The organism is Comamonas sediminis (genome assembly GCF_041107495.1).
Taxonomy (GTDB): Bacteria; Pseudomonadota; Gammaproteobacteria; order Burkholderiales; family Burkholderiaceae_C; genus Comamonas; species Comamonas sediminis.
The window spans coordinates 281,070-338,740 of record NZ_JBGBDC010000002.1 but is presented as its reverse complement, the minus strand read 5'-3'; the positions used below and the strand labels follow the sequence as shown (position 1 = coordinate 338,740).

The 57,671-nt window shown below is 63.1% G+C and carries 45 protein-coding genes, 2 tRNA genes and 1 riboswitch (2 of these 48 cut by a window edge); of the genes, 31 read left to right on the top strand and 16 right to left on the bottom strand.

Translation table 11 applies throughout. The features are described 5' to 3' along the window. The 8 genes from AB7A72_RS05745 to AB7A72_RS05710 all read right to left on the bottom strand — a co-directional run. Positions 1–183: the 5' end (the start) of a carbohydrate porin gene (locus AB7A72_RS05745; protein WP_369459291.1), read on the bottom strand. The gene continues 1,155 nt to the left of window position 1, outside the view; only the first 183 of its 1,338 coding nucleotides appear in the window; it begins with the start codon at positions 181–183; its stop codon lies off the left edge, out of view. 129 nt (positions 184–312) lie between these two features. Then, positions 313–1,152 (bottom strand): 5-deoxy-glucuronate isomerase, encoded by an 840-nt coding sequence (gene iolB, locus AB7A72_RS05740; protein ID WP_369459290.1) that lies wholly within the window; start codon positions 1,150–1,152, stop codon positions 313–315. A gap of 1 nt (position 1,153) precedes the next feature. Beyond that, positions 1,154–2,089 carry a myo-inosose-2 dehydratase gene (gene iolE / locus AB7A72_RS05735; RefSeq protein ID WP_369459289.1) on the bottom strand — a complete coding sequence of 312 codons (936 nt, stop codon included), beginning with the start codon at positions 2,087–2,089 and terminating at the stop codon, positions 1,154–1,156. 24 nt (positions 2,090–2,113) lie between these two features. Next, positions 2,114–3,973, bottom strand: coding sequence for a 3D-(3,5/4)-trihydroxycyclohexane-1,2-dione acylhydrolase (decyclizing) (gene iolD / locus AB7A72_RS05730; protein ID WP_369459288.1), 1,860 nt, complete (start codon positions 3,971–3,973; stop codon positions 2,114–2,116). 9 nt (positions 3,974–3,982) lie between these two features. Further along, positions 3,983–5,962 carry a bifunctional 5-dehydro-2-deoxygluconokinase/5-dehydro-2-deoxyphosphogluconate aldolase gene (locus tag AB7A72_RS05725; protein ID WP_369459287.1) on the bottom strand — a complete coding sequence of 660 codons (1,980 nt, stop codon included), beginning with the start codon at positions 5,960–5,962 and terminating at the stop codon, positions 3,983–3,985. Between the two features lie 202 nt (positions 5,963–6,164). Then, positions 6,165–7,178, bottom strand: a complete 1,014-nt coding sequence (locus AB7A72_RS05720) for an ABC transporter permease (protein WP_369459286.1) — start codon at positions 7,176–7,178, stop codon at positions 6,165–6,167. A gap of 24 nt (positions 7,179–7,202) precedes the next feature. After that, positions 7,203–8,753 carry a sugar ABC transporter ATP-binding protein gene (locus AB7A72_RS05715; RefSeq protein WP_369459285.1) on the bottom strand — a complete coding sequence of 517 codons (1,551 nt, stop codon included), beginning with the start codon at positions 8,751–8,753 and terminating at the stop codon, positions 7,203–7,205. 51 nt (positions 8,754–8,804) lie between these two features. Continuing rightward, positions 8,805–9,770: a sugar ABC transporter substrate-binding protein gene (locus tag AB7A72_RS05710; RefSeq protein WP_369459284.1), complete on the bottom strand. Its 966-nt coding sequence runs from the start codon at positions 9,768–9,770 to the stop codon at positions 8,805–8,807. 157 nt (positions 9,771–9,927) lie between these two features. On the opposite strand from AB7A72_RS05710, the gene iolG reads away from it, so the two are divergent. The 6 genes from iolG to lpdA all read left to right on the top strand — a co-directional run bounded on the left by iolG (position 9,928) and on the right by lpdA (position 19,349). Beyond that, positions 9,928–10,959: an inositol 2-dehydrogenase gene (gene iolG, locus AB7A72_RS05705; RefSeq protein WP_369459283.1), complete on the top strand. Its 1,032-nt coding sequence runs from the start codon at positions 9,928–9,930 to the stop codon at positions 10,957–10,959. A 2-nt stretch (positions 10,960–10,961) separates the two neighbouring features. After that, positions 10,962–11,999 (top strand): Gfo/Idh/MocA family oxidoreductase, encoded by a 1,038-nt coding sequence (locus tag AB7A72_RS05700; RefSeq protein WP_312458203.1) that lies wholly within the window; start codon positions 10,962–10,964, stop codon positions 11,997–11,999. A 44-nt stretch (positions 12,000–12,043) separates the two neighbouring features. Further along, on the top strand, positions 12,044–12,916 hold the full coding sequence (locus AB7A72_RS05695) for a MurR/RpiR family transcriptional regulator (protein ID WP_312458208.1): 873 nt from the start codon (positions 12,044–12,046) through the stop codon (positions 12,914–12,916). A gap of 151 nt (positions 12,917–13,067) precedes the next feature. Then, complete coding sequence (gene aceE / locus AB7A72_RS05690) at positions 13,068–15,773, top strand: pyruvate dehydrogenase (acetyl-transferring), homodimeric type (protein ID WP_369459282.1); 2,706 nt, start codon at positions 13,068–13,070, stop codon at positions 15,771–15,773. A gap of 21 nt (positions 15,774–15,794) precedes the next feature. Then, complete coding sequence (gene aceF, locus AB7A72_RS05685) at positions 15,795–17,474, top strand: dihydrolipoyllysine-residue acetyltransferase (RefSeq protein WP_369459281.1); 1,680 nt, start codon at positions 15,795–15,797, stop codon at positions 17,472–17,474. 15 nt (positions 17,475–17,489) lie between these two features. Further along, positions 17,490–19,349: a dihydrolipoyl dehydrogenase gene (lpdA, locus tag AB7A72_RS05680; protein WP_369459280.1), complete on the top strand. Its 1,860-nt coding sequence runs from the start codon at positions 17,490–17,492 to the stop codon at positions 19,347–19,349. Positions 19,350–19,449: 100 nt separating this feature from the next. Here the strand turns inward: lpdA and AB7A72_RS05675 are convergent, their stop codons facing one another. Then, on the bottom strand, positions 19,450–20,091 hold the full coding sequence (locus AB7A72_RS05675) for a VOC family protein (protein WP_369459279.1): 642 nt from the start codon (positions 20,089–20,091) through the stop codon (positions 19,450–19,452). Between the two features lie 264 nt (positions 20,092–20,355). On the opposite strand from AB7A72_RS05675, the gene AB7A72_RS05670 reads away from it, so the two are divergent. From AB7A72_RS05670 to AB7A72_RS05655, 4 genes are all read left to right on the top strand, one after another. Beyond that, positions 20,356–21,303, top strand: a complete 948-nt coding sequence (locus tag AB7A72_RS05670; protein WP_369459522.1) for a tripartite tricarboxylate transporter substrate binding protein — start codon at positions 20,356–20,358, stop codon at positions 21,301–21,303. A 131-nt stretch (positions 21,304–21,434) separates the two neighbouring features. Further along, complete coding sequence (locus AB7A72_RS05665; protein WP_312462613.1) at positions 21,435–22,409, top strand: Bug family tripartite tricarboxylate transporter substrate binding protein; 975 nt, start codon at positions 21,435–21,437, stop codon at positions 22,407–22,409. Between the two features lie 200 nt (positions 22,410–22,609). Continuing rightward, positions 22,610–23,938 (top strand): putative DNA modification/repair radical SAM protein, encoded by a 1,329-nt coding sequence (locus tag AB7A72_RS05660; RefSeq protein WP_312462603.1) that lies wholly within the window; start codon positions 22,610–22,612, stop codon positions 23,936–23,938. Between the two features lie 11 nt (positions 23,939–23,949). Beyond that, positions 23,950–24,837, top strand: coding sequence for a TIGR03915 family putative DNA repair protein (locus AB7A72_RS05655; RefSeq protein ID WP_369459278.1), 888 nt, complete (start codon positions 23,950–23,952; stop codon positions 24,835–24,837). Positions 24,838–24,859: 22 nt separating this feature from the next. On the opposite strand, the gene panS is transcribed toward AB7A72_RS05655, so the two are convergent. Further along, positions 24,860–25,813, bottom strand: coding sequence for a ketopantoate/pantoate/pantothenate transporter PanS (panS, locus tag AB7A72_RS05650; protein WP_239811981.1), 954 nt, complete (start codon positions 25,811–25,813; stop codon positions 24,860–24,862). A 736-nt stretch (positions 25,814–26,549) separates the two neighbouring features. On the opposite strand from panS, the gene AB7A72_RS05645 reads away from it, so the two are divergent. From AB7A72_RS05645 to AB7A72_RS05635, 3 genes are all read left to right on the top strand, one after another. Beyond that, a complete protein-coding gene (locus AB7A72_RS05645; protein ID WP_312528582.1) occupies positions 26,550–27,833 on the top strand; it encodes a cation:proton antiporter domain-containing protein in 1,284 nt (427 codons plus the stop codon). Next, positions 27,823–28,935, top strand: coding sequence for a YbdK family carboxylate-amine ligase (locus tag AB7A72_RS05640; protein ID WP_239811983.1), 1,113 nt, complete (start codon positions 27,823–27,825; stop codon positions 28,933–28,935). The genes AB7A72_RS05645 and AB7A72_RS05640 overlap by 11 nt, the downstream gene beginning before the upstream one ends. Before the next feature lie 77 nt (positions 28,936–29,012). Continuing rightward, positions 29,013–29,795: a glutamine amidotransferase gene (locus tag AB7A72_RS05635; protein WP_369459277.1), complete on the top strand. Its 783-nt coding sequence runs from the start codon at positions 29,013–29,015 to the stop codon at positions 29,793–29,795. Here the strand turns inward: AB7A72_RS05635 and AB7A72_RS05630 are convergent. Both AB7A72_RS05630 and AB7A72_RS05625 read right to left on the bottom strand, forming a co-directional pair. After that, positions 29,768–30,082 carry a DUF2322 family protein gene (locus tag AB7A72_RS05630; protein ID WP_369459276.1) on the bottom strand — a complete coding sequence of 105 codons (315 nt, stop codon included), beginning with the start codon at positions 30,080–30,082 and terminating at the stop codon, positions 29,768–29,770. The genes AB7A72_RS05635 and AB7A72_RS05630 overlap by 28 nt on opposite strands. Before the next feature lie 140 nt (positions 30,083–30,222). Further along, the gene (locus AB7A72_RS05625; RefSeq protein WP_369459275.1) at positions 30,223–30,705 is read right to left on the bottom strand and encodes an EVE domain-containing protein; all 483 of its coding nucleotides are present in this window, start codon (positions 30,703–30,705) and stop codon (positions 30,223–30,225) included. 456 nt (positions 30,706–31,161) lie between these two features. Between AB7A72_RS05625 and infA the strand changes: the two genes are divergently transcribed. The 9 genes from infA (at position 31,162) to AB7A72_RS05580 (ending at position 41,809) form a co-directional block, all read left to right on the top strand. Continuing rightward, entirely contained in the window at positions 31,162–31,410 is a 249-nt protein-coding gene (infA, locus tag AB7A72_RS05620; protein WP_133856176.1) for a translation initiation factor IF-1, read from the top strand. A 79-nt stretch (positions 31,411–31,489) separates the two neighbouring features. Then, positions 31,490–31,566 (top strand) — tRNA-Pro (locus AB7A72_RS05615). Positions 31,567–31,828: 262 nt separating this feature from the next. Further along, positions 31,829–31,905, top strand: a tRNA-Pro gene (locus AB7A72_RS05610). A 496-nt stretch (positions 31,906–32,401) separates the two neighbouring features. After that, positions 32,402–34,663 carry a class 1a ribonucleoside-diphosphate reductase subunit alpha gene (nrdA, locus tag AB7A72_RS05605; protein ID WP_373448923.1) on the top strand — a complete coding sequence of 754 codons (2,262 nt, stop codon included), beginning with the start codon at positions 32,402–32,404 and terminating at the stop codon, positions 34,661–34,663. A gap of 14 nt (positions 34,664–34,677) precedes the next feature. Beyond that, positions 34,678–35,811, top strand: a complete 1,134-nt coding sequence (nrdB, locus tag AB7A72_RS05600) for a class Ia ribonucleoside-diphosphate reductase subunit beta (protein ID WP_239811988.1) — start codon at positions 34,678–34,680, stop codon at positions 35,809–35,811. After that, positions 35,808–36,110 carry a class I ribonucleotide reductase maintenance protein YfaE gene (yfaE, locus tag AB7A72_RS05595; RefSeq protein WP_312835818.1) on the top strand — a complete coding sequence of 101 codons (303 nt, stop codon included), beginning with the start codon at positions 35,808–35,810 and terminating at the stop codon, positions 36,108–36,110. The genes nrdB and yfaE overlap by 4 nt, the downstream gene beginning before the upstream one ends. Before the next feature lie 440 nt (positions 36,111–36,550). Then, positions 36,551–38,653 carry a hydantoinase/oxoprolinase family protein gene (locus tag AB7A72_RS05590; protein WP_369459274.1) on the top strand — a complete coding sequence of 701 codons (2,103 nt, stop codon included), beginning with the start codon at positions 36,551–36,553 and terminating at the stop codon, positions 38,651–38,653. A gap of 2 nt (positions 38,654–38,655) precedes the next feature. After that, positions 38,656–40,332 carry a hydantoinase B/oxoprolinase family protein gene (locus AB7A72_RS05585; protein ID WP_369459273.1) on the top strand — a complete coding sequence of 559 codons (1,677 nt, stop codon included), beginning with the start codon at positions 38,656–38,658 and terminating at the stop codon, positions 40,330–40,332. 94 nt (positions 40,333–40,426) lie between these two features. After that, positions 40,427–41,809 (top strand): MFS transporter, encoded by a 1,383-nt coding sequence (locus AB7A72_RS05580; RefSeq protein WP_369459272.1) that lies wholly within the window; start codon positions 40,427–40,429, stop codon positions 41,807–41,809. A gap of 70 nt (positions 41,810–41,879) precedes the next feature. Here AB7A72_RS05580 and AB7A72_RS05575 read toward each other — a convergent pair whose 3' ends face one another. The 3 genes from AB7A72_RS05575 to AB7A72_RS05565 all read right to left on the bottom strand — a co-directional run bounded on the left by AB7A72_RS05575 (position 41,880) and on the right by AB7A72_RS05565 (position 44,669). Next, entirely contained in the window at positions 41,880–42,719 is an 840-nt protein-coding gene (locus AB7A72_RS05575; RefSeq protein ID WP_312462588.1) for an oxidoreductase, read from the bottom strand. A 236-nt stretch (positions 42,720–42,955) separates the two neighbouring features. Further along, complete coding sequence (locus tag AB7A72_RS05570; protein ID WP_369459271.1) at positions 42,956–43,630, bottom strand: NAD-dependent epimerase/dehydratase family protein; 675 nt, start codon at positions 43,628–43,630, stop codon at positions 42,956–42,958. 28 nt (positions 43,631–43,658) lie between these two features. Next, the gene (locus AB7A72_RS05565; protein WP_312528600.1) at positions 43,659–44,669 is read right to left on the bottom strand and encodes an AraC family transcriptional regulator; all 1,011 of its coding nucleotides are present in this window, start codon (positions 44,667–44,669) and stop codon (positions 43,659–43,661) included. A 266-nt stretch (positions 44,670–44,935) separates the two neighbouring features. Here AB7A72_RS05565 and AB7A72_RS05560 point away from each other — a divergent pair, with 266 nt between their 5' ends. The 6 genes from AB7A72_RS05560 (at position 44,936) to AB7A72_RS05535 (ending at position 52,325) form a co-directional block, all read left to right on the top strand. After that, positions 44,936–45,916, top strand: a complete 981-nt coding sequence (locus tag AB7A72_RS05560; RefSeq protein ID WP_369459270.1) for a LysR substrate-binding domain-containing protein — start codon at positions 44,936–44,938, stop codon at positions 45,914–45,916. A gap of 59 nt (positions 45,917–45,975) precedes the next feature. Beyond that, positions 45,976–46,249, top strand: a riboswitch (cobalamin riboswitch). A gap of 247 nt (positions 46,250–46,496) precedes the next feature. Next, positions 46,497–48,527, top strand: a complete 2,031-nt coding sequence (locus AB7A72_RS05555; RefSeq protein WP_369459269.1) for a TonB-dependent receptor — start codon at positions 46,497–46,499, stop codon at positions 48,525–48,527. Between the two features lie 13 nt (positions 48,528–48,540). Next, entirely contained in the window at positions 48,541–49,644 is a 1,104-nt protein-coding gene (locus tag AB7A72_RS05550) for an ABC transporter substrate-binding protein (protein ID WP_369459268.1), read from the top strand. 56 nt (positions 49,645–49,700) lie between these two features. Beyond that, positions 49,701–50,747: a FecCD family ABC transporter permease gene (locus AB7A72_RS05545; RefSeq protein WP_407064957.1), complete on the top strand. Its 1,047-nt coding sequence runs from the start codon at positions 49,701–49,703 to the stop codon at positions 50,745–50,747. Further along, complete coding sequence (locus AB7A72_RS05540; RefSeq protein WP_369459266.1) at positions 50,744–51,535, top strand: ABC transporter ATP-binding protein; 792 nt, start codon at positions 50,744–50,746, stop codon at positions 51,533–51,535. The genes AB7A72_RS05545 and AB7A72_RS05540 overlap by 4 nt, the downstream gene beginning before the upstream one ends. Continuing rightward, the gene (locus tag AB7A72_RS05535) at positions 51,528–52,325 is read left to right on the top strand and encodes a (2Fe-2S) ferredoxin domain-containing protein (protein ID WP_369459265.1); all 798 of its coding nucleotides are present in this window, start codon (positions 51,528–51,530) and stop codon (positions 52,323–52,325) included. The genes AB7A72_RS05540 and AB7A72_RS05535 overlap by 8 nt, the downstream gene beginning before the upstream one ends. 10 nt (positions 52,326–52,335) lie before the next feature. On the opposite strand, the gene AB7A72_RS05530 is transcribed toward AB7A72_RS05535, so the two are convergent. After that, the gene (locus AB7A72_RS05530) at positions 52,336–53,250 is read right to left on the bottom strand and encodes a LysR family transcriptional regulator (RefSeq protein ID WP_239811998.1); all 915 of its coding nucleotides are present in this window, start codon (positions 53,248–53,250) and stop codon (positions 52,336–52,338) included. Positions 53,251–53,423: 173 nt separating this feature from the next. Here AB7A72_RS05530 and AB7A72_RS05525 point away from each other — a divergent pair, with 173 nt between their 5' ends. From AB7A72_RS05525 to AB7A72_RS05515, 3 genes are all read left to right on the top strand, one after another. Then, positions 53,424–54,275, top strand: coding sequence for an alpha/beta hydrolase (locus AB7A72_RS05525; RefSeq protein WP_369459264.1), 852 nt, complete (start codon positions 53,424–53,426; stop codon positions 54,273–54,275). A gap of 380 nt (positions 54,276–54,655) precedes the next feature. Then, on the top strand, positions 54,656–55,906 hold the full coding sequence (locus AB7A72_RS05520; protein WP_312462575.1) for an efflux RND transporter periplasmic adaptor subunit: 1,251 nt from the start codon (positions 54,656–54,658) through the stop codon (positions 55,904–55,906). Between the two features lie 24 nt (positions 55,907–55,930). Beyond that, positions 55,931–57,671, top strand: the 5' portion of a protein-coding gene (locus AB7A72_RS05515; protein ID WP_369459263.1) for an efflux RND transporter permease subunit. Its footprint extends 1,505 nt past the window's final position; 1,741 of the gene's 3,246 nt are visible here — the first part of the coding sequence; it begins with the start codon at positions 55,931–55,933; its stop codon lies beyond the right edge, outside the window.

The window sequence follows — 57,671 nt, the reverse complement described above, 5'->3', positions numbered from 1 at the left end:
TCGGCCATAGCCCCAGAGCTCCAGTCCGGTGGCCTCGTTGAGCTTACGAACTAGCTCCCCTGCCGGGTCGCTGCTGGCGGTGGGGGGCGGTTCTTGCTGCGGCAATCTCAGTTCTTGCGCCCAGGCGGGGCTCCAGGCGAACAGCAAGCCGGCGACCGGCAGATGGTCCAGTTTCAAGCGCATGGCGGTGTCCTTTATTGATGAAGCGTTGGGAAAGCCTCAGGCTTTGTGCAGGCGCAGCTATCCCTGCGCCACCGAATCAGGGCGTTGGTGAAGGCTGCACAGGGAAAAAATGGCTGGGAAGAATCGAGGCTAGCGGCGCTTGTTCGCCAGGCGGTCCTGCGCATCGGGCTGCAGCATCCACGCATGGGCCGGATCGTTCTTGAATTTCCAGTAACGACTGGGCCCAGCCATGACATTGAGGTAGTAGAGGTCGTAGCCATGCGGGGCCACCACGGGGTGGTAACCGCGTGGCACCATCACCGTGTCGTGGTTCTCCACGGCCATGGCTTCGTCCAGGCTGCGATCGTCGGTGTAGACCCGCTGAAAAGCAAAGCCTTGAGGTGGATCAAGCCGGTGGTAGTAGGTTTCCTCCAGCAGGGTCTCTTCCGGCAGCGCATCGCGCTCGTGCCTGTGAGGTGGATAGCTGGAAGCATGGCCAGCTGGCGTGAGCACTTCCACTACCAGCAGGTGGGCTGCACGGGGGTCGTCGTGTGGCAGGATGTCGCAGACTTGGCGGCTATTGCTGCCTTTGCCGCGCAGGGAACGCCCCATTGCAGCGGAATCGAGCACAAAGGCTTCGCGCTGATCGGCTCCGGCGGGAGCCGAGCACAGCGCTACTTCCGCATCGCGAACTGCCTCTATGCGGACCTGGGCCCGGCCTGGCGCATAGACCGCTGCAGGTGATACCGGCTCAAACACGCTATCGCGGATACCTAGCTGTGCGTAGCACTGCGCGTCCACCTCCATGTTGACCGTGCCGGTCAACACGACTATGCACAGCTCACGTGCTTCGGTCGAGATGCATTCCGTATCGCCCTTTTTCAGGCGCAGAACCTTGAAGCCGACATATGACCAGCCAGCCCGCTGTGGCGTCACATCCACGATGGTGCGGGCACTGGCTGCTTTGATGAGAAGAGGGCTGTGTGCCATGTCAGTTCTCCTCTACTGGCTGCACTCGGACGGCACTGATCTGGTTGACGATACTGCGCAAGCTCTCATATCCCTTCTTGGCGTAAGCATAGCTGGGGGCCACTGCGGGGTCCTGCTCGGCCTCGACCACCAGCCATCCTTCGTAGCCGCCCTCGTGCAGCGTTTTGAGCACGGCGACGAAGTTCAGGTCGCCATCGCCTGGAACAGTGAAGATGCCATTGAGCACTCCATCCAGAAAGGACAGGCGCTCGTTGCGTGCTTGCTGGATCACCCTTGCACGCACATCCTTGCAGTGCACATGCGCCACGCGCTGGATGTGTCTGCGCAGCAGTGCCACTGGATCGACCGCCCCGCCGTAATAGGCATGGCCGGTGTCAAACAACAGGGACACACATTCCGGATTGGTCAGGGCCATGAGGGTGTCAATGTCCTGGGGTGTCTCGACATAGGCGCCCATATGGTGGTGGTAAGCCAGCGTGATGCCATACCTGATTTTCAAATGCGCGCCGAACTGGGTGAGCTTGTCTGCGTAGGCGCTCCACTGGGCCTCGTCGGTAAACCGGGGGCGTTTGGAGAGCGGTGTGCCTCTGCAGCCCTGGATCGAGCCGGCAACCTCGCCATACACCAGCACCTTGCAGCTATTGAAGTGCAGTTTTTCCAGGTGCTTGCTGCAGCGCTCAACTTCCGCCTCCACCGTGCTCTGGGCCAAATGGCCGGAATACCAGCCGGAGACGCAGGCCAGCCCGTAATCGGCCAACAAGGCCTGCAGGGCAGCGGGGTCGCTGGGAAACTTATTGCCCAGCTCAAAGCCGGCGTAGCCGATTTCGGCTCCTTCACGCAGTGCCGTAGACAGAGGGGTATCGCCCCCGAGGGCAGGCAGGTCATCATTCATCCATGAAAGGGGATTGACGCCGATTTGGACGTTCCAGGGTTGCATCGTGGGCTCCTTTTGCGCGAAGAGTTAGAGTTTCTGCGCTTGCTTGGCTTGCTCGTAGCGTGCCCTAGCGCGGTTGACATCGGCACAGGCAGATACTTCGGGAATGGCCACCTCCCACCAGCAGCCGCCATCGGCGGTGCTGCGTTCGGCCGTGGTGTTGATCACGATCACCTGTGTGATGCTGGCAGCACGCGCCGCCTCTAGCGCTTGGCGCAGGGCATCGATGTTGGCCACGTGCACAGCATGGGCGCCCATGCTGCGGGCGTGCGCCGCAAAGTCGATGGCTGAGGCCTTTCCGCCTTCGACGACGCAGTCGTCGAGCATGTTGTTAAACAGTGGCGAGCCGCTTGCGCGTTGCAGGCGGTGGATACATCCGAACCCACGGTTGTCCAGCACCACCACGATGAGCTTGTGGCCCAGCAGCACCGAGGTAGCGATCTCCGAATTCATCATCATGTAGGAGCCATCGCCCACCATGACGATGACCTCCTTGTCCGGATGTGCGAGCTTGACACCCAGTCCGCCGGCGATCTCGTAGCCCATGGTGGAGTAGCCGTATTCGACGTGGTACCCGCCCGGCGCGCTGCTGCGCCAAAGTTTGTGCAGCTCGGCGGGCAGCGTGCCGGCCGCGCACACCACGATGTCGTTGGCGGCTGAACCCTGGGCCGATGCCTGCACGGCGCCGATCACGTCGGCGTCATAGGGCAGGCCGCTTGGTAAGGGGCTGGTGGTCAGTTCGGTCACCCTGGTGGCCCAGCCGGCCGCAAGATCGCGGGCCCGTGCCGTCCACTGCGCTGCGGGCTGCCAGCCGGCCAGCGCGGTCTGGAGCTGTTCCAGCCCCAGGCGCGCGTCCGCCACCAAGGCCGTGCAGCCGCGTTTGCTGGCGTCAAAGGCTTGTACATTCAGGCACAGCACCGGGGCCTGGCTCCAGAGGCTGTGGGAGCCGGTGCTGAAGTCCTGCAGCCGCGTGCCGATCGCAAATACCAGGTCTGCTTCCTGGGCCAGGGTATTGGCCGCAGGTGAGCCGGTGACGCCAATCGCGCCCAGATTGAGCGGATGCGCCCAGGGCAGGCTGCCTTTGCCGGCCTGGGTTTCGGCCACAGGCAGGCCATGGGATTCGGCGAAAGTTCGTAGCGCCTCCCATGCCTGGCTGTACATCAGCCCACCGCCGATGACCAGCAGAGGGCGCTGCGCGCCGCGCAACAGCTGCGCGGCGCGCGCAAGCTCCGCGCCGTCGGGCGGCACGCGCCTAAAACGCAGGGTCTCGGGATGCAGAAAGTCCTCAGGGCAGTCAAAGGCCTGCGTCTGCACATCCTGCGGCAGTGCCAGACAAACAGGGCCACAGCTGGCCGGATCTACCATCGTCCAGATCGCGCGCGGCAGCGCAACCAGTAGCTGCTCTGGCCGCATGATGCGGTCGAAGTAGCGCGTGACCGGTCGCAGGCAGTCGTTGACGCTCAGGTCGCCATGGCTGAAATCCTCCAGCTGCTGAAGGACCGGATCGGGCGCACGGGACGCAAAAGTATCGCCGGGAAGCAACAATACCGGCAAGCGGTTGATGTGCGCCAGTGCGGCAGAGGTCACCAGATTGGTGGCGCCCGGGCCAATCGAGGTGGTGACGGCCATGATCCGCTGGCGAAACTGTGCCTTGGCATAGGCCACGGCAGCATGGGCCATGCCCTGCTCGTTGTGGGCGCGCAGCGTAGGCAGCGTGTGGCGCTCGGCTGCCAGCGCCTCGCCCAACCCGGCCACATTGCCATGTCCGAAGATCGAGAAAACGCCGCCGACATAAGCTTGCAGGCTGCCATCTGCCATCTCTATGCGCAGTGCGGAGAGATGGCGCACTAGCGCCTGGGCCATCGTGATGCGTTGTGTTTTGCGCATGGGTGTTCCTCAGTGTGCTTGCATCGCTGGGTGGCTGGCGTCCCAGGCTTCAACCAGGCGTCGAAAGTTGCTGGCCACTTCGCCTACCAAGGTGTCATCGTCGATCTGGTTCTGTAGCCAACGCAGGCTGGGCGCAACCCATAAGGTGCGGCCCACCATAAAGCCCTTGATGATTGGGTTGCGGGCCTGGGCAAAGCTCTTGGCCAGATAGTCGAGTGGTTGGTTCAATCCCAGGATGACGACGCCGCGGCAATGGGGATCACGCTCTGCGATCAGGCAAGCCAGGCGCTCCCAGGCGGGTGGCGATAGCGGCGCCAGCTTCCACCACTCCGGCTTGAAGCCCAGGTTGTACAAGCGCTGGATCGAACGCAGCACCAGTTCGTCATGCAAGGCTGCGGCCCGCTCGCCCGAGCCGCTTTCTGCCGGAGGAACTAGCTCCAGCAGCAGTTCATGGCCACTGACTCGGGTGGCTTCCCACAGCGTGTGCAATTGCGCCTCCTGCTCCAGCCGCAGAGCCACTGTGTCATCAGGGTGGTAATAGACCAGGCACTTCACGACATGCTCGGCAGGCCATGTCACCAGTTGAGAGGCCACAGAGGCGGTCTGGTCAAAATGCAAGGGGCGCGATAGTGGCAGCTCCACCGGTCGGCCGACAAACCAGCCACGGCCCGTGGCGGCGGCCAGCGCATCGGCCCCATAAAAGCCGTCGATCAGCACACCAACCCGGCCTTGCAAGGCATGGCTGGCTTCCACCTCAGCGGTGGCCTTGACCAACAATTGTTTGAGGGCGGGCAGACGGTCTTCATTGCTGCCCGCCTCTCGCGCCAGATCGGCGAACTGGGAACGGTGGTCAAAAGCCAGCACAGCGACTGAAGGCCTGGGGTAGCGTGCCGCCGTGGTGCGGTGCAAGTGTGCCAGCTGCGCATCCGCGTCCACCTTGGGATGGCGGCTTCCGCTGAACCAATGCTCCAGTTCGGCCCGGGTGGGCATGGCCGCTGAGCAGGCATGGCGTGATACCACGATGGCCCCGCAGGCATTGGCCTGGCGTGCCGCCGCCTGAAAGTCCATTCCATCCAGCAGGCCGCTGAGCAGACCTGCGGCAAAAGCATCACCAGCGCCCAGCACGTTCAGCACTTCAACCTTTTCACCGTGCGCGGTAGGCGCATCGGCAATCCGGGCAGGCACCGCGCCAGGTATGAAGCAGCAGCCAGCGGCCCCTAGTTTGACCACCATGGCAGCTGCTGTCACGCAGCGCACGGCTCGCAATGAAGCCATCAAATCACCGGGCACGCCCCCAGCGATGAGAAACTCTTCTTCAGTGCCGATTAACAGGTCGAAGTGGGGCAGCATCGCTTGCAGCCTGGCAGTGACCGCTTCCTCGGCCACATAGCGGTTAGCCCCTTCCCCGGGTTTGGTCAAACCCCATAACACGGGTCGGTAGTCAATATCCAGCACCCGCAACACGCCATACTGCGCTGCGTACCCCAGCGCAGCCTCCGAAGCCTGTTGCACAGTGGGCGTGCTCAGGTGCGTTCCGGTGATGAGCAGCGCGCGGCATTGCGCAATGAAATGCCCGTCAATTTGCGTGGCGTCCAGCGCCATGTCGGCGCAATTTTCGCGGTAAAAGAGCAGCGGGAAAGTCTCACGGTCCTTGATGCCCAGCAGTACCAGCCCCGTCAGGCGTTGCGCATCGGTCTGGATTTGTGAGACATCACAGCCTTCGCGCATTAGTGCTTCACGTAAAGATCGTCCCATCTGCTCATCGCCGACGCGGGAGATCATCGCCGTGCGCAGACCAAGCCGGGCGGCACCAAAGGCGATATTGGCTGACGAGCCGCCCAGATAGCGCGCAAAGCTGGTAGCATCCTCCAGGCTGCTGCCGATCTGCTGTGCGTAGAGATCCACGGCGAGACGGCCCAGGCAGACCAGGTCAAAACTTCGGCCCTGGGGAATGGGGAGGGTGTGGGTAAGGGATTGGACGTCGGTCATAGGGAGGGGCTCTCACAGTCAAGTGGCACACAGGTAGCCAGGATGGCGTGGGAAGAGATATCGGCGTCTTTCAGCGCGACAGCGGAAACGGACGTGGCTTAGCGCGGCGCCTTTGGCAAGGGCTCCGCAGCCTTGCCTTGGCTGGCCAAGGTTTGGGAGCCGGTGGCAGGGTGTAGCAGGTGCATGGCTTGGCTCCTGCGCATCAGTGCTTGGCACCACGGCGCGATTTGGCGTAAGTGTCGAAGGCCACGGCAATCACGATGATCACTCCAATGACCACCTGCTGGTAGTAGGCCGAGATGTTCAGCATGACCAGGCCATTGAGCAGCACACCTAGCAGCAGGGATCCAATGATGGTGCCGCCCACGCCGCCCAGGCCTCCAAACAGGCTGGTGCCTCCAATCACCACCGCCGCAATCACCCGCAACTCGTAGGACACGCCAGCGACCGCCTCTGCCGAGCCCAGCCTTGCTGCCAGCAGAAAGCCGCTCAAACCCGCTAACAGGCCGACCAGCACATAGACGCTGACCAGGATGCGCTTGACGTTGAGGCCGGACAGCCTGGCAGCCTCAGGGTTGCCGCCCACCGCATAGATGGAGCGGCCGTAGCGTGTGTAGCGCAAGGTGATATAGCCCAGCACGGAGACAAGAAGGAACACCAGCACCGGAACGGGCACCCCCAATACATCGCCGCGTCCCCACCAGCGCAAGCCCTCATCAAAGCCGCTGATCGGACCACCATCGTTCAAGATCAGGGTCGCACCACGCCAAATCGTCATGCCGCCCAGGGTGACGATAAAGGGCGGTACGTTGAGCAGGGTTACCGTCTTGCCCTGCAGATAGCCCGCTGCTGTGCCTACCGCACAGGCCACCAGCAGCGCTACTAGCCAACTCATGGGAAAGGCGCCACCCAGCGCCATCACCGCCGCGCCTGCGCACAGGGCAGAGAAGGCTAGCAAAGAGCCCACCGACAGATCCACACCACCGGTCAGAATCACACAGGTCATGCCAACGGCGATGATTCCGTAGATCGACACCTCGGTGAGGATATTGGATATGTTGCGCAGCGAGATGAAACGGGGGTTCTGCGTGGCAAACAGCACAATCAGCGCAATCAGAAACAGCAAGACGCCATAGCGCTCCAGAAAGGCGACTATGTCGAACTTGCGCGGCGAGGGCGTAGGAGATGTGGGAATGGTCGCAGTCGCGTCGGTCATGGGTTCTGTCTCCGTTGTTTTGGTTCAGGCGGCCAGGGCCTGTGGCACAGGCTGCGCGTCAGCGCCCAGCGCCATCAGGCGCATTAGCGCTTCTTCGCTCGCGTCGCTGCCGGGCACCGAGCCAGTGATGGCACCATTTTTGAAAGTCACGATGCGGTCGCTGACGGCCATGACTTCGGCCAGCTCTGAAGAAATGACAATCACCGCCACGCCTTGGGCGGCCATGTCAAACAGCACCTGGTGGACTTCGGCCTTGGCTCCCACATCGATGCCGCGTGTCGGCTCGTCCACGATGAGTACCTTGGGATTCAATGCCATGCAGCGGGCCAGCAACACCTTTTGCTGGTTGCCCCCAGAAAGGGTGCCGATGGCCACTTGGTCGCTGGCCATCTTGATCGACAGTTTGCGGCGGTACGCCTCGATCATCCGGGTCTCTGCCGCTTCATCGACAAACCAGCGCATCTTGCTCAGTCGGCCCAAGCTGGGCAGCGTCATGTTCTGCCGGATGGAGTGCATCAGAAAACAGCCTTGCTGCTTGCGGTCCTCGGGAACCAGCACAATGCCGGCATCGATACCGTCCTTGGGTGAGCGCAAGCTAATCGGATGGCCCCGGAGCCGAACCGTGCCACTGTCGCAGGGGTCTGCCCCAAAGATCACACGCGCTATCTCGGTACGGCCTGCCCCGACCAGCCCGGCAAAACCGACAATTTCGCCTGCATGAACATGCACCGACATATCGGTCAGCGGGGTGGGGCTGGTGCCGGGAACAGCTTTCAGCCGGGTAACGCCCTCGACCCGGAGCAGCACCTCACCGATGGTGGCGGAGGACTGCCGTTTGATGCCCACGACATCGCGGCCTACCATCTGGCGCACCAAGTCGTGCACGGCTACATCGGCCATCGCGCCTGTGGCGACAAACCTACCATCACGGTAGACCGTGTAATGGTCGCAGATGGCTTTCACCTCGTTGAGCTTGTGCGAGACATAGATGATCGCGATGCCGCGTGATCGCAGCTTGCGAACGATCTCCAGCAACTGGTCCACCTCGCGCCCACTCAAAGCTGCGGTGGGCTCGTCCATGATGATCAGCTTGGCTTGGAAGGTCATCGCCTTGGCGATCTCGACCATCTGCTGCCGGGCCACGCTCAAGGCCCGCACCTCGGCTCTGGGGTCCAGGTCGATCTTCAGGTCCTGGATCACCTGCTTGGCGTTGGCATAGAGTTGTGGCCAGTCGATCAGTCCGTGGCGCAATGGCTCTCGGCCGATGTACATGTTCTCTGCGACAGACAGGCCCGGCAGCAGGTTGAATTCCTGGTAGATCGTGACGATGCCCTTTTGTTGGCGCTGCATGGGGGTGTCTGCGGGGCTGAGCACCGCCCCGTTGAACATGATGTCTCCAGCATCTGCCGCTTGCGCGCCAGACAGGATCTTCAACAGCGTGGATTTGCCGGCGCCGTTCTCGCCGAGCAAGGCATGGACGTTGCCGCTGGCGACCTGGAGCTGGACAGCGTCCAGCGCTTTGACGCCGGGGAAGGATTTGCTGATTCCCCGGACGGTTAACAAGTGGCTAGCCATTTTGGCTCCTTGTGGTGAGAGTGGGGGTCCGGTGCTGCATGCAGACAGGCGCTACTTGACTTCGCCAAAGCGCGCGGCGTCTGCAAGATTGGCTTTGGTGATCAGAATCGGCTCAATGGCGGCTGACTGCATGGCTGTCTGCTGCCGCATGTGGGCCACCAGCATCTGTAGTGCCGTGCGGATCTGCCGGCCCGGGCTTTGCTCGACGGTGGCGGCCATTTCCCCATCGCGTACTTTCTTGAGCGCATCTGGAGAGGCGTCATAGCCCAGCACTTGGATGCCTAGATGCGACAGTCCCGAGGACTGGATCGCCTCGGCGGCACCCAGTGCCATGTCGTCATTGGCGGAGACGATGACCTGCGGGGGCATGGCGCTGAGCGAGGTGAGGATGTTCAAGGTGACAGTCAGCCCCTGGTCACGGGCCCAGTTGGCCGTTTGCTCGGCGACGATCTGGTACTGGGGGCCTGCCTTGGCGAAGCTGTCATGCACGCCCTTGGCGCGGTCAATGGCAGAGCTGCTGCCTGGTTGGCCTGTCAAGAAGACGATGCGCGCGCCATCGGGAAAGTTCTGGATCACCCACTCGGCCATCTTTCGGCCGCCCGCGACATTGTCGGCGCCTATATGAGGCACCTGCTGTTTGGCCCCCTCCACGCGGCGATCCACAGTCAGCAGGGGCACCTTGTCGTCCAAGACTTCGTTGATGGCATAGGCCATGGCCTTGGCATCGGTGGGTGCAATGATCATGCCATCCACCCCGCGGGTCAGCGCATTGGACACATCAGCGCTTTGCTTGGGTGAGCTGGCCTGCCCATCGACGACGCTGAGCTTTACCTTCAGCTTTTTGGCCTCCTCCTGCAGTTCGCGGTTCATGAACACGAAAAACGGCTCGGCCATGTTGTGGAAGAGGGCCGTGACCCGCTCCTCTTCCGCCTGGGCGGGGGTGCTGGGCAGTGCCAGCAGTACGGCGACCATAGTGGCTACGGTACAGACCAATCTGCGAAAAGGTGTTTTAGTCATAGCTTTTCTCCGTTTGTTGGTGTTTTTATGGTAGACAAAGTCTATTAAAATTGCAAAGAATTTTCTAAATATTTTTTAAGTGGAAACCCTGTTCTATTTTTGTAAAAAGCATTGGACAATGGGCTTCCATTCCTCATAGTTTTTGGCTCTTTAAACCATGACACAAGTTGCTCTTTTTGGTGCTGGCCGCATCGGCCAGATCCATGCCTGCAACCTGGCAGCCTTGCCAGGCGTGCAATTGCGCTATATCTGCGATCCATTGGCTCCCGGTGCGGAGGCGCTGGCCCATAAGCTGGGAGCGCGGAGGGTTGCGGTGGAGGAGGCTCTGGGTGATCCAGCCATTGCTGCTGTGGTGATCGCGTCCCCGACCACGACACATTGCGATCTGATCCTGCGTGCTGCCGAGGCAGGCAAGCACATTTTTTGCGAAAAGCCGGTGGATCTCTCGGTGGCGCGCGCCGAGGCTTGCGCTACCGCCGTGGTGCGGGCCGGAGTGGCCTGCATGATCGGGTTTCAGCGCAGATTCGATCCCACTTTTTCTGCCCTCCACATGCGCTTGCGGAATGGCGAGATTGGGGTGCCCGAGGTGCTCAATATCACCAGCCGTGATCCTGCGCCGCCACCGGTCAAGTACCTCAAGCAGTCCGGTGGCATGTTTCGAGACATGCTGATCCACGACTTTGACGTATTTCGCTGGCTCCTGTGCGACGAGGGTCGCGACGAGGCCGTGTGGCTCAGCGCCACCGGAGCCTGCCTCACCAACCCCGCCATCGCGCAGGCGGGGGACATTGACACGACCCTGGTCAGTATCCGCACACGCTCTGGCCGGCTGTGCCAGATCAATGCCTCGCGCCGCGCGGCGTATGGCTACGACCAGCGTTTTGAGGTGCTGGGCTCCAAAGGGCTGCTGCTAGCTGGCAACCTCCGGCCAACCGAAGTGCTGGCCATGGATGCAGCGGGCGTGCGGACGGACAACCCGGAAGCCTTCTTTTTGGAACGTTACCGGGAGGCCTACCGATTTGAAATGGCGTATTTTTTTAAGCAATTGCAGGCCGCCCGCAATGGCGGGGATGGCAGCCTTCGCACTTCGATACACGATGGAGTGGCGGCGCAGAGACTGGCGGATGCGGCGGCCTTGTCCTTTGCATCCGGCCAGCCCGTTACGTTTGCTGCACCAGAGGGAAGGTGAAGATGAACCATAGCTATTCCACCGCAGCACCGCTTCGTATGGGCATTGCCGGCCTGGGCAGGCTGGGGCGCCGTCATGCGGAAAACCTGGCATTCCACGTGCGAAACGCCCAGCTGGTGTGGGCTTGTAGCCCCGTGCCCGCAGAGCTGGATGAGGCGCGCAGCCAACTGGGCATTGCGCAGGTCACCAGCGACTTTGCGCAAATGGTCCAGGCGCCTGATGTGGACGCCATCGTGCTTGTCACCCCCACCGACCTGCACGCCCAGCAAGCCATTGCGGCTCTGGAGGCCGGCAAGCATGTGTTTGTCGAAAAGCCTCTGGCCCTGGATGTGGCGGACTGCGAGCGTGTGGAAGCGGTGGCCGCACGCCATCCGGACCGGGTGGCCATGGTCGGCTTTGTGCGCCGCTTTGATGCCAGTTACCGTCGGGCCTATGACGATATGCGCCAAGGCAGCATCGGCCGGCCCTTTCTGGTTCGCTCTCAGACCTGCGACATGAACGACCCTTCGGGATTCTTTGTGCGCTATGCGGCGCAGTCCGGCGGTATTTTCATGGATTGCAGCGTGCATGACATAGATCTTGCCCGCTGGATGCTTGGCAACCCGCCTGCGCTGCGTGCCTATGCCTCCGGCACCATTGCCATTCACACGGGGCTTGCTGCACAGGGTGATGTCGACAACGGGCTGGCTATCGTGGATTTTGAAGGCGGCGGGCGGGCGATGTTCTATGCCTCGCGCACCTTCGCCCACGGCCATGAGACGCAAACCGAGATCATTGGCACGGCCGGCAAACTGTTGATTGGCCATGGTGCAGCGAGGGACCGGCTGGTCACCAGCGACTGCCATGGCGTGCGCCATGCATCGACGAGCGACTTCTTTGAGCGCTTTGGCGATGCGTTTATTCAGGAGATGCAGGCCTTTGTCGCAGCATGCCGAGGCGAGGCGGTGCTCGACATGCGCCTCTCGGATGCCACGGAGGCCTCCCGCATTGGCCAGGCCATCAGCCGCTCACTGCGCAGCGGCCAGGTCGAGATATTTTGAAAGCATCAGTGAGAGCTGGGGCCTTGCATTGTTATCCTGACGCCATGCCTAACGCAACCACATCTCTTAACTCTGTCGAGCAATTGCTCAGTGCTCTTGAGAGCGAATACAAGGGGTTGAGCAAGCAGCTCAAGCTGATAGCGAAATACGTCGAGGCGCGTCACGCCTACCTGGGTCTGGAAGGCATTCAGGACGTGGCGAGTGCCTGCGGCGTGCAGCCTTCTGCGGTGGTGCGCTTTGCCAAGCATTTTGGTTTTTCCGGCTTTACCGAGATGCAGAAGGTGTTCCGCCAAGCCATTGCGGAGCAACTTGCCCCCGATCGGAGCTACCAAACCCGCATCCGCGATGCCATCCAATCCGGCGCGCCGCTGGCTAGCGTTGATATTGCCCAGGCGTTTTTAAAAGGCAGCATGGACGGGATCCAGACCTTGGTGGACAGCCTGGCACAAAGCGATCTGGACCATGCTGTCGAGCTGCTGGCCGAGACAGAGTCGATCTGGCTGCTGGGCATGCGCCGGTCCTTCCCGGTTGCGGTGTATCTGGACTATGCACTGCAACACACCGATAAACGTATTTTTAGGCTGGACGGCACGGGCTGCATGCAGGAGGGGCAGTTGCGCTCCTTGCGCGAGGGGGATGTCCTGCTGGCGGTGTCCTTCCCCCCTTATGCGTCAGAGACTTTGGCGCTGGTGCGCCATGCCCATGCGCGTGGCGGGCGGATCATTGCCATTACCGACAGCCGTTTAAGCCCCCTCGCTGAGTTGGCACAGGCCTCTTTGTTGGTGCACGAGAACGCCACGTTCGGCTTTCGCTCGCTCACCAGCACCATTGGTTTGGCACAAAGCCTCTTCGTCGCCTTGGCGTATCGGCTGGAACTGGATCGAGCGGATGCCGATGACCAGGGCGCTGAACAGTGAACGAGGGCTGAGCCCTCACAGACCGCAGTCAATGTGCGTTTGCAGCAATTTTCCATAATATGAAAATGAAGACCGCTATTTGAAATCTTCAAAAAATGTGAGAAACTCTGGCACAGTCATTCATAGCAGATCACTTGAAGGAGACGCCAGCATGTCCGAACCATCCGAACAAAAAGCCGTCAACGGCCCCACCCGCACAGACGGCCAAGAAACCCGAGAATGGATGGACGCGCTGTCCGCTGTGATCGACCGTGAAGGCGCCGAGTACGCGCACTCGCTGATCGAGCAACTGCTGGAGCACGCGCGCCAGAACAGCGTCGATCTGCCTTTCTCCGCCAAGACCGGCTACGTCAACACCATCGAGACCGAGCAGGAAGCCCGCAGCCCCGGCAACCTCGAGATCGAACAGCGCCTGCGCGCCTACATGCGCTGGAACGCCATGGCGATGGTGGTCAAGGCCAACCGCATTCACCCGCCAGAAGGCGGCGACCTGGGCGGCCACATCGGCTCCTTCGCGTCGCTGGCCAGCATGTTTGGTGCTGGCTTCAACCATTTCTGGCATGCCGAGAGCGACAACCACGGCGGTGACTGCCTCTATATCCAAGGCCACGTATCGCCCGGCATCTATGCCCGCGCCTACCTCGAAGGCCGTATCAGCGAAGAGCAACTGCTCAACTTCCGCCAGGAAGTGGACGGCAAGGGCCTGTCGAGCTACCCCCACCCCAAGCTGATGCCCGATTTTTGGCAGTTCCCCACCGTCTCGATGGGCCTGGGCCCCATCATGGCGATCTACCAGGCACGCTTCCTGAAGTACCTGCACGCCCGCGGCATTGCCAACACCGAAAACCGCAAGGTCTGGGTGTTCTGCGGCGACGGTGAAATGGACGAAGTCGAATCCCTGGGCGCGATTGGCCTGGCCGCGCGTGAAAACCTCGACAACCTGATCTTCGTGATCAACTGCAACCTGCAGCGCCTGGACGGCCCGGTGCGCGGCAATGGCAAGATCATTCAGGAGCTCGAAGGCGAGTTCCGTGGCTCCGGCTGGAACGTGATCAAGCTGATCTGGGGCAAGGGCTGGGATGCCTTGCTGGCCAAGGACCATGACGGCGCACTGCGCAAGATCATGATGGAGTGCAACGACGGCGACTACCAGGCTTTCAAGGCCAACGATGGTGCCTATGTGCGCAAGAACTTCTTCGGCCGCGATCCACGCACCTTGAAGATGGTCGAGCACATGAGCGACGACGAGATCTGGAACCTGCAGCGTGGTGGCCACGATTCGCAAAAGGTCTACGCTGCTTTCCACGCCGCACAGAACCACCAAGGTCAGCCGACCGTGTTGCTGGTCAAGACCGTCAAGGGCTTTGGCATGGGCAAGGTCGGTGAGGGCAAGAACAACGTCCACCAGACCAAGAAGCTGGCCGATGAGGACATCAAGGCCTTCCGCGACCGTTTCAACATCCCGATCCCGGACAGCCAGATCGCCGACCTGCCTTTCTACAAGCCAGCGGACGACACCCCGGAAATGAAGTACCTGCACGAGCGCCGCAAGGCCTTGGGCGGCTACCTGCCCAAGCGCCGCGAAAAGGCCGACGAGCAGTTCACCGTGCCTCCGCTGGAGACCTTCAAGGCCGTGCTCGAAGCCACGCCCGAAGGCCGGGAGATCTCGACCACGCAAGCCTATGTGCGCTTCCTCACCCAGCTGCTGCGTGACAAGGAAATCGGTCCCCGCGTCGTGCCCATCCTGGTCGACGAGGCCCGTACCTTCGGTATGGAAGGTCTGTTCCGCCAGATCGGTATCTACAACCCGCATGGCCAGCAGTACACCCCGGTCGACAAAGACCAGGTGATGTACTACAAGGAAGACACCAAGGGTCAGATTCTGCAGGAAGGCATCAATGAAGCGGGCGGCATGTCCAGCTGGATTGCAGCGGCAACCAGCTACAGCCACAGCAACCGCATCATGATTCCGTTCTACATCTACTACTCGATGTTCGGATTTCAGCGCATTGGCGATCTGGCCTGGGCAGCGGGTGACCTGCAGGCACGCGGTTTCTTGCTGGGCGGCACCTCGGGCCGTACCACGTTGAACGGCGAAGGTCTGCAGCACGAAGACGGTCACAGCCACATCCTGGCGGGCACCATCCCCAATTGCATCAGCTACGACCCGACCTTCTCGCACGAAGTGGCCGTGATCATGCACGAAGGCCTGCGCCGCATGGTGCAGAACCAGGAAAACGTCTTCTACTACCTGACCCTGCTGAACGAAAACTATGCCATGCCTGGCCTAACGCCCGGCACCGAGGAAAAGATCCTCAAGGGCATGTACCTGTGCAAGGCCGGTGGCGCCGGCGACCTGCGCGTGCATCTGCTGGGCTCGGGCACCATCCTGCGCGAATCCTTCTTTGCGCAAGAGCTGCTGGCTGCCGACTGGGGCGTGACCGCCGACGTCTGGAGCTGCCCATCGTTCAACGAACTGACCCGCGACGGCCAGGATGCTGACCGCTGGAACCTGCTGCACCCGCTGGAAACTGCCAAGGTGCCGTATGTGACCGCCGAGCTGGGCAACAGCACCGGCCCGGTGATCGCCTCGACCGATTACATGAAGTCCTACGCCGAGCAGATTCGTCCCTTCATTCCTGCTGGCCGCACCTACAAGGTGCTGGGCACGGACGGCTTTGGCCGCTCGGACTTCCGCCGCAAGCTGCGCGAGCACTTCGAGATCGACCGCCACTACATCGTGGTTGCCGCGCTCAAGGCGCTGGCCGAAGACGGCAAGCTGCCCGCCCAGAAGGTCGCCGATGCGATTGCCAAGTACGGCATCAATGCCGACAAGATCAACCCGCTGTACGCCTAAATTGCACCAGGAGACACCACAATGGCATTGATTGACATTCAAGTCCCCGATATTGGCGACTTCGCAGAAGTGGGCGTGATCGAGTTGCTCGTCAAGCCCGGTGACACCGTCGCCAAGGACCAGTCGCTGATCACCGTCGAGTCCGACAAGGCCTCGATGGAAATCCCGTCCAGCCACGCTGGCGTGGTCAAGGAAATCATCGTCAAGATTGGCGACAAGGTCGCCGAAGGCTCGGTCATCGTCAAGCTCGAAGCGGCGGATGCAGCGGCTGCGGCACCCGCTGCGCAAGCTCCGGCGCCAGCACCGGCTGCTGCGGCACCCGCTGCTGCAGCTGCACCGACGCCTGCACCCCAGGCTGCTGCTGCGCCTGCGGCCTCGGGCCCGGTCGAAGTGAAGGTCCCCGATATCGGTGACTTCAAGGACGTGGCCGTGATCGAGCTGCTGGTCAAGGTGGGCGATACCGTCACCGCAGAGCAGTCGCTGTTCACCGTCGAATCCGACAAGGCCTCGATGGAAATTCCATCGCCCGCCGCTGGCGTGGTGAAGGAACTCAAGGTCAAGATTGGCGACACCATCAATGTCGGCGATCTGGTCGCAATCCTGGAAGGCAGCACCGCTGCAGCGCCCGCATCCGCACCGGCTGCGCAAGCCCCCGCTGCTGCTGCGCCTGCCCCAGCCGCCAGCGCACCTGCTCCTGCAGCAGCACCTGTCGCCGCTGCGCCGGCTGCTGCCGTGCCGGCCCACAACCCCACCGTACCGCCATCGGGCGCCTTGCCTTATGCATCGCCATCGGTGCGCAAGTTTGCGCGTGAGCTGGGCGTGCCGCTGGAAGAGGTCAAGGGCTCGGGCAACAAGGGCCGTATCACCGCCGACGACGTGCAGGCCTTCACCAAGCAGGTGATGGCTGGTGCCGTGCAGACCAAGGCCCAGGCGGCCAAGGCGCCTGCCGGTGGTGGCTCTGGCGCAGGTCTGGATCTGCTGCCATGGCCCAAGGTCGATTTCAGCAAGTTCGGCACGGTCGAGCGCAAGGATCTGTCGCGCATCAAGAAGATCTCGGGCGCCAACCTGCACCGCAACTGGGTGATGATCCCGCACGTCACCAACAATGACGAAGCCGACATCACCGAGCTCGAAGCCTTTCGCGTCTCGACGAACAAGGAAAACGAGAAGAGCGGCGTCAAGGTCACCATGCTGGCCTTCGTGATCAAGGCGCTGGTGTCTGCACTCAAGAAATTCCCTGAGTTCAACACCAGCCTGGATGGCGACACCCTGGTCTACAAGCAGTACTTCAACATCGGCTTTGCGGCGGACACGCCCAATGGCCTGGTGGTGCCGGTGCTCAAGGATGCCGACAAGAAGGGCATCATCCAGATCAGCGCAGAAATGGGCGAGCTGGCCAAGAAGGCGCGCGACGGCAAGCTGGGCGCGGCCGACATGCAAGGGGGCTGCATCTCCATCTCGTCGCTGGGCGGCATTGGCGGCACGCACTTCACGCCTATCGTGAACGCCCCTGAAGTGGCGATCCTTGGCCTGTCCAAGTCGGCGATGAAGCCCGTCTGGGACGGCAAGCAGTTCGTGCCACGCCTGATGCTGCCGCTGAGCCTGTCGTACGACCACCGCGTCATCGACGGCGCCTCGGCCGCACGCTTCAATGCCTACCTGGGCCAGGTGCTGGCGGACTACCGCCGCATCATCCTGTAATCGGAGACGCACACTATGGCAATCGTAGATATCAAAGTCCCCGACATTGGTGATTTCGCTGAAGTGGGCGTGATCGAGTTGCTGGTGAAGCCTGGCGATACCGTCGCCAAGGACCAATCGCTGATCACCGTCGAATCGGACAAGGCCTCGATGGAAATCCCGTCGAGCCATGCCGGCGTCGTCAAGGAACTCAAGATCAAGATCGGTGACAAGGTCGCCGAAGGCTCGGTGATTCTGTCGCTGGAAGCCGCTGAGGGCGCTGCCCCGGCGCCTGCTGCCCCAGCACCTGCACCGGCAGCCTCGTCGCCCGCACCGGCTCCTGCAGCAGCGGCGCCCGCTCCCGCAGCGCAAGCTGCAGCGCCCGCACCGGTGGCCAGCAACTACAGCGGCCAGGTCGATGAAGACTGCGACGTGGTCGTGCTCGGCGGCGGCCCTGGCGGCTACTCAGCGGCATTCCGCGCGGCCGATCTGGGTCTCAAAGTGGTGCTGATCGAGCGCTACAAGACGCTGGGCGGCGTCTGCCTGAACGTGGGTTGCATCCCATCGAAGGCACTGCTGCATGTGGCGGCCGTGATGGACGAGGTCAAGCACCTGGAAGTCGCCGGCGTCAAGTTCGCCGCGCCTGAGGTCAACATCGACCAACTGCGTGCCCACAAGGAAAAGGTCATCGGCAAGCTGACCGGCGGTCTGGGCCAGATGGCCAAGATGCGCAAGGTCACGATCGTGCGCGGCTATGGCAATTTCGTCAGCGCCAACCATATCGAAGTGCAGGAAACCTCGGGCGACGGCCAGGACAAGACCGGCGCCAAGAAGGTCGTGCAGTTCAAGAAGGCCATCATTGCTGCGGGCTCGCAGGCGGTGCATCTGCCCTTCATGCCCAAGGACGAACGCGTGGTCGATTCCACCGGCGCACTGGACTTGAAGGCGGTGCCCAAGCGCATGCTGATCCTGGGCGGCGGCATCATCGGCCTGGAAATGGGCACCGTCTACAGCACCCTGGGCGCTCGCCTGGATGTGGTCGAGATGATGGACGGCCTGATGCAAGGCGCTGACCGCGATCTGGTCAAGGTCTGGCAAAAGATGAACGCGCCGCGCTTTGACAACATCATGGTCAACACCAAGACCGTGGCTGCCGAAGCCACGCCCGAAGGCATCAAGGTCTCGTTCGAGCCAGCCAAGGAGGGCGTGACCGTGCCCGAACCCCAGGTGTACGACCTGGTGCTGCAAGCCGTGGGCCGCACGCCCAATGGCAAGAAGATCGGCGCAGAGGCTGCAGGCGTATCCGTGACCGACCGTGGCTTCATCAATGTCGACATCCAGATGCGCACCAATGTGCCCCACATCTTCGCGATCGGCGACATTGTGGGCCAGCCCATGCTGGCACACAAGGCTGTGCATGAAGCCCATGTGGCCGCTGAAGTCATCGCCGGTGAGTTGCAAGGCAACAAGGAACTGGCTGCTGCCGCTTTCAATGCCCGCGTGATCCCATCGGTGGCCTACACCGATCCCGAAGTGGCATGGGTGGGTCTCACCGAAGACCAGGCCAAGGCCCAAGGCATCAAGGTCAAGAAGGGTCTGTTCCCCTGGGCCGCCTCGGGCCGCGCCATTGCCAATGGCCGCGACGAAGGCTTCACCAAGCTGCTGTTCGACGATTCGCCCGAAGCCCATGGCCACGGCAAGATCCTCGGCGGCGGCATGGTCGGCACGCACGCTGGCGACATGATCGGCGAGATCGCGCTGGCCATCGAGATGGGTGCAGACACCGTGGACATCGGCAAGACCATCCACCCGCACCCGACCTTGGGCGAAAGCATCGGCATGGCCGCAGAAGTGGCCCACGGCACCTGCACCGATGTGCCGCCTGCGCGCAAGTAAGACCTGCCGGTTTTGCGCCACTCTGCAAAAGACAGCCTACGGGCTGTCTTTTTTTGCATCTTGGTCAGGCGTTCAAGGCCGTGCCAACAGGGGCCCGGGCTTATTCGTCATCAAACTCCGCTCGGTAGTCATCCGGGTTGATGCCTTCAGCGCGCAGCGGCTCAATCAAGCGAAAACGTGTGACCTTGGCCGATGCGGTGATATAGCCTTTGATGACCCATTCACGGGTGACAGGGCTGTGTGCTTCTTGGGCGAGTTGCTCGATCACGCGCGTGGTTTTGCGCCGGGCCAGCATGCGGAAGAATGCGGGCACATGGGCGAGCAGGCGTTGCAGCAGCTCCTCGGCATCGGCGGCCCATTCGCCTTGCTTGGGCAGCTCGGGCACAAAACCCCATTCGTCTTCTGTCAACGCGCGCCACAGCACGATCGCATGGCCATCGGCATCGTTCACGCAGGCCATCTCTTCGAGCTCAGGGGTGCGCATCGGCGCATAGCGTGAGCTGCTGCCTGCCGCCAACAGGCTTTGGTAGGCCTGGGGCACATCGGCCACCTGCAGGCGCAGGCTTGTCTGCGACTCCACCTTGGGCACCTGCAGCAGCCGCAGCAGGGCGCTGCCGGTGTCGATATCGACATAGCCCTCGCCGCTGCGCGCGGCCCTGAAGCCGATCACATCACGCCAGAGCTGCGTTGCTTTTTCCAGATCGCTGCAGGGGAGGACGAGGTGGCTGATTCCAAAAAACATGGCATGCGGTGGTAAAAATGACAATGCTGATGATAGCTTTTGGCTGCGCCATCGATCAGAACTGATCGCTCCAGCGAGCAACGATACCCACCACCAGCAGTTGTCTTGGAGACAGCCCAGACTGCCCATTCGCCACTGGATGGGCGAAGATCCCGGCTACACAAGCTCGCGCAGCGCAGCGGCGCTTTCTGCCAACGCCGCTGCAGCTCTTCAGGAGACCCACCCATGATCCCCCATGCGCTCGCTTCTGCTGCCGCATTGGCAATGGCCGCTAGCTTGGCCGTTGCGGCCAATCCGGCCCTTGCCGCCTATCCAGACAAGCCCATCAAGCTGATCGTGCCGTTCCCACCCGGCCAGGCCACCGATATCTTTGCCCGTGCGCTGGCCGACAAACTCGGCCAAAAGCTCGGCCAACCGTTGGTGGTGGAGAACAAAGCCGGCGCGGGCAGCAATATCGGCTCCGAGCAGGTTGCGCGCAGCGCCGCCGATGGTTACACCTTGCTGGTGGCGGGCAGCGCAATGGCGGTGAACCAGACCTTGTACAAAAAGGTGAACTTCGATCCGCGGGCCGACCTGGTTGGCATCAGCTTGATCGCCAAGGTGCCGCTGGTCTTTCTGGCCAATCCGGCCAGCGGCATCAAAAGCATGAACGACCTGGTGAGCAAGGCCCGCGCCGAGCCCGGCAAGCTGAGCTATGCGAGCGCCGGCATTGGCGGCACCCAGCATTTGAGCGCGGAGATGGTCAAGGCCCGCGCAGCGCTGCAGATCGAACATATTCCCTACAAAGGCAGCGGCCCGGCGCAGGCGGATTTTCTGGGCAACCAGGTGCCGCTGATGGTGGATTCGGTCACTGCGGCGTTGGCCAACATCCAGGCCGGCAAGGCGGTGCCGCTGGGCGTGACCTCAGCCACCCGTTCCAGCCAGCTGCCCCAGGTACCAACGATTGCTGAATCCGGCTTGCCTGAGTTCAAGGGTTTCGAGGCCGTGGGCTGGCTCGGGCTGATGGCCCCCAAGGGGACGCCCAAAGCCATTGTCGACAAGTTGACCCAAGAAACGGTGGCCATTCTCAGCAGCGCCGAGATGCAGAAATTCATCCGCGGCCGGGGCTCCGAGCCCGCACCGACCAGCGGCCCGGAGATGGACCGCTTTGTCGCCAGCGAAATGGTGGAATGGGGCAAGGCCGTCAAGCAATCGGGCGCGACCGTGGAATAGGGCTACCCCCAGGCTGCGCGGTCAGAACCCTTACGCTCCGCCGACCGTGTCACCCAGGCGTCCCGGCGCCTGGATGCGCTTTTCTACACTCTTTGTCGCCTATAGACCGAAATGGAGACAAAGACATGGTGTTGACGCGCAGAAGCCTGGTGCAAGCCGGGGCCGCCACGGCAATGGGAGCTTATATCGGGGCCGGCGCATCGCTGGCCCACGCGAACAAGCGCTTTCCCAACCGGGCGATCAAGCTCGTAGTGGCCTTTCCCGCCGGCGGGCCGACCGACCTGACGATGCGCCAGCTCGCCGAGAACGCAGCCAAGGTGCTGGGCCAGCCGATTGTGGTGGAGAACCGCCCCGGCGCGGCGGGTTCGCTGCCTGCGACCCAGCTACAGAACACGGTGGCCGATGGCTATACCATCGCCCAGCTGCCGATGAGCGTGATGCGCCTGCCTTTCACCACGGGCCTCAAATGGAACCCGGTGGAGGATCTGAGCTACATCATCAATGTCACCGGCTATGCGTTCTGCATGGTGGCCAGCACCCAGTCCGGGCTCAAGAATTGGCAGGAGGTCGTGGCCTGGGCCAAGGCCCACCCTGGCAAGCTGACCTTGGGCAATACCGGTACCTATACTTCGCCGCATGTCACCTCGGCCATCATTGCGCAGCAGCTCGGACTGGATGTCGTGCATGTGCCCTACAAAGGATCGGCGGAGCTGATGCGCGCGACGATGGCAGGCGAGGTGATGGTCGCGGCCGACACCAGTGCCGTAATCCCCTATGTAGACCAGGGCCGCATGGTCGCGTTGAACGTCTGGACCGAAAAGCGCCTGCCCACCTTGCCCAATACCCCCACCTTGATCGAGCTCGGCCTGCCGACCACGCAATACTCGCCGTTTGGCCTGGTGGGCCCCAAGGGCATGCCGGCCGATGTGCAAGCCACTTTGCACAAAGCGTTCAAGGAAGCGATGGAGATGGAAAGCTACCAGGCGATGCTGCAGCGCTTTGAGATGCTGCCGATTTACATGAACAGCGCCGACTACAAAAAGTTTGCCGCCGAGTCGACCGTCAAGGAAAAGGCCGTGCTGGCCAAGCTGGGTCCCCAGGCTTGACGGAGCCGAGGCGACCGATGGGCGCGGCAACGGCAGCAGGGTGATGAAAACTGTATTTATATACAGTATTTGTAAAACACCGCTTCATCTGATCGGTGCCGCCCCTCTATGAAGGGGTCTGCTTACGCTGACAGCATGGAAGGCAGCGCTGGCCATCGCGAGAAGGTTTTGCTAGAATACTGTATATATACACAGTATTTATGCAAACCCTCGCCAAACTCCAGATTCTGGCCGACGCCGCCAAATACGATGCCAGCTGCGCATCCAGCGGCAGCAAGCCCCGCAATTCCCTGGGCGGCAAGGGGATGGGCTCGACCGAGGGCATGGGCATCTGCCACAGCTACACGCCCGATGGCCGCTGTGTCTCGCTGCTGAAGATTCTGCTGACCAACTTTTGCATCTACGACTGCCGCTACTGCATCAACCGCAAAAGCTCCAATGTGCAGCGCGCCCGCTTCAGCGCGGCCGAGGTGGTGGGGCTCACTCTGGACTTCTACCGCCGCAACTGCATAGAAGGCCTGTTTCTGTCCAGCGGCATCATCCAGTCGTCCGACTACACGATGGAGCAACTGGTCGAGGTGGCCCGCAGCCTGCGCGAGGACCACGATTTTCGCGGCTACATCCACCTCAAGACGATTCCAGATGCGTCCCCCGAATTATTGGCGCTGGCGGGCCGCTATGCGGACCGGCTCAGCATCAATATCGAGCTGCCCACGCAGCAGGGCCTGCAGCAATTGGCGCCGGAAAAGGATGCTGTGGGCATTGCCTCTGCCATGCACCAGGTCGCGGAGCATATCGAAGTGGCCCGGCAGCAGAAGCAAGACCAGCAGGGCAGCAAGCTGGTATCGCTGCCCCGCCAGCGCCAGGCGGCCCGGGCGGCAGCGCCCAGCTATGCGCCTGCGGGCCAAAGCACACAGATGATTGTCGGCGCCGACAGCGCCAATGATGCGACCATTCTGCTCACCAGCAGCGCGCTCTACACCGGCCAGCGTCTGCGCCGGGTCTACTACTCGGCTTTCAGCCCCATCCCCGATGCCTCATCCGATCTGCCCCTGCAGGCGCCGCCGCTGATTCGCGAGCACCGTCTCTACCAGGCCGATTGGCTGATGCGCTTTTACGGATTCAGCCCGGCTGAGATCACCGCGCCAGCGAGCGGCGGCATGCTCGATCTGGAGCTGGACCCCAAACTTGCCTGGGCACTGTCGCAGCGCCAGCATTTTCCGGTGGATTTGAACCGCGCGGCCAAGGCCTGGCTGCTGCGGGTGCCGGGCTTGGGTGTCGGCAGTGTCGAGCGCCTGCTGGCCGCCCGCAGGGTGCGCCGGCTGCGGCTGGCCGATCTGCAGCAGCTGCGCGTTGCCACCAGCAAGGTGCTGCCTTTTGTCGAGCTCGATGATTACCACCCGCCGCTGGCCATGCTCGACAGCCCCGGCTTGCGCCAACAGCTGCTTGCCCAGATGGGGCAGGGGGCTGTGCAGCGCCGGCACAGTGGCATGCAACTGGCGGCTGCGGCGCAGATCGCCTTGTTTTGAGGAGGCCAGGCATGCCAGCGGAGAACGACAGCTTGACGGTGATGCTGGAAGCACCGGATGACTTTGCCGGCTTTCGCCAGGCCGCGCGGGTGTTATTGGCCCTGGGCGCAGCGCCCGAGGTGGTGCACTGGCGCTGGTCAGATGAGTTGGCTACCCAGGCCGAGGATGGTGATTTGTTTGCGGATGCTGCGGCAGCCAATGATGCACCCGATGCGCCAGCCCGCGTCATCAGTCCCGATGCGCTGGACCGTTTGGCCATCGCACCCGGCCAGCCGGTGCACATCCGCAAACCCCAGCTGGCTGTGCTGCGCAATGCTTGCTGCCACCGCAATCCGGGGCGCTTCATGCTGTGCTACCGCTGGCTGTGGCGGCTGCAGGCCATGCCCAGCCTCGCGGGCGATGCGCTCGATGCCGATTGGCGCGATATCGAACGCCTGGCGCATGCGGTGCGACGAGAGATCCACAAGATGCATGCCTTTGTGCGCTTCCGGCCCGCACAGGACGAAAACGGCCACCCGCTGCATGTGGCCTGGTTCGAGCCTGAGCACCACATCGTTCGCGCGGCCTCGGGCTTTTTCATGGAGCGCTTCAGCAATATGCGCTGGGCGATTCTGACGCCGGACTGCAGCGTGCTCTGGGACCAGGAATGCCTGCAATGGGGCCCTGGCGCCTCAGCGGCCCAGGCGCCGGGCCCGGATGCGGGTGAAGCGCTATGGCTGGCCTATTACCAGTCCACCTTCAACCCGGCGCGCCTCAAGGAACAGGCCATGCTGCGCGAGATGCCGCGCCGGTACTGGAAGAACCTGCCCGAGACCCAGCTGATCAGCGGCCTGGTGGCAGGCGCGCGCAGCCGCACCGGAGACATGCTGGCGGCGCAGCCAAGCGCCCAGCGCGCCTGACGCGGACAGCGGTTTTTCAGACTCAGTGCAGTGACACGTCTTCGCGGCGCACATGGTCGTTGGCCGTGCCGGTAGGCCGGCTCGACCAGTAGCCTGCGAGCAGCGATCCCGATATGTTGTGCCAGACCGAGAAAATGGCGCCTGGCAGCGCGGCCATCGGGCTGAAGAACTTCGCGCCCAGGCTGGCCGCGAGGCCCGAGTTCTGCATGCCCACCTCGATCGCCAATGTGCGGCAGACCGATTTGTCAAAGCCCAGCAGGCGACCGCCCCAGTAACCACCCAGGTAACCGATCAGGTTGTGCGCAATCACGCCCGCCACCACGACGCCACCCACGGTGGCAATGCGGTCGCGGCTCAGGGCCACGACGGTGGACAGCACCAGCAGGATCGCCACCATCGACACGAGCGGCAGCAGACGCTCGACGCGTTTGATCTGCGCATGCCAGAAATGGTTCAGCAGCAGGCCCAGGCCAATCGGCAGCAGCACGATCTGTGCAATCTCCATCAACAGCGCGCTGACCGGCACGTCGATCGACGCCGAGATATAGAGGCGCGCAAGCAGCGGCGTGGCCACAATGCCGACCAGGGTGGACAGTGCACTGATCGTCACCGACAGCGCCACATCGCCCTTAGACAGAAAAATCATCACATTTGACGACGTACCGCTGGCGACGCTGCCGACCAGCACCATGCCGGCCGTCAGCTCGGGCGGCATGTTCAGCGCCTTGGCAATCAGCCAGGCGGCCAGCGGCATGATGAGGTAGTGCAGGAACAACCCGGCCGCAATCGGCGCAGGGCGCTGCAGTACGCGGCTGAAGTCGCTGATGCGCAGGGTGACGCCCATCGCAAACATGATCAGCATCAGCAACTGGGCAATATGGGGCTTGAAGCCCAGGAAGGCGGAGGGCGCGCTGTAGGCGATCAGCGCCATCACAGCTGCCCAGACGGGAAAAAGACGGGTCAACAAAGCAAGCACGGAAGTATCCAGACCAAAGCAAAGTCTGGGCGCTGCACTTTCGGCCAGGGCCGGTGCAACGCCCGTGGGAGAAGAACGGGGTGGGGGCTGATGCGATGCGGCGGAGGTGGCGCTGTGCCGGGCCAGGGATAGCGGCCAGTGCAACAGCGCTGCGATGAATGCCGGCTACAGGTGGTAGCGGGCAAGCGCCGGATGCTTGTGGCGGGCCGCATCAGGCCTACCATCATAAAGTTACGATTGCAACTGGTTGGGGGCAGGCTGCGGTGGCAACACAGCACACTCGGATATCCGCAGGCGGGTGTCTGTCAGCGCAATGCCTGTTGCAGGCGCAGACCCTGCCGCGCGCAAAGTTGGCATTTTTTGTACCCGAAGCCTGCTACGTTCTGCATAGCAATGTTGGCCCCATGCGTGGGCCGCATTCAGCGCCGGTGCGGCGCGGCGCAAGGTTTGGCCACTGCAGTTTTTATTGTAGGACTGCAGGCATTTTGTAACCTTTGGACGCAGGCCGCTGCTGCAATCTGCAGATCATCCGGTAGAGTCGTTGAGATTGGTTAACGATCTGATGCATTAATGCAACACCGTGACAGTGTCACTGGTGGCGATGCATCTCCTGCTCTGGAACTGCCGCTGCGACGCGCTGCCAGGGCCATCTCTAACTCGGTGCCATGCGGCCATGCACGCTGGACACATTTTTTGGGAGGAAGGTGCAGTTATGCCACCCCATGCAGCATCCTCAATGCCCTTGCCGCAAGTTGGCGGCTGGCTTGAACACAGTGTTGGCCCGTTGATGAGCTGGTGCGTGCTGGTAGCGGCCGCCGCGCTGGCCGGCCATATGGTTTTTCGGCTCACCGGCTTTCCCCGCATGCTGGGTTATACGGTCGTCGGCCTGCTGGCCGGCTGGCTCGGGTTTGGCGATCTGCCCTGGCCGCTGCAAGGCAATACCCAGGTGCTGCTGCATACGGCCGTAGGCACCAGCATGCTGATTGCCGCCTCGCAAATCTCGCTCAAATGGTTGGTGCGTCAGCCGTTTTTGCTGCTGCAAAGCCTGGTCGAATCGCTGGCAGCCCTCGTGCTGGTCACGGGCACTCTGCAACTGCTCGGCATGGGCTGGGCGGTGTCACTGGGTGTTGGCGTGATCGCGATGGCGGCGTCTCCATCCGTTCTTTTGCGCATCTCCTCGGATCTGCGCTCCAGCGGGGCCGTCACCGACCGCAGCGTGTTGATGGCAACGCTCAGCTGCGTGTACGCACTGGTGCTGGGCTTGGTCATCACCGTGGCATGGTCGCCGGTGGCTGGCACGGATGCCCAGTCGGGCCTGATGCTGACCGCAGCCGGCATGGGCCATTTGTTGTGGAACCTGGGCCTGACCCTGTTGTGGGCGCTGCTGACCACCGCCGCCTTGTGGCCGGTGTTGCGCTGGACCTCGTCGCGCAGCGACTCCACCGCGCTGTACATGCTTGCCGTGCTGGTGGCAGCCAGCCTGCTGTCTGAACGCCTGGGCGGCTCGGCGGCGCTGGCTTTTGTCCTCGCCGGCGTGATGCTGCGCAATCTCAGCCCCAGGCCGATGATCTGGCCCACGGCCTTCATGGCGGGCAACACCATGCTCAATCTGCTGATGTTTGTGCTGGTGGCCAGCATGGCCGGCCAGATGGCGCCGAGCGCAGCGCTGATCAGCGTGGTGGCGGCAGCCAGCCTGGCGCGCCTGCTGGGGAAGATGGGCGGGGTCATCTTGCTGGGCGCAGGCACCGGTATTGGCTGGCTGCGCCAGTGGCCAGTCGCCTGCGCGCAATCGCCCAGCTCGGGCCTGGCACTGCTGATTGCCTCGGCCCAGGTGGCGCAATGGGCCACCACCAACCCGGATGTCGCCATCAGCGTATCGTCGATTGCGCTGCCAATGATTGTGCTGTGTGAGGTGATCGGTGTGCTGCTGGCCTCGCTCGCGCTGTGGCGCAGTGGCGAGGCCCACCGCGGTATCGGTCTGTCCGCCCTCACCAGCAAGGAGAAACGCCATGACGCTTGAAGCTTTCCAACAATCCCAGGCACTGACCTTGGGGGTGGAGCTGGAGCTGCAACTGGTCAACACCAACCACTATGACCTGACGCCTTACGCCCCCGATATGCTGGCCCTGCTGAAAAACGCGCAGGTGCCGGGCTCGATCGTGCCCGAGGTCACCACCAGCATGATCGAGATATCGACCGGTATCTGTACCGATGCGCAGGACGCCTACCAGCAGCTGACCGTCACGCGCGACGCCCTGGTCAAGGCGGCCGATAAGCTCAATATTGCGCTGGCCGGCGGGGGAACCCACCCGTTCCAGCAGTGGCACCAGCAGCGCATCTACAACAAGCCGCGTTTCAAAGAGATCACTGCGCTGTATGGCTACCTGACCAAGCAATTCACGATCTTTGGCCAGCATGTGCATGTGGGCTGCCCCGGTGCCGACGCGGCATTGATGATGCTGCACCGGCTCTCGCGCTATATCCCGCACTTTATTGCGCTGTCGGCCTCCAGCCCCTTTGTGCAAGGGCAAGACACCGCTTTCGATTCGGCGCGGCTGAACTCGGTGTTTGCGTTTCCGCTGTCTGGCCGGGCACCGTTTGCGCTGCACTGGGAGGACTTTGAGCGCTACTACGAGAAGATGACCGCCACCGGGGTGATCCACAGCATGAAGGATTTCTACTGGGATATCCGCCCCAAGCCCGAGTTTGGCACCGTCGAGGTGCGGGTGTTTGACACGCCGCTGTCCATCGAGCGCGCCGTTGCACTGGCCGCCTATGTGCAGGCGCTGGGGGCCTGGTTCCTGGCCGAGGAGCCGTTCGAGCCCAGTGAGGACGACTACCTGGTCTACACCTACAACCGCTTTCAGGCCTGCCGATTCGGCCTGGAAGGCGCCTATGTGGACCCGGCAAGCAGCGAATCCTTTGGGCTGCGGGAGCACATCCTGCTGACCTTGCAGCGCATCCAGTCCTATGTGCCGGACAACAGCAAGGAGGCCTTGCTGCAGCTGCGCAAAACCGTCAACGAAGGGGTCAACGACGCCAGCCGCCTGCGCGAAGCCTATGCCCAGGCCCAGCAGCTGCCCGAGGTGGTACGGCAGTCAACCCTGCGTTTCCGGTATTGAAGTAAATCCGCCGGGTTGAAAGCCATCCGGGGCTGGCCTGCATTACAGTGCAGAGTCAGCCTTTTTTGCCTTCACCCGTGTCTGAAAAAACTCTGCTGCTCATCCAGGTCGGCACGCCGCCCGACGATATCCGTGCCCAGGTCGGCGATTTGCCGCTGTGGTTCTCCGCCGTGCTCGCCGCTGGGCCCGCGTTCAAGGTGGTGCGGGTGTTCGAGGGCGAGCCCTTGCCGCCGCATGACGCGCACAGCGCCGCGATCATCACCGGCTCCTGGGCGATGGTCACCGATCGTCTGCCGTGGAGCGAAGCGGCGGCCCAGTGGATACGCGACGCGATGGCATTGGGGTTTCCGCTGTTTGGCGTCTGCTACGGGCACCAGCTGATGGCCCATGCGCTGGGTGGCAAAGTCGATTACCACCCCAAGGGCCGCGAAATGGGCTGCCTCGATATCGACCTGCTGGCCGGGGCCGAGGAAGAGGCATTGCTGGCCGGCTCAGGCCCGCGCTTCAAAGCCCATCTGACCCATATGCAAACGGTGCTGGAGCTGCCGCCAGGCGCCCGGGTGCTCGCAAGATCAGCCCATGACCCGCACCAGGTGGTGCGCTATGGGGCCCATGCAGTGTCCACCCAGTTCCATCCGGAGTTCAGCCAGAAGGTGGCTGCTGCCTGCATCCAGCTGCGTGCGCAGGTGCTGCAGTCGGAGGGCTTTGACCCGCAGGCGATGCTGGAGCAACTGCGCGACACGCCTGTGCCGCAGCGGATGCTGCAGCGCTTTGTAGCCGCCTATGCCTGCCCGCCAGCAACCGCGCCGGCGCTGAACACGGCCTTGGGTGCTCAGGCCGGGACGACCTTGACGGTATAGCCCTTGCCGGAGGTGATGACTTCCAGCAGTCGGTCGATATTGGGATGCGCGCCGGGGCGGGCCTTGGCGTCTTCCGTATGTTCAGCAAAAATCTGCAGGCCTTCTTCAGCCGCTGCCACATTGATGCCGCCATGCTTGGCGGCCAGTGCGTTGTAGACCTTGGCCGAACCGGCCTTGCCGGGGGCATTCGGAATGGTGGCTGCGACCTGGCCATCGGCATCGATCAGTTGCAGCTCGGCGATATGGTCAATGGAAGGCAGGGATTGGAGGTTGTCAGCAAATGCCATGGGGCTCCTGGGCGCAGAAGTGGTATCAAAAAAATAGCTGCCGGTGCTTATTGCATGGGCAGCTCACGGGTTTTGTATTATGCAGCAAAGCCTTGCTGGCCAAGGGGTCAGGGCGGCCATCCTGCCGCCCACAGCCATCGTCAGTCCTGTGCCTTCACCAGGCCCATGATGAAGTCCCAATGCCGCGCATCCACCGGCGTGATCGACAAGCGGTTGCCTTTTTGCAGCACCCGCATGTCTTCCAGCTCCGGATACTGGCGCAGCGCAGCCACCGTGAGGGGCTCGATCTTGCGCAGCGCCTGCACATCCAGCATCAGCCAGCGCGGGGCCTCGGGTTTGGACTTGGGGTCGTAGTATTTGGAGTCCGGGTCAAACTGGCTGGCATCGGGCCGCAGATGGCCCGCGATGCGGGCAATGCCGTAAATACCGGGCTCCGCGCAGCTCGAATGCCAGTACAGCACACCATCGCCCACCTGCATGTCATCGCGCATGAAGTTGCGCGCCTGGTAGTTGCGCACGCCATCCCAGGCGATCGTCGCCTGGGGCGCGTTGAGCGCGCGGTCGATGGAGAATTCATCGGGCTCGTTTTTCATCAGCCAGTAGCGGGTCGATGCAGCGTTCATGGTGCTTGGATGTAAGGAGGGCGGGGCAGGCGGGTAGCGCGGCCCAGACCTGAGCGCGCATGCTGCTGATGCTAAACGATGCGCCGCTCTGTTTATGGAAGCACAAGCGCTGCGGCAGTGTTGATGCCAGGCGGCGTTTATACGAGACAGCCCAAGCGTAAACAGCAGCAACATAGTACAATAGAGAGCTTTGCAAGCTTTTGTGGCTTGACTGCGTTGGCTGCCTGGCAGCTGCGCGGTACATCGTGTGCGGGATGCTGGTTGTTGGGGCCCGTTGGCGGGCCCGCTGATGGCCGCTTCGCTGAGTGGCCTGGCACGGCGCTTGCCCCCTGGGAGGTGAGAGCTGGCAAGACCATCCCGAACCATGGAGAGAGCCACCGCTTGTTGGTGGCACAGAGAACAGCATGGCGAACCGGTTTCGTTCATGCACCACTAGACAAGGATTCGTCGACTTATATGGCTAAAGAAGAACTGATTGAGATGCAAGGCTCCGTGACCGAAGTGCTGCCGGATTCGCGCTTTCGCGTGAAGCTGGACAACGGCCACGAGCTGATTGCCTACACGGGCGGCAAAATGCGCAAGCACCACATTCGCATTCTGGCCGGTGACAAGGTGTCGCTGGAGATGTCGCCTTACGATCTGAGCAAGGGCCGCATCACTTTCCGTCACCTGCCAGGCCGTGGCCCGGCACCTACCCAACGTTGACCGGGTGCAGGGCCGCTGTAAAAAAATCGTCAAATACGAAATGCAGCAGCCCAAACCCTGGTTACAATAACGGCTTAGTCGGAGCGTAGCGCAGCCTGGTAGCGCATCTGCTTTGGGAGCAGAGGGTCGCGAGTTCGAATCCCGCCGCTCCGACCATTCCATTTAAAAACCTGTTGCATGCAAATGCAGCAGGTTTTTTGTTTTGCTGATCCGCGATTCGATACGGCTTGTATTGTTAAAGCGCTGGCAACGCTGGTTGACAGTCCGGCCAAGGTGGGGCGCTGGGTGCAGCGCCGAGGCCCATGCTGCGCAGCGGGCAGGGCGGCTGCCTGCCAACCGTCCGATCCGCTAAAAAGTTGTCAAAGTAATCAATTTTCGTCAGAAGGGGCTGCGGCTCGATATACAATAGCGGCTTAGTCGGAGCGTAGCGCAGCCTGGTAGCGCATCTGCTTTGGGAGCAGAGGGTCGTGAGTTCGAATCCCACCGCTCCGACCATCCCTATTGAAAACCTGTTGCACGCAAGTGCAGCAGGTTTTTCGTTTGGGCAGTTCCAAAAACGCCAGTTGCGCCCCACCATCCCAGTGGGTCTAGGGCGCCATCGTCCAAGCCATTAACCAGATGGCGATCGCCGTCAACATGGCTTGGCGATGCCCTTGCGTGGGGCGGGGAATGTATCCGGCTGGATACATATATTTTCCGAGCCGATGCACGTTGATTTTGCTGCATTCTTCGCTGAAACAGGCTTTGCCTAGCAGAAATTGGGCCTGCTTTTTTGCTGCCAGGAACGCTACAGGTAGCGTACACTCAATCCCATAGACACCATATGTAGTGTCCACCGCTTCCCCCACTGGTTATCCGATGCTGGTCTCCCTCCAGCCACTGCGCGCCTGCGATGCCGGGCGCGTTTTGGCGCGGGATAGCTGTGTCTTGCGCCCGTGGTCCTGCGTTTTTTATCCCATTAGAAACATCGCAAATGAACCAGACAAGCACTATGAGAGTCACCAAGCGTGACGGTCGCGTTGAACCCATCGACCTGGACAAAATCCACCGAGTGATTGACTGGGCGGCTAAAGGCCTGAGCAATGTGTCGGTCTCGCAGATCGAGCTGCAGTCGCATATCCAGTTCTATGACGGCATCCGCACCGATGCGATCCATGAAACCATCATCAAGTCCGCCGCCGACCTGATCTCCGAAGACGCGCCCGACTACCAGTACGTCGCAGCGCGCCTGGCCATCTTCCACCTGCGCAAGATTGCGTTCGGCCAGTTCGAGCCGCCGCATCTGTACGAGCATGTGCAAAAGCTCACCGAGCTCAAGAAGTACGACCCCCATCTGCTGGCCGATTACAGCCGCGAAGAGTACGACGAGATCAATGGTTTCATCGACCACTGGCGCGATATGGACTTCTCCTACGCCGCCGTGAAGCAGCTCGAAGGCAAGTACCTGGTGCAGAACCGGGTGACCAAGCGCATCTACGAAAGCCCGCAGATCCTGTACGTACTGGTTGCGATGAGCCTGTTTGCCAAGTACCCGGCCGACCGCCGTTTGCAGTACATCAAGCGCTTCTATGATGCCGTCTCGCGCTTCAAGATTTCGCTGCCCACGCCCATCATGTCGGGCGTGCGCACGCCGCTGCGCCAGTTCAGCTCCTGCGTGCTGATCGAGTGCGACGACAGCCTCGACAGCATCAATGCCACCACCAGCGCCATCGTCAAGTACGTCTCGCAGCGCGCCGGTATCGGCATCAACGGTGGCCGCATTCGCGCGCTGGGCAGCGAGATCCGTGGCGGCGAGGCGCAGCACACCGGCTGCCTGCCTTTCTTCAAGATGTTCCAGTCGGCCGTCAAGTCCTGCTCGCAAGGCGGCGTGCGCGGCGGTGCAGCCACCTTGTTCTACCCGCTGTGGCACCTGGAAGCCGAGTCGCTGCTCGTGCTGAAGAACAACCGTGGCGTCGAAGAAAACCGCATCCGCCATCTGGACTACGGTATCCAGATCAACCGCATGCTCTACCAGCGCCTGATCAAGGGCCAGAACATCAGCCTGTTCTCGCCCCATGATGTGCCCGGTCTGTACGAGGCCTTCTTTGCCGACCAGAACAAGTTCGAAGAGCTGTACGTCAAGTACGAGAGCGACGAATCCATCCGCAAGCGCACCTTGCCGGCAGTGGAGCTATTCTCGCTGATGATGCAAGAGCGTGCCAGCACCGGCCGTATCTACATCCAGAACGTGGACCACTGCAACACGCACAGCCCGTTCAACCCGGCCGTCGCTCCCGTGCGCCAGTCGAACCTGTGCATGGAAATCCTGCTGCCGACCCACCCGCTCGAAGACATCAAGGACGAGAACGGCGAAATCGCGCTGTGCACCCTGTCGGCCTTCAACCTGGGCGCGCTGGAATCGACCGACGAGCTCGAAGAGCTGGCCGACCTGATCGTGCGCGCACTCGATGCCCTGCTGGACTACCAGGACTACCCGGTGGCCGCTGCCCGCATTGCGACCGAAAAGCGCCGCTCGCTGGGCGTGGGCGTGATCAACTACGCCTACTACCTGGCCAAGAATGGTGTGCGCTACTCCGACGGTTCGGCCAATGGCCTGACCCACCGCACCTTCGAAGCCATCCAGTACTACCTGCTCAAGGCATCGGTGCAGCTGTCGCGTGAATTCGGTCCTTGCACCGCCTTTGCCGAAACCAACTACGCCGCCGGCATCCTGCCGATCGATACCTACAAGAAGGACATCGACGGCCTGACCGACGAGCCCCTGCACCTCGACTGGGAAACGCTGCGCACCGAGATCAAGACCCATGGTCTGCGCAACTCGACCCTGACCGCGCTGATGCCGTCCGAGACCTCCAGCCAGATCGCCAACGCGACCAACGGCATCGAGCCTCCACGGGGCTTTGTGTCGGTCAAGCAGTCCAAGGACGGCATCCTGCGCCAGGTGGTGCCGGAGATCGATCGCTTGAAGGGCCAGTACGAACTGCTCTGGCAAATGCCCAACAACGATGGCTACCTGAAGCTCGTGGGCCTGATGCAGAAGTTTGTCGACCAGTCCATCTCGGCCAACACCAACTACGACCCGCAGCGCTTCGCCGACGGCAAGGTGCCGATGCAGCAACTGCTCAAGGACCTGTTGCAGGCCTACAAGTTGGGTGTCAAGACCCTGTACTACCACAACACCCGTGATGGTGCCGAAGACATGCAGGGCGCGGCTGCAGAAGACGACTGCGCCAGCGGCGCCTGCAAGATCTAAGCGGAGAGAAGGCGATGGCATACAGCACCTTCTCCAAGGTCGACAATGACCAGCTCAAGGAACCGATGTTCTTTGGCAATCCGGTCAACGTCGCCCGCTACGACCAGCAGAAGTACCCGATCTTCGAGAAGCTGATCGAAAAGCAGCTCTCGTTTTTCTGGCGCCCTGAAGAAGTGGACATCACGCAGGACCGTATCGACTACCAGAACCTGCCTGACCACGAAAAGCACATCTTCATCAGCAACCTGAAGTACCAGACCCTGTTGGACTCGATCCAGGGGCGCAGCCCCAACATGGCCTTCTTGCCGCTGGTGTCGCTGCCAGAGCTGGAGACCTGGATCGAGACCTGGGCGTTTTCCGAGACCATCCACTCGCGCTCCTATACGCACATCCTGCGCAACATCGTCAACGATCCATCGGTGATCTTTGACGACATCATGCGCAACGAGAGCATCAAGCTGCGCGCGGGCGACATCTCGTCGTACTACGACGACCTGATCCGCGATGCGATGCTGCACGCCCAGCTGGGCCCGGGCAGCCACACAATCAATGGCGTGGTGCACGAGATCGATGTGTACCAGCTCAAGAAGAAGATGTACCTGTGCCTGATGAATGTGAACATTCTGGAGGCCATCCGCTTTTATGTGAGCTTTGCCTGCTCCTTTGCGTTTGCCGAGCGCAAGCTGATGGAGGGCAATGCCAAGATCATCCGCCTGATCGCCCGCGATGAAGCGCTGCACCTGACCGGCACCCAGCACTTGCTCAACATCATGCGCTCGGGCCAGGACGATCCGGACTTTGCCAAGATCGCCAAGGAGACCGAGCAGGAATGCTTTGAGATGTTCAAGACGGCTGCCTTGCAGGAAAAGCAGTGGGCCGAGTACCTGTTCCGCGACGGCTCGATGATCGGCCTTAACAAGGACATTCTGAGCCAGTACGTGGAGTACATCACCAATATCCGCATGTCGGCGATCGGCCTCAAGCCCGCGTTCGAGAACGCCAAGAGCAACCCGATCCCCTGGATCAACACCTGGCTGTCGTCCGACACCGTGCAGGTGGCCCCGCAAGAGGTGGAGCTGAGCTCCTACCTGGTGGGCCAGATCAACGCCGAAGTCTCGCTGGATGACCTGAGCGGAATCGAGTTGTGACTACGGTCAGCACCACGGACACCCTCATACGCGTGCTGCCAGGGGAGACCCTGCTTGAAGCGCTAGAGCGCACTGGCCACGATGTGGAATACCAGTGCCGTGGTGGCTATTGCGGCAGCTGCCGCCTCACCTTGGTCGAAGGCGAAGTCGTCTACACCCAGGAGCCGCTGGCCTTTGTCGGGCCCCATGAAGTGGTTCCTTGCTGCTGCGTGGTCAAGACCCCAATCAAGGTGGAATGCAGCCTCCGGCAACTGGAAACCAGCGCCGACGACAAGAGCCAGCTGGCTTTGGATCTGTAGGTCTCTGCCGTTTTGTGCGCAGGCCCCATGCTGAGCTTGGGGCCTTTTTTTTTGCTGCCTGCGATGCACAGCGATGACAGCTTTTTGTCTCAGCAATGCCTGCCGCCAGCACGTTCCCCTGCTGCGCTGGCGAACTTTACACAAGCAGGGTTTAAGGGGCTGGATGGCCGCTTGACTGCCCCTGCGCCCCCTGATGGGTACAGGCCGCCACCGCTTGGTGCAGCAGCGCGCAGGCTTGGTGCAGGGGCAGTCAAAAACCAGGCATGCATGCACTGTGGCTGTGCAGGGCCACCGGGTTAGCGCGTAATGGTTTTTACCCGCGAAGCCTGGCTTGTGCCCGCCCTCGAATTTCTTGTTTGCGCCGACTGCGCGATCGCTTGATCATCGCTGCCAGATCAGAGCTTCTGATCCACACAGCTTGCATGATTCGGAGATACCAGATGGCAACAAGCCAAGTCATACGCGCCGGGGCAGATATCGGCGGCACTTTCACAGACATCGCACTGGAGGTCGATGGCGTCCTGTTCAGTGAGAAGGTCCTGACCGACTATGAGAAGCCCGAGCGCGCCATCGTCACAGGCCTCAAGCAGGCGGCGGCCCAGGCGGGGATCGCGCCATCGCAGATCGGCACGGTGATCCACGGCACCACCTTGGCCACCAATTCGCTGATCGAGCGGCGCGGTGCCAGGACCGCCTTCATCACCAGCGAAGGTTTTCGCGATGTGATCGAGATGCGCAACGAGGGCCGTTTTGAGCAGTACGACCTGGCCATCCAGCTGCCCGCACCGCTGATTGCCCGCAACCACCGCTTTACCGTGCGGGGCCGGCTTGATGCCAAGGGCCAGGAGCTGCAGCCGCTCGATGAGGCACAGGTGCAGGATGTGATTGCGCAGCTGCGCCGGGGCGAGTACGAAAGCGTGGCCGTGGGCCTGATGCACAGCTACAAGAACCCGGTCCATGAAAAACGGGTGCGCGCGCTGATTGCCCAGGCTTTGCCCCAGCTGTCGGTGTCCATCTCCAGCGAGGTCTCGCCCCAGATCCGCGAGTTCGAGCGCTTCAACACCGTCTGCGCCAATGCCTATGTGAAGCCGCTGATGTCCTCCTATCTGCAGCGCCTGGCCCAGGCGCTGGTGGCAGAAGGCATGCACTGCCCACTCTACCTGATCCATTCGGGTGGCGGCTTGATGTCACTGGCCAATGCTGCCGAATTCCCGGTGCGCCTGCTGGAGTCCGGTCCGGCCGGCGGCGCCATCTACGCCAGCGATTTTGCGGCCAAGTATGGCCAGGACAAGGTCGTCTCCTTCGACATGGGTGGCACCACCGCCAAGATCTGCCTCATCGACCAGCATGTGCCCAAGACGGCGCGGGTGTTTGAAGTCGCGCGCAGCTACCGCTTCAAAAAGGGCAGCGGCATGCCGATCTCGATCCCGGTCATCGAGATGATCGAGATCGGTGCGGGCGGCGGCTCCATCGCGCATGTGGACGATATGCGCCAGGTGCGCGTGGGGCCCGAGAGCGCCGGCTCCGAGCCCGGACCGGCCAGCTACGGCCGGGGCGGCGCACGCCCCACGGTAACCGATGCCGATCTGCTGCTGCACAAGCTCGACCCGGCCCGCTTTGCCGGCGGCAGCATGCGGCTGGACAGGCCCGCTGCCGAACAAGCCATGGACGCCCATGTGGGCCAGGCCCAGGGCCTGGATGCGGTACGCGCCGCCTACGCGGTGGCTGAGGTGGTGGACGAGAACATGGCCAATGCCGCGCGCATGCATGCGGTGGAGTCCGGCCAGGACCTGGAGGCCTACACGATGATCGCCTACGGCGGCGCGGCGCCACTGCATGCCGTGCGGCTTTGCGAGAAGCTCGGCATCCAGCGCCTGCTGATCCCGACCGGCGCTGGCGTGGGCTCGGCCATCGGCTTCTTGCGTGCGCCCTTTGCCTATGAGTCGCTGCGCAGCTCGGTGATGCGCATGAGCCAGTTCGATGGGGAAGCCGTCAACCAGATGCTGCGCGAGATGGAGGTGGAGGTGAGCGCGTTTTTGCAAGACACCGGCTATGGCGGCGAGACCGTCAAGGAGCTGCGCGCCTTCATGCGCTACTGCGGCCAGGGCTGGGAGATTCCGGTCTCGGTGCCCGTGCAGCACTTTGGGCCGGACAGCGTGCCCGCGCTCAACGCGGCCTTTGTGCAGAACTATGTGGCTTTGTTCGGCCACGCGATCGACGGCCTTGACATCGAGGTGGTGAGCTGGGCACTGTCCTTGCGTTCCAAGACCTTGCCCCCGGCCAAGGCTGCGTTGCAGCAGGGCGGCACGCCGCAAAAGGGGGCCGGCACGGTGCTGGACCGCCGCGAGGTGTTCGACGGCAAGCAAGGCCAGTTCTATGCCTGCGACATCTATGAGCGTCTGGGCCTGCCCCGGGGCCAGGCTGTGCCCGGCCCGGTGGTGATCGTGGAAAAGGAAACCTCGACCTATGTCAGCCCCGGCTTCAAGGTTGTGCTGCAGTCAGACGACTGCATGCTGGTGGAACGCATCGACAGCGGAGTGTGATCATGGCAAACAATACAGACGTTCATTACCAAATCATGTGGAACCGCCTCATCTCGGTGGTGGAAGAGCAGGCAGTCACGTTGATTCGCACCGCCTTTTGCACCAGCGTGCGGGAGGCGGGCGACTTGTCGGCCGGCGTGTTCGACAGGCAGGGCCGCATGATGGCCCAGGCCGTGACCGGCACCCCTGGGCATGTGAACTCGATGGCCGAGTCGGTCGCACATTTTGCGAAGCGCTTTGAGCGCAGCACGCTCCAGGATGGCGATGTGCTGGTCACCAACGACCCCTGGCTGGGCACCGGCCACCTGCACGACATCACCGTCGTCACGCCGGTCTTTTATGGCCCTGACGGCCACAGCGAACACATCGGCTACTTTGCCGCCACCGCCCACGTGGTGGACATCGGCGGGCGCGGCTTTGGCCCGGACGGCAGCGATGTCTACGAAGAGGGCCTGTGCATTCCGCCGATGAAGTTCTTCCGCGCCGGCGCGCTCAACGAGGACCTGATCGAGATCCTGCGCAACAACGTGCGTGAGCGCGACCAGGTGATTGGCGACTTCCACTCGCTGGCCGTCTGCAATGCCACCGGCATGCGCCGCCTCAAGGGCATGCTGGCCGAGTTTGAACTGCGCGACCTGGAAGACCTGGCCCGCTTCATCTTTGACAACAGCCAGCGCGCCACCCGCGAGCGCATCGCCGCGTTGCCCGATGGTACCCAGCGCTATGCGATGACCGTCGATGGCTATGAAAAGCCCATCGAGCTGGTGGTGGCCGTGGAGATTGCGGCCGACAAGCTGCGCGCCGACTTTGCCGGCACCTCGGACCCCAGCCGCTACGGCATCAATGTGCCGCTGACCTACACCAAGGCCTATGCCTCCTATGCACTCAAATGCGCGATTGCGCCGGAGATCCCCAACAACTGGGGCTCGCTGGAGCCCTTCGAGATCAGCGCGCCGGAGGACTGCATCCTCAACGCCCACCGCCCGCGCCCGGTGTCCGTGCGCCATGTGATCGGCCACCTGATCCCCGATGTGGTGCTGGGCGCGCTGCAGCCCATTTGCCAGGGCGAGATCCCGGCCGAAGGGGCCAGCTCGCTGTGGAACCTGCAGATGCGCTTCAAGGGCATCACGCCGGCCACCCGCAACCAGCAGCACGAGATCCTGATGTTCAATACCGGTGGCACCGGTGCGCGCCCGTCCAGCGATGGCCTGAGCGCCACCGCCTTCCCCAGCGGCGTGCAGGCCATGTCGGTCGAGGTGACCGAGAGCATCGGCCCCATCATCATCTGGCGCAAGGAGCTGCGCCCCAACTCGGGCGGCGCCGGCCGCTGGCGGGGCGGCCTGGGCCAGCGCATCGAGGTGGGCTCGGCCGAGGGCTTCGAGTTCGACCTGAACGCCATGTTTGACCGCGTGCATTTTGCGGCCCGGGGCCACAACGGCGGCCAAAGCGGCGCGCTGGGCCAGGTCGCGCTCGATGACGGCACCACCTTGCGCGGCAAGGGCAAGCAGCAGATCCCGGCGGGGCGCCGTCTGATTCTGGACCTGCCCGGCGGCGGCGGCAACGGCGATGCGGCCCAGCGCCCGGCAGCGCTGGTGCAGCGCGATGTGGCCTATGGCTACATCAGCGCCGAGCAAGCCCAGGCCGATTACGCCCATGCGGCACCACGGACCCCGGCCTGATCGCCTGAAGCTGGCCAGCGGCGCTGCCGCTGGCCCTTCCAGCGCGCTGGCCCGCATTTCTTTTTCTCCCACAGCAGGACACCAAGGACTCCCGATGCGCACACAAAATCCCACGGCAAATGGATTTGCCGCCCCCAGTGCCAGCCTTACCGACTGGCCGTCCCCCTCGTCGACGGCCGCGCCACGCACGGTGCAGTCCAAGGAGCTCAACCGCGTCGTGCTGGCCTCGGTGGTCGGCAGCTTTGTCGAATGGTTCGAGTTTTCCGTCTACGGCTACCTGGCCGCAGTGCTGGGCAAGGTTTTCTTTGCCAGCAGCTCACCCACGATGCAGGTCACCGCGTCCTGGGCGGCCTTTGCGATTGCGTTTTTTGCCCGGCCCATCGGCGGCATCTTCTTTGGCTCGCTGGGCGACAAGTACGGCCGAAAGCGCGTGCTGACCATCACCATCATCATGATGGCCATCTCCACGTTCCTGATCGGGGTGCTGCCGGGCTATGCCAGCATCGGCATTGCCGCACCGTTGCTGCTGATCGTGCTGCGCCTGATGCAGGGCCTGTCCGCCGGGGGCGAGGCCAGTGGCGCCGCCATCTTTGTGGCCGAATACTGCCGGGACCGCAACCGCACCTTGCTCACCAGCTGGGTGGAGGTTGGGTGCATGGCCGGCTTCTTCTTTGGTGCCTCGGTGTCCGCGATCCTGACCGTGTTTTTCAGTGCCGACCAGATTCTGGACTGGGCCTGGCGCATTCCCTTTCTGATCGCACTGCCGCTGGGCGCCATTGGCCTCTACATCCGCAAGTACCTCGAAGAGACCCCCACCTTTGTCGCAATGAAGCAGCAGCATGACGCACTGGCCCAGGCGAGCTGGAAGGTGCTGTTCGCCACCCACAAGAAGGAGCTGTTCCAGTCGGCCGGCATCATCATCGTGACCAATGTCACCTTGTTCACCGTCGTCACCTACATCCCGACCTACTTTGTCAGCGCGCTGCATGTGGATGTGGCCACCGGCCTCAAGCTGTCCCTGGGCCCACAGCTCTTTCTGGTGGTGATGATCCCCCTGATGGGCATGCTGGCCGACAAGCTCAGCCGCAAGACCATGATGACCGCCGCCAGCCTGGCCATCGCGGTGCTGGCCGTGCCTTGTTTCCACCTGCTGCTCGAAGGCAGCACCGCCGCCAAGGTCTCGTCCTTGATGGTGCTGAACTTCTGCTTGGCCATGCTCCTGGGCAGCATCTACTCGATCATCCCGTCAATGTTCCACACCAGCGTGCGCTTCAAGGGCATGGCGCTGAGCTACAACGTGGCCGTGGCCATGTTCGCCGGCACCGCGCCGATGATCAACTCCTGGCTGATCGCCCGTACCGGCAACCCCGTCGTGCCTGCCTACTACCTGATCGGCGCGGCCGTCATCGGCCTCATAGCCCTGGTCAGCAGCCGGGACCGCACCGGTCTGCCGATGCACGGCGATCCGGTGCAGTAAGCCAAGCAATGCCAAGCGGGGCCAGGCGCAAGCAAGAAGAGCGCGGTCCGGTGGTCTGTCCCGCAGCGGCTCAGGCAGCCTTGCGGGAGATCCCGGTCGCCATCCGCATCAGGCTGTCAAAGGCCCGGTCAGAGAGCCAGCGGCGCATGAAGATCATGGGCTTGGCGCCGAACCCGACGGCATAGCGTGTCTTGGGCCGGCGCGCAGTCACGGCCTTGGCGATCGTATCCGCGATCAACTGCGGCGGCGATTGGCGCTTGCGGCTGGCCTCGCCCACCATCGATTCGGCCATTGCCCTGGCCTGGCAGGCATAGGCGCCTTGGCCCGAGGTTGCGCGCAAGTGGTCAGCAGCAATACGGGCCCACTCGGTCTTGATGCCACCGGGCTCGATCACCACCACATCGATACCAAAGGGTGCCACTTCCAGCCGCAGGCAGTCGCTGATGGCCTCCAGCGCAAACTTGGTTCCGTGGTACCAAGCCCCCAGTGGGGTATGGATCTTCCCGCCCATCGATGTGATGTTGACGATGCTGCCTGCGCGCTGCTTGCGCATATGCGGCAGCGCCAACTGCGTGAGGCGCGCGGCGCCAAAGACATTCACGTCAAATTGTTGGCGGGCCTCGTCGATGGACACATCCTCGACAGCGCCATAGGCGCCGTAGCCGGCATTGTTGACCAGCACGTCGATGCGACCTGACCGGGCGATGATCTCCTGGATACCGGCCCGCATGGAGTCGTCGTCGGTGACATCCATCGCCACCACATGGACGCCTGCCGCAACCAGGGACTGCATGCGGTTGAGCCGGCGGGCTGCCGCGTATACCGTGTAGCCAAGGGCATGGAGCTTCAGCGCGGTGGCTTCGCCGATGCCGGAAGACGCGCCTGTGACGAGAGCAACTGGAGGGGTCATGTCGGAGATCCTTGGATCAATGGGTTGGATGGCAACGCGGCCCGGATGGGGCTCGCGTTCTGTACTTCCCACTGTAGGCCGCAAGAGGCGCCAGCACACCAGCAAGTCACGCCAGACCTGCTGCAAACCGCGCCAATCTCTGTGCTTATCCACCCAGTGACCGCGCTGCAGACATTCCCCCAGGACCTTGCTTGCGTAGGGTGACGGCGGACGCCAGCATGCGCTTCGTCGTCAGCTCAGGCCTGCGCGGCGCCCATGCGGGCCAGCACGTCGGAGGGGAGGACGACCACGCCCTTTGCAGTGGGCACCGTGCGTACCAGTGCTTGCGCGACGGCCTGGGCATGCACGGGCTTGTAGGCCCCGGGCAGGATGGGGGCGAGCAGCTTGGCGACGGGAATGGCGATCAGCTCGCCAATGCGGGTGGGCTGACCCAGCCCATCCCGGTGATCCAGCAGCAGCGAAGGTTGCGCGATCACCAGTGCCTCAAAAGGCATCGCTTTCAGCGCATCCTCCAGTTCCCCTTTGACCCGGGTGTAGAACATGGCCGAATGCGCGTTTGCCGATCCGGCGCTAACCAGGCCGATGCGCCGCGCACCTGCCGCGAAGGCTGCCTGCGCAACGGCCAAGTTAGCATCCAGGTCGACGGCCCGGAAGGCTTGCTTGCTACCTGCCACCTTGATCGTCGTGCCCAGGGCCAGGTAGAGCTCATCGACTGGCGGGAGTGCCGGCAGTTGGCGGAAATCCACGGCATGGATCTGCAGCTTGGGATGGCGTAGGGCCAGCGGCCGCCGGACCAGGGCATGGACCTCGGCAACATTCGGGTCGGCCAAGAGCGCATGCAGCAACTGGCCACCGACGAGGCCTGTAGCGCCAGCCAGCAGCACTTTGCGGGGCGGATGGGGTGATGTCATGGCGTCATTTTCCTCTTTGAACAGGTTCTTAGTGCAGGCGCATGGCGCTGCGGGCCGCATCGGGGGTCTGGCCTGTCCATTCCAGGAAGGCGCGGTAGAAGGAATTGGGATCTTCAAAGCCCAGCAGGAAGGCGATTTCGCTGCCGCTCATCGTGGTGCTGCCGAGGTAGTGGCGGGCCAGGCTCTCCCGGGTGCTGTTGACGAGGGCGCGGAAGTTCTCTCCCTCGGCCTCCAGCCGGCGCTGCAGCGTGCGTTTGCTCATCCCCAAGCGCTCGGCGGCTGTGTCGATGCTGGCCGTATTGCTGGGAAGTAGTTCCAGCAAGACAGCACGCACCCGTTCGCCCGTGCTGGCCGCCGCATCCAGCTCGCTCAGCCGGCGGCGCAGCTCAGGCTCGAACACGCGCCACATGCCCTCGTTCAAGGTCAAAAAGGGGCGCAGCGCATCGGCAGCAGTGAAGCAGATACAGGGCGCATCCCCCTGTTGCACAGCGACACCGAAAAAGCGTTCGTAGTGCCTTGCACTGCTGCTGGCCGGAAGTTGCGGCAGTTCCACCCGCAGTGCCTTGATTGGCGCGCGTGTCGCCATCCGCGCAAGGCGCAGGAAAAACGCCACTTCGGCGACCTGCAGCGACCAGGGCACCTCCGTCTGAACCGACAGCCAGCGCGGCGACACGCTGAGCGCCCCGGCGCCGTTCACCTGCAGCTCCAGCCCCATGGGCGCCACAAGCTGCTTGTACCTGGCCAGGCGTTGCGCTGCCTGCATCAGATTGGCGCTGCACAGCGCGGCGAACAGGGGGGGATCGAACACCTCGGCCGATACCTTGTCGACCAGGTGCAGCGGAAACAGCGGATCTCCCGCTTCCTGCTCCAGAGCGCGCCAGAAGCGGAAATACGCTTCTGTGTCCAGACCGCGTTCTGCGTGGGAAAACAGGTCTTCCGGCAGCGCCGCTTTGCACAGCACATGCTCGGGCCTGATGCCAAAGTCTGTCAGCAGCGTGCGCCAGCCCATGTTCAAGGAAAAGGTCAGCTTGCGTGCCATGCGAATGCCCCTGGAAACAATGATGACCAGACGCAGGTCTGGTACCGAACAAGCTTAGCGCCAAAAGGCCGTTGGCAACATGCAAGATGCGCCACCTTGACGGCAGTGGGTGCCGATCCAGATAGCACCGGACGTGTGCGGAGTAGGGGCCTTACTGCGAGGACTGGTCGCGTTCGAACAGGCGCTGCGATGGCTTGGTGCTTGCTGACCGCCACCTATAATCATCGGCAGCCCGGGCAGTCGTCCTCCGTGCCCGGCGCCCCTCCATGAAATACAAGCTACCGCCCCTGCAGCCGCTGCGCGTGTTCGAGTCCGTCTTCCGCCATGGCTCCATCCGCAAGGCGGCCGACGAACTGTGCCTGACCCCGCAGGCCGCCAGCCAGCAGCTCAAGCAGCTGGAGAGTGCCCTGGACGTGCAGCTGTTCGAGCGTGGCACCCGTGGCCTGCTCGCCAGTGAGGAGGCGCAGACGCTGTACCACTATGTGGAGCAGGGGCTGGATGCGCTGAGCCAGGGGATGGAGGCGGTGCGGGCCCACCACAACGACGCACAGTTCCATATCCAGGTCAGCCCCTACTTTGCGACCCAGTACCTGATCCGCTCGCTGCCGTCGTTCACCAAGGATTACCCGGCACTGGATCTGCGCATCTCCATTGGCGTGGAGCTGCCTTCGTTTGACAGCAGTGATCTGGATGCTGCGATCGTCTGGGGCTATGGCGGTGTGGACCACCTCGATGAAACCCCGCTGCTCGAAGACCTCAAGGTCATCGTTGCCGCACCCCAGCTGCTGGCCGAGCACCCGGTGGAGACCGCGCAGGACCTGCCGCACCACCGGCTCATCTCGCCGCTCAGCCACAACACCTTGTGGCAGGACATCTATGCCATGCTGGGCCTGGATCCGGGCGACAAGCATGCCAGCCCGATGCTGCTGCACACACACGATGCGATGCTGCAGGCCGTCCTCAGCGGGCAGGGGGTGGGGCTGCTGTCCTATGTGGATGCGCTCAGCTATATCCACAGCGGCAAGCTGCTCGCGCCCTTTGGCCCGGAGCTGCTGCGCCAACTGCCGATGGATAGAACGCCCAAATTCCACCTCTACACACGCCGGGGCGGGGGTGAGCGGCCTATCCAGACCAGCTTTCGGCAATGGCTGCTGGGCCAGTTGAGCAGCACCGACTTCATCGGCTACGCGTCGCGCCTGCCGCAGAGCCGATCCCGCGCCCCTGCCAGCGCTGTATCGCCGGGCTGACACAGCCTGCCGTCGAACGGCGCACCAATGGCTCGCGGCTGGTACACTGGCTGCGCTTTGAAAAAAGCCTATCTACAGGTGCTTGTCATGCACAAGTGAAACGGGAACAAGGTCGGGAGGAAGCTCCCCCAAGCCTTGGCTGCCCCCGCAACGGTAGACAGGAAAAGTAGCCGATGCGGCCCGCTCCCACGCGGGCCCAGTCACTGGGGTCGAGAGTGTGTCCATGCCTGCGAGGCCATGAGACACGCCCGCCCTGGGAAGACCGGTTACCGGGTCGGCGCCTGCGCCGTACCGCCTGTAAGCCCGGAGACCGGCCTGTTCGTAGTCGTAGCGTGTTCCGGACCTCTCTGTCCTGACGGCGCTCTCTCAACTGTCTGCGGGGTGTGGACGGCGGTTCGGCATGCGGCCCCGTCCCTGGGATGACCGCGTGCAGTGCGGCCCTCACATCAGGCAGTTTTCGCCTTTTGTTGAAATGACTGCAGTTCCTTTTCCGAAAAACCGGCTCCTGGCAGCCGGTCGGCTCTCTTCCTCGTTGCGTCTGGTGGGTCACTCCTGTGTCCTGTGTTTGCCTGCCCTGGGCATGGCGGTGGCCCATGCGCAAGAGGCATCGCTGTCCGAAGTGGTGGTGACCGACAGGCGCAGCGAGCCCCATGCGCTCCAGCTGCCTTCCACCTCGGCCAGCAAGCTGGCCATTCCGCTGCAGGACCTGCCGGCCAGCGTCAGCTCGGTATCGGCTGTGCAGATCCAGGAGCGCGCCGACTATGAGGTGGTCGATGCCGTGGGCCGCAGCGTGGGCCTGAGCACGACCGGCACCCCTGGCAACGGCGGACTGTCGTTTTCCAGCCGGGGCTTTAATGGCGTCAACTCGGTGGGGGTGGCCGAAGACGGTCTGGCCTTGGGCGTGGCCGCAGGCACCGTGGCCTATCCCAATTCCAGCTGGGGCTATGAGCGCTTTGATGTGCTGCGCGGTCCGGCATCGCTGATGTACGGCAGCGGCACGATGGGCGCCACCGTGAATGCGGTGCGCAAGGAGCCCAGCCGCACCACCTCGTCCGAAGTGTTGCTGGGCGCTGGCTCCCATGGCACGGCGCGTGCGGGCCTGGGCACCACCGGCGCACTGAGCGACAGCCTGAGCTACCGCCTGGATGTCTACGGTGATCGCACGGACGGCGAGCGCCAGCTGGGCAACAGCGACAGCAAGAAGCTGATGAGCGCCATCCGCTGGCAGGCCAACAGTGACCTGCGCCTGGACCTGACGGCCGATGTCAGCGACCAGCGGCCCGAGCGCTACTTTGGTACCCCCGTCGTTGATGGCAAGCCGGTGGCGGCACTGCGCGACCGCAATTTCAACGTTCTCGACAGCGACATCCACTACAAGGACCAGCGCTACAAGCTCAAGGCCGAGTGGAACGTGAGCGACGCGCTGGTGCTGCGCAACGAGACCTACCACATGAAGGCCGACCGCCACTGGAAGAACATCGAAGGCTACGACTACGATGCCGGCACCCGCACGGTCCACCGCTACGATTACCTGGAGATCGGCCACGATCTGGAGCAAAGCGGCAACCGCCTGGGTGCCGTATTCAAGCCCGGCCAGCACGAGATTGCGATGGGCTGGGACGTGTCGCAGGCCAAGTTCACCGCCCTCAACAACTCCCCATATACCGGCGAGTCCGATGTGCCGCTGACCGGTGGCACCAGTGGCTACTGGAACAGCCCGGACCCCTATAAGGCGCGCATGACCTCGCGCATCCGCCAGAACGCCTTCTACCTCGAAGACGCCTGGAAGCTGGGCGCGCAGTGGCTGCTGATGGCCGGCGTGCGCCGCGACCTGTATGACTTTGACCGCATGGACCTGCTCAGCCCGGCCCGTTTTGACAAGACCTTGGGCGGCACCTCCTGGCGCCTGGGCCTGACCCACAAGCTGGACCAGAACACCAGCGTCTATGCCCAGGTCAGCACCGGCCATGACCCGGTTACCAGTCTGCTGTCGCTGAGCCAGTCGCAAACCGGCTTCACCCTGAGCAAGGGCCGCCAGGTGGAGGTGGGCATCAAGCAGCAACTGCCCAATGACCAGGGCGAGTGGACCCTGGCGGTCTTCGACATCCGCAAGAAGGACATCATCACGCGCGACCCGGACCGCCCAGCGCTGTCGATCCAGGGCGGCAAGCAGTCGTCCAAGGGTATCGAGCTGGCGGGCAGTTGGCGGGCGACTGCGTCCTGGCGCTTTGAGGGCAACCTGGCCTATGCCGATGCCCAGTTTGACGAGCTGCGCGAAGGCGCCACCGCCATTGACCGCGCCGGCAACCAGCCCGCCAATGTGCCGCGCTACACGGCCAATGCCTGGGCGCACTACCAGACGGGCGATTGGCGGGCATCGCTGGGTCTGCGCCATGTTGCCAGCCGCTACACCAGCAATGCCAATACCGCGCAGCTGCCCGCCTACACCGTGGCCGATGCGGTACTGGGCTGGAACCTGAACCGCAGCACCAGCTTGAACCTCGTTGGCCGCAACCTGACCAACAAGCGCTATGCTGCATCGTCCTACGGCTCGCAATGGCTGATGGGCAATGGCCGCAGCTTTGAGCTGATGGCCCATCTGCGTTTCTGAGCAAGGCACAGGCATGACAGCAAGCACCTCCCGGCACATTCTGCGCGCGCTGGCGGCAGCGGCCGCCTTGGTGCTGGCCGGCTGTGACCAGCCAGCCGGCCCGCAGCCGCCCAGCCGCCCCACCCAGGCAGCAGCGGTCCCCATCGCCAGTGCGGCGGCTGCCGCGCCCGCAGGCTTGCGGGCTGCGCCGCTGGTGATCGATGTCTGCGGCCAGCCCCAGCGCTATGACCGGGTACCGCAGCGCGCCATCACGCACGATGTGAACATCACCGAGATGTTCCTGTTTCTGGGCCTGGGGCCCCAGCTGGTCGGTTACACGGGAATACCGTCGCGCAAGGAGATCAGCCCCGAGCTGGTGGACCAGTTCGCCCGGGTGCCCAAGCTCTCGTCGCAGGACATGAACCTGGAGACCATGCTGGAGGCACGCGCCGACTTTGTATTTGGCGGCTGGAGCTATGGGTTCCGCCCCGGCGGGGTCACGCCCGAGCTGCTGGCAAAGCACGGCATCGCATCCTATGTGCTGTCCGAGTCCTGCGTCCGCATCCACAAGCGTGAGCGTGTGGCGCTGGCCGACACCTTGGCGGACCTGCGCAATGTGGCGCGCATCTTTGACATCGAGCCCCAGGCGCAGCCGCAAATTGCCAAGCTGCAGGCCTCGATCAACCAGCTGGCCACGCAGATGCGAGGCAACACGCAGCAACCGCGTGTCTTTGTGTTTGACAGCGGCGAGAAGATACCGACGACGGTCGGCGGCTTCGGCATGCCCCAGGCCATGCTGGATGCCGCAGGTGGCAGCAACATCTTTGCCGACATCCCCAGCAACTGGCCCCGAGGCAATTGGGAGGATGTGATCACCCGCGACCCGGAGTGGATCATCATCATCGACTACGGCCAGCCCAGCGCACAGGGCAAGATCGATTTTCTGCGTTCCAAGCCGGAGCTGGCGGGGGTGTCGGCCATTCGCGAGCAGCGCTTTTTCGTCATCAGCTATGCCGAGGCCACGCCAGGGCCGCGCAACGTGAACGTGGCGCAGCGCCTGGCTGCTGCCTTGCACCCGGATCGCCGTATCACGGTGGACCCGGTTCCCTGGCTGCCTGCGGCGGAGTCCAAGCAGTGAGCCATGCGCCCGGTTGCAACGGCCAGCATGAACGCCAGCGGCGCAAGCCCTGGTCCTTGGCGCTGTGCCTGTTGCTGCTGCTGGCCTTGCTGCTGGTCAGTGGCCTGGCCGCCATCACCTGGGGCTCGGCATCGCTGCATGCCTCCACCGTGTGGTCGGTCGTCAGCCAGCAGCTGCTGGGCGGCGGCTGGCAGCCCGGTGCAGGGCAGGGCAGCATCAGCCAGCAGCACTACCAGATTGTCTGGATGGTGCGCATGCCCCGGGTGCTGCTGGCGGCGCTGGTGGGCGCCGGCCTGGCCGTGGTCGGCGTGGTGATGCAGGCGATGGTGCGCAACCCGCTGGCCGATCCGTACATGCTCGGTGTGTCCTCCGGCGCGTCAGTGGGGGCGGTGTCGGTGCTGGCCTATGGCAGTTTGGCGATGGCAGGTATCTATGCCATGACCGCAGGCGCCTTTGTTGGCGCGTTGCTGGCCACTGCGCTGGTCTATGCGCTGGCCCAGCAGCAAGGGCGTCTGCACGCCACCCGGCTGATCCTGAGCGGTGTGGCCATTGGCTACATGCTGATGGGTGTGACCAGCCTGATCACCTTGACCGCCGGCCAGCGCGAGCTGGCCAATGCCTTGCTGACCTGGACCTTGGGCAGCCTGGCAGCGACCCAGTGGAGCGCCCTGGGGCTGCCTGCCGCAGTGCTGGGCCTGGGCCTGCTGTGGCTGCTGCTGTGTGCGAGACAGCTCAATGCCTTGTTGGTTGGCGACGAGGGCGCTGCCACGCTGGGAGTCAACACCGCCCGCCTGCGCCTGCAACTGTTTGTCGTGGTGTCGCTGTTGACCGGTACGATGGTCGCCGTCAGCGGTGCCATCGGATTTGTCGGCCTGGTCATCCCCCATATCACCCGCATGCTGGTGGGCAGTGACCACCGCCGCGTGCTGCCGGTCAGTGCCTTGATGGGCGCGAGCTTTTTGGTGCTGGTCGATCTGGCCGCCCGCACCTGGTTTGCGCCCAGTGAGCTGCCGGTGGGCGTCATCACGTCGCTCATTGGCGGGCCCTTCTTTATCTGGATGCTGTGGCGCCGCACCAGTGCCATTCCGGGAGGCAGCGCATGATGCTGAGCGCCAAGCAACTGTCGTGGAGCGCCGGCCACGGCACCCAGGCCACACCGATCGTGCGCCAGGCCAGCCTGCAGGTGGCGCGCGGCGAATGTGTCGGTCTGGTGGGGCCCAATGGCTGCGGCAAATCGACCTTGATGCGCATGCTCTACCGTGTGCTGCAGCCCGAGGCCGGTGGCCAGATACAGCTGCAGGGCCGCGACATCTGGCAGATGAGCGCGCGGCAGTTTGCGCAGCAGGCGGCGGTGCTGGGCCAGGATACGGGCCTGGGCTTTGACTGCACGGTGCAGGAGTTGGTAATGATGGGCCGCTTTCCGCACCAGTCGCGCTGGGCGCGCGACAGTGCCGAGGACAAGGCCATCGTCAGCGCCTGCCTGGCGCAGGTGCGGGCCAGCCGCCTGGCCGACCATCCGCTGTCATCGCTCTCGGGTGGTGAGCGCCAAAGGGTGCTGCTCGCCCGTGCGCTGGCCCAGCAGCCGCAGCTGCTGTTTCTGGACGAACCCACCAACCACCTGGACATCCAGTTCCAGCTGGAGCTGCTCAGCCTGGTGCGCGCCTCGGGCTGCACCGTGCTGATCGTGGTGCATGACCTGAACCTGGCCGCGCAGTTCTGTGACCGCATCTATGTGATGCAAGCCGGCGTGATCGAGGCCGAGGGCAGGCCCGAGCAGGTGCTGACCTCGCAAACCATTGCGCGCGTGTTCCAGGTCGAGGCGCTGGTGGACCGCCATCCGCGCCTGGATAAGGCCCGTGTGAGTTACTGGATGGACAGACCCGATGGCTAAAAAACCCGATGCCTTGTTGCTGCTGGGCCGGGGTGGCCTGGGGTCGGCAGCCAAAAACGAGTTGCAGGCTTTGCTGCAGGCCTGCCAGCAGGCGGATCCGGGCCTGCCGGTGCAGCTGGCCTTTGTGGACCGCAACCTGCCGGCGCTGCCCCAGGCGCTGGACAGTCTGCGCGCCACGCTTGCGCCTGCGGATGGGGCGCAGCAGACCATTGTCATCCAGCCCACGATGGTGCCTGACGAGCCGGCACTGCGGCGCTGGCTGCAAAAGGTGGCTAGGCGCTGGCTGGCCAGCCAGCCCGACCATGCCCGGCCCCGGCTGGTATTTGCGCAGCCCCTGCTGCAGTGGGATGGCCTGGTGCCTGCCTTGCTGAACCACCTGGCGCTGGCAACGTTGCGGCCCGATGTGGTAACCGAGGAGGGCGAAGAGGGCTGGCAAACCGACCCGGTGGCCTGGAGCACGGTGCCCACCCACCAGCGCCATGTGCTGTGGTGCATGGGGCCGCGCTGCGTGGCCAAGGGTGCCGCCGCGCTTTGGCCCCGGCTCAGCCAGGCGGTGCAGGCCAGTGCGCCCCTCAAACAGCAGTTGCAGCTGCTGCAGACCAGCTGCCAGTACCCCTGCAACCAGGGGCCGCTGATGATCGTCTATCCCGAGGGCGTCTGGTACGGCCATCTGGATGAAGACAGCCTGGTGCCGGTGCTCAAGAGCCACATCGAAGGCAGCGAGGCCTGTGCAGCCCACCGGGTGCATACGCTCCAGGCACCTCCGCCCTGCAGCAATGCGGACGAATGAGCGCAGTGCGCTATTTGCATTGCAGCAGCGGATCGGCCGCAAAAATCTCCACCACCCAATCGACAAAGGCCCGCACCTTGGCACTCAGATGGGAGTTGGGCGGGTACACCACATAAACCGGCAGCAAAGGCTGGGTCCATTCCGGCAGGATCTGCACCAGCTGACCGCTTTGGAGATACTCGCGCGCCTGGTAGCTGGTGATCTGGCCCACACCCTGGCCGCTGAGCAGGCAGGTCGTGTAGGCATTGGCTTCGTTGACGGCTAACGTCGAGGGGTTGGCAATCTCGATGCTCTCGCTGTTGTGCTGAAACTCGAGCGGATAGCGGCGCTGGGTGACCGGCGAGAAGTAAATCACACTGTTGTGGCCGTTTTCCAGGTCGCGCGGATGCTGCGGCGTGCCCTGGCGCTGCAAATAGGCGGGCGAGGCCACCGTCAAAAATTCCACGTTCCCGACACGGCGCGCGACCAGTGACTGGTCGCGCAGCTCGCCGCCGCGCACCACGCAATCGACATTGTCAGCAATCAGGTCCACGGTGCGGTCGGTCACGCCCAGGTCGATCTGGATGTCCGGGTAGCGCGCCTGAAAGGTCGCCAGCTGTGGAATCACCAGAAGCCGGGCGATCGAGGTGCCTACATCCACACGCAGACGCCCGCGCGGCGTCGCACGCACCTGGCTCATGCTGGCTTCGAGTTCATCGAAGTCGCTCAGCAGCCGCACGGCACGGTCATAGTAGGCGGCGCCATCGGTGGTCACCGTCACGCGGCGGGTCGTGCGGTTGAGCAGTTTGACCCGCAGCCGGTCTTCCAGCGCCTGCACATGCTTGGTCACACTGGCCTTGGGCAGCTGCAGCGAGGTAGCCGCGAGCGTGAAGGTGCCCGACTCCACGACCCGCGCAAACACCCGCATTGCCTGTATCTGATCCATCTGCCTCTCCTTGCACTGGCGCGCACGCGCGCGCTAAAAGTAGGTGGATTCTCACACGCGAAAGATGGCGCTATTGTTCCTGATTTGGAAATAGTGCGGCCATAATTTGCCGATTGATCAGTTGCAGCATCGCAACTACATTTACCCATGCCTACTCATCAACAGGCTCACTTATGTCTGACACCACCGTAAAAAGCAGCGCATTGGCTCCCGACTTCATCGACACCGTCGCTCCGACGGCGTCGGGCGAGTCGGTGGCCGTGCGCCTGTACGGTAGCAAAGGCAAGTCCGGCGAGCCTTCGCCCTTGGTGCTGCATTTTCATGGCGGCGCTTTTGTCGAAGGTGATCTGGACAGTGGCTGCACCGTTGCGGGTCTGCTGGCAACAGCAGGGGCCCGTGTGGTGTCGGTGGCATATCCGCTCTCGCCTGAGCATCCATTTCCGCGTCCATTGGAGATCGGTTATGAAATGCTTCAGTGGAGCTACAAACATCGCACACGCCTTGCCGGCAAAGGTGCGCCGATGTATGTGGCTGGCGAGGAGGCGGGTGCCAACCTGGCCGCCGGCGTGTGTCTGATGGCGCGTGATCAACGCCATCCACCGCTGGCGGGGCAGATCCTGCTCTCACCCATGCTCAATCCCTGTGCCGGCACGGCGTCGCTTCGCGCTGCCAATGGCGATGCAACGGAATGCAAATGGGCCGAGGGCTGGAGCAAGTTCCTGGGCTGCGCCTATGGCGGCATCCATCCCTACGCCGTGCCAGCGATGGCGCAGCGCCTGGCTGGGCTACCCGCTACGCTCATCATGGTGGGCGATAAGGATCCGATGCACGACGAGGCACTGGCCTATGCCAGCCGCCTGCAGGCAGCGGGTCACTTGGTGCAGCAGCATGTATTCAAGGTCGCGCAACAGTGGCCCGATGCATTGCTTGAGCCCCGTGCTCCCGAGCCCTGTCCCTGTGCCGGGGCCGTGCTGGAACAACTGGCACTTTTCTTCGAGACATCCCGATGTCGGGCGCAAGCCTGATCCCCTGAACGAAGCGCAAGGCTTGAGCGGCGCCTCCCTCCGGTAAAGCCCGGGGAGCGGCGGCGGGCAGCTGCGCCTTCACCACCCTTAGAAACGCTTTCTCGCAACGCATTGCCGTGTGGAGATTTTGCGAAACCCTCGCCCAGTGGGATGGGCGTGGATCGGGATGAGCCGCAAGGCGTCTTTTGCAGTCAATAGCCGTAGCTATTGACAAGGAAGACAACGCAGCGGATCGCCCGAGACCACGTTCAGACCAAGGCAGGGAGTTTTGCAGAGGCTCCACTGTGGCAAGGATTTTCTGTCGGCTTTTGTAGCCGCAGGGGCATGCCGTTGCCGCAAGAAACCTCAAAAACTATTCACGCACACATCAGGACTTGGCCATGAGCAACAACAAAACTTCGACTTCCCCTCAACGCCGCTGGTGGACGGCCATCGGTCTGGCAGCTGCCGTGGTGGCTGCAGGCGGCACGGCAATGGGCCTGCAAAGCTCGCACGCGAGTGCGCCGGCAGAGGCCACGGCACCGCCCGCGATGCCTGTCTCCGTCGCCCAGGTGCTGCAGCAGGACGTGCAGCTGTGGGATGAATTCTCCGGCCGGCTCGAAGCCGTGCAGCGCGTCGACGTGCGCCCGCGTGTCGCCGGCGCGCTGCAGGCGGTGCACTTCAAGGAGGGTGCGCTGGTCAAGGCCGGTGATCTGCTTTTCACGGTCGACCCCGCACCTTATGCCGCTGAAGTGGACCGCGCCGAAGCCCAGGTGGTGGCCGCCAAGGCACGCATGGGCTATTCGCAAAGCGAAGCCGAGCGCGCCGCCCGTCTGTGGGAAGAGCGCGCCATTGCGCAAAAGGAACTGGACGAGCGCACCAACGCCCGCCGCGAAGCAGACGCCAACCTGCGCGCAGCGCAGGCCGCGCTGCAGACGGCCAAGCTCAACCTCGGCTACACCCAGGTGCGCGCGCCCGTGGCCGGCAAGATGGGCCGCATCGATGTGACCGTGGGCAACCTGGTCAGCGCCGGTGCCGGCGCGCCAGTGCTGACGACCTTGGTCTCCGTCAACCCCATGTATGCCAGTTTTGATGCCGACGAGCAGATCGTGACCAATGCGCTGCAAGGCCTGCGCCAGGGCAAGAGCGCGCGTGCGTTGATCGAGAGCATTCCCGTGCAGATGGGGGTGGGCACCAGTGGCGCCACGCCTTACAAGGGCCACCTGCAGCTGATTGACAACCAGGTGGATGCGCGCAGCGGCACCGTGCGGGTGCGTGCGGTGTTTGACAACGCCGATGGCGCGCTGATGGCCGGCCAGTTTGCCCGCGTGCGCATGGGCCAGCCCCATAGCCAGCAGGCGCTGCTGATCAACGAACGTGCCGTGGGAACGGACCAGAGCAAGAAGTTTGTGCTGGTGGTGGGCGAGGGCAACAAGGCCGAGTACCGCGAAGTGCAGTTGGGTGCGCCGTTTGAAGGCCTGCGCCTGGTGACTTCGGGCCTGAAGGCCGGCGAGCGCATTGTGGTCAATGGCCTGCAGCGGGTGCGCCCCGGTGCCGTGGTGGCACCGCAGGAGGTGCCGATGTCCAGCAAATCCGAGCTCAAGGGCGATGCGCAGCAGGCTGCCAACGATGGCTCCAAGCCCGCCGCCTAAACCGACAACAAAAAAGCCAAGCGTATGAATTTATCCCGATTTTTCATCGACCGCCCGATATTTGCGGGTGTGCTGTCGCTGCTGATCTTTCTGGCAGGGCTGATCGCCATGCGGGCCCTGCCCATCTCGGAGTACCCCGAGGTGGTGCCGCCCTCAGTGGTGGTGCGTGCCCAGTACCCCGGCGCCAACCCCAAGGTGATCGCCGAAACCGTGGCCACGCCCCTCGAAGAGTCCATCAACGGTGTCGAAGGCATGCTCTATATGGGCAGCCAGGCCACCACCGATGGCGTGATGACCCTGACCGTGACCTTCAAGCTGGGCACCGACCCGGACAAGGCGCAGCAGCTGGTGCAGAACCGCGTCTCGCAGGCCGAGCCGCGCCTGCCCGAAGAAGTGCGGCGCCTGGGCGTGACCACGGTCAAGAGTTCGCCGGACATCACCATGGTCGTTCACATGGTCTCGCCCAATGGGCGCTATGACATCGACTACCTGCGCAACTATGCCGTGCTCAACGTCAAGGACCGCCTCGCGCGCATCCAGGGCGTAGGCCAGGTGCAGATCTTTGGCGGTGGCGATTACTCGATGCGCGCCTGGCTGGACCCGCAAAAGGTCGCCCAGCGCGGACTGTCGGCCAGCGACGTGGTGGCCGCCATCCGTGGCCAGAACGTGCAAGCCGCTGCCGGCGTGGTCGGTGCATCGCCGGGTCTGCCTGGCGTGGATACCCAGTTGTCGATCAATGCCCAAGGCCGCTTGTCCAGCACCGAGGAGTTTGGCGACATCATCGTCAAGACCGGCTCGGACGGTGCCGTGACGCGTCTGCGCGACATTGCCCGCCTGGAGCTGGGTGCAGCTGATTATTCGCTGCGCTCGCTGCTGAACAACGAAGCAGCCGTTGGTATGGGCGTGTTCCAGGCCCCGGGCTCCAATGCGCTGGAGATCTCGGAAAACGTGCGCAACACAATGGCCGAGCTGCAAAAGAACATGCCAGAAGGCGTGGAATTCCGCATTGCCTATGACCCGACCCAGTTTGTGCGTGCGTCGATCGACTCGGTGATCCACACCTTGCTTGAAGCCATCGCGCTGGTCGTGATCGTCGTGATTCTGTTCCTGCAGACCTGGCGCGCGTCGATCATTCCGCTGCTGGCGGTGCCGGTGTCGGTGGTGGGTACCTTTGCGGTGCTGCATCTGCTGGGCTTCTCCATCAATGCGCTCAGCCTGTTCGGGCTGGTGCTGGCCATCGGTATCGTCGTCGATGATGCCATCGTCGTGGTCGAGAACGTGGAGCGGAACATCGAAGCCGGACTGAGCCCGCGCGAGGCCACCTACCAGGCCATGCGTGAAGTCTCGGGCCCCATCATTGCGATTGCACTGGTGCTGGTCGCGGTGTTTGTGCCGCTGGCGTTCATCAGTGGTCTGACCGGCCAGTTCTACAAGCAGTTCGCGGTGACGATTGCGATCTCCACGGTGATCTCGGCCATCAACTCGCTGACCCTGTCGCCCGCACTGGCCGCATTGCTGCTCAAGGGCCATGACGAACCCAAGGATGCCCTGACCCGTGGCATGGACCGCGTGCTGGGCGGTTTCTTTCGCCGCTTCAATGCCGTGTTCCACCGTGGTTCGGAAGCCTACAGTGGCGGCGTGCGCCGCGTGATTGGCCACAAGGCCGGCATGTTTGTCGTGTACCTGGCGCTGGTCGGCGCCACCTGGGGCCTGTTCCATATGGTGCCCGGCGGTTTTGTGCCGGCGCAGGACAAGCAGTACCTGG

Coding starts and splice junctions, on each gene's coding strand:
- nrdB (WP_239811988.1), top strand. CDS start 34,678: ATGGCATACAGCACCTTCTCCAAGGTCGACAATGACCAGCTCAAGGAA.
- AB7A72_RS05585 (WP_369459273.1), top strand. CDS start 38,656: ATGGCAAACAATACAGACGTTCATTACCAAATCATGTGGAACCGCCTC.
- lpdA (WP_369459280.1), top strand. CDS start 17,490: ATGGCAATCGTAGATATCAAAGTCCCCGACATTGGTGATTTCGCTGAA.
- AB7A72_RS05655 (WP_369459278.1), top strand. CDS start 23,950: ATGCCAGCGGAGAACGACAGCTTGACGGTGATGCTGGAAGCACCGGAT.
- AB7A72_RS05550 (WP_369459268.1), top strand. CDS start 48,541: ATGACAGCAAGCACCTCCCGGCACATTCTGCGCGCGCTGGCGGCAGCG.
- AB7A72_RS05535 (WP_369459265.1), top strand. CDS start 51,528: ATGGCTAAAAAACCCGATGCCTTGTTGCTGCTGGGCCGGGGTGGCCTG.
- AB7A72_RS05675 (WP_369459279.1), bottom strand. CDS start 20,091: ATGTTTTTTGGAATCAGCCACCTCGTCCTCCCCTGCAGCGATCTGGAA.
- AB7A72_RS05640 (WP_239811983.1), top strand. CDS start 27,823: ATGACGCTTGAAGCTTTCCAACAATCCCAGGCACTGACCTTGGGGGTG.
- aceF (WP_369459281.1), top strand. CDS start 15,795: ATGGCATTGATTGACATTCAAGTCCCCGATATTGGCGACTTCGCAGAA.
- AB7A72_RS05565 (WP_312528600.1), bottom strand. CDS start 44,669: ATGGCACGCAAGCTGACCTTTTCCTTGAACATGGGCTGGCGCACGCTG.
- aceE (WP_369459282.1), top strand. CDS start 13,068: ATGTCCGAACCATCCGAACAAAAAGCCGTCAACGGCCCCACCCGCACA.
- AB7A72_RS05570 (WP_369459271.1), bottom strand. CDS start 43,630: ATGACATCACCCCATCCGCCCCGCAAAGTGCTGCTGGCTGGCGCTACA.
- AB7A72_RS05630 (WP_369459276.1), bottom strand. CDS start 30,082: ATGGCATTTGCTGACAACCTCCAATCCCTGCCTTCCATTGACCATATC.
- AB7A72_RS05625 (WP_369459275.1), bottom strand. CDS start 30,705: ATGAACGCTGCATCGACCCGCTACTGGCTGATGAAAAACGAGCCCGAT.
- AB7A72_RS05660 (WP_312462603.1), top strand. CDS start 22,610: ATGCAAACCCTCGCCAAACTCCAGATTCTGGCCGACGCCGCCAAATAC.
- AB7A72_RS05530 (WP_239811998.1), bottom strand. CDS start 53,250: ATGGATCAGATACAGGCAATGCGGGTGTTTGCGCGGGTCGTGGAGTCG.
- AB7A72_RS05695 (WP_312458208.1), top strand. CDS start 12,044: ATGCCTAACGCAACCACATCTCTTAACTCTGTCGAGCAATTGCTCAGT.
- AB7A72_RS05520 (WP_312462575.1), top strand. CDS start 54,656: ATGAGCAACAACAAAACTTCGACTTCCCCTCAACGCCGCTGGTGGACG.
- AB7A72_RS05700 (WP_312458203.1), top strand. CDS start 10,962: ATGAACCATAGCTATTCCACCGCAGCACCGCTTCGTATGGGCATTGCC.
- AB7A72_RS05575 (WP_312462588.1), bottom strand. CDS start 42,719: ATGACCCCTCCAGTTGCTCTCGTCACAGGCGCGTCTTCCGGCATCGGC.
- AB7A72_RS05720 (WP_369459286.1), bottom strand. CDS start 7,178: ATGACCGACGCGACTGCGACCATTCCCACATCTCCTACGCCCTCGCCG.
- AB7A72_RS05525 (WP_369459264.1), top strand. CDS start 53,424: ATGTCTGACACCACCGTAAAAAGCAGCGCATTGGCTCCCGACTTCATC.
- iolG (WP_369459283.1), top strand. CDS start 9,928: ATGACACAAGTTGCTCTTTTTGGTGCTGGCCGCATCGGCCAGATCCAT.
- iolB (WP_369459290.1), bottom strand. CDS start 1,152: ATGGCACACAGCCCTCTTCTCATCAAAGCAGCCAGTGCCCGCACCATC.
- AB7A72_RS05555 (WP_369459269.1), top strand. CDS start 46,497: ATGGCGGTGGCCCATGCGCAAGAGGCATCGCTGTCCGAAGTGGTGGTG.
- iolE (WP_369459289.1), bottom strand. CDS start 2,089: ATGCAACCCTGGAACGTCCAAATCGGCGTCAATCCCCTTTCATGGATG.
- AB7A72_RS05590 (WP_369459274.1), top strand. CDS start 36,551: ATGGCAACAAGCCAAGTCATACGCGCCGGGGCAGATATCGGCGGCACT.
- AB7A72_RS05645 (WP_312528582.1), top strand. CDS start 26,550: ATGCCCTTGCCGCAAGTTGGCGGCTGGCTTGAACACAGTGTTGGCCCG.
- AB7A72_RS05725 (WP_369459287.1), bottom strand. CDS start 5,962: ATGACCGACGTCCAATCCCTTACCCACACCCTCCCCATTCCCCAGGGC.
- infA (WP_133856176.1), top strand. CDS start 31,162: ATGGCTAAAGAAGAACTGATTGAGATGCAAGGCTCCGTGACCGAAGTG.
- AB7A72_RS05670 (WP_369459522.1), top strand. CDS start 20,356: ATGGCCGCTAGCTTGGCCGTTGCGGCCAATCCGGCCCTTGCCGCCTAT.
- nrdA (WP_373448923.1), top strand. CDS start 32,402: ATGAGAGTCACCAAGCGTGACGGTCGCGTTGAACCCATCGACCTGGAC.
- AB7A72_RS05580 (WP_369459272.1), top strand. CDS start 40,427: ATGCGCACACAAAATCCCACGGCAAATGGATTTGCCGCCCCCAGTGCC.
- AB7A72_RS05715 (WP_369459285.1), bottom strand. CDS start 8,753: ATGGCTAGCCACTTGTTAACCGTCCGGGGAATCAGCAAATCCTTCCCC.
- AB7A72_RS05710 (WP_369459284.1), bottom strand. CDS start 9,770: ATGACTAAAACACCTTTTCGCAGATTGGTCTGTACCGTAGCCACTATG.
- AB7A72_RS05540 (WP_369459266.1), top strand. CDS start 50,744: ATGATGCTGAGCGCCAAGCAACTGTCGTGGAGCGCCGGCCACGGCACC.
- iolD (WP_369459288.1), bottom strand. CDS start 3,973: ATGCGCAAAACACAACGCATCACGATGGCCCAGGCGCTAGTGCGCCAT.
- AB7A72_RS05560 (WP_369459270.1), top strand. CDS start 44,936: ATGAAATACAAGCTACCGCCCCTGCAGCCGCTGCGCGTGTTCGAGTCC.